Origin of the sequence: Stenomitos frigidus ULC18, from assembly GCF_003003795.1 — a bacterium.
Lineage (GTDB): Bacteria > Cyanobacteriota > Cyanobacteriia > Leptolyngbyales > Leptolyngbyaceae > Stenomitos > Stenomitos frigidus_A.
In genome coordinates this window covers 1-50,868 of sequence record NZ_PVWK01000057.1, presented here as the reverse complement: position 1 = coordinate 50,868, position 50,868 = coordinate 1, and the positions used below count along the sequence as shown (strand labels likewise).

At 53.1% G+C, this 50,868-nt stretch carries 76 protein-coding genes and 1 tRNA gene (1 of these 77 only partly in view); 45 read left to right on the top strand and 32 right to left on the bottom strand.

Annotation, left to right across the window (positions count from 1 at the left end):
- From C7B82_RS10330 to C7B82_RS10325, 3 genes are all read right to left on the bottom strand, one after another.
- Window positions 1-147, bottom strand: partial view of a resolvase gene (locus C7B82_RS10330; RefSeq protein WP_106256214.1) — the 5' end (the start) only. 201 nt of this gene lie to the left of the window's left edge; 147 of the gene's 348 nt are visible here — the first part of the coding sequence; the start codon lies at window positions 145-147; its stop codon lies beyond the left edge, outside the window.
- Between the two features lie 103 nt (window positions 148-250).
- Window positions 251-412 (bottom strand): hypothetical protein, encoded by a 162-nt coding sequence (locus C7B82_RS32180; protein WP_181357436.1) that lies wholly within the window; start codon window positions 410-412, stop codon window positions 251-253.
- 119 nt (window positions 413-531) lie between these two features.
- Window positions 532-1,299, bottom strand: a complete 768-nt coding sequence (locus tag C7B82_RS10325) for a DUF1350 family protein (RefSeq protein WP_106256213.1) — start codon at window positions 1,297-1,299, stop codon at window positions 532-534.
- Between the two features lie 175 nt (window positions 1,300-1,474).
- Here C7B82_RS10325 and C7B82_RS10320 point away from each other — a divergent pair.
- Both C7B82_RS10320 and C7B82_RS10315 read left to right on the top strand, forming a co-directional pair.
- Window positions 1,475-1,547, top strand: a tRNA-Phe gene (locus C7B82_RS10320).
- A gap of 100 nt (window positions 1,548-1,647) precedes the next feature.
- Window positions 1,648-2,778 carry a site-specific integrase gene (locus C7B82_RS10315; RefSeq protein WP_106256212.1) on the top strand — a complete coding sequence of 377 codons (1,131 nt, stop codon included), beginning with the start codon at window positions 1,648-1,650 and terminating at the stop codon, window positions 2,776-2,778.
- Here the strand turns inward: C7B82_RS10315 and C7B82_RS10310 are convergent.
- The 6 genes from C7B82_RS10310 to C7B82_RS32175 all read right to left on the bottom strand — a co-directional run bounded on the left by C7B82_RS10310 (window position 2,768) and on the right by C7B82_RS32175 (window position 5,178).
- On the bottom strand, window positions 2,768-2,986 hold the full coding sequence (locus C7B82_RS10310; RefSeq protein WP_106256211.1) for a hypothetical protein: 219 nt from the start codon (window positions 2,984-2,986) through the stop codon (window positions 2,768-2,770). The two genes, C7B82_RS10315 and C7B82_RS10310, sit on opposite strands and share 11 nt — an antisense overlap.
- Window positions 2,983-3,405 carry a hypothetical protein gene (locus tag C7B82_RS10305; RefSeq protein ID WP_106256210.1) on the bottom strand — a complete coding sequence of 141 codons (423 nt, stop codon included), beginning with the start codon at window positions 3,403-3,405 and terminating at the stop codon, window positions 2,983-2,985. The genes C7B82_RS10310 and C7B82_RS10305 overlap by 4 nt, the downstream gene beginning before the upstream one ends.
- The gene (locus tag C7B82_RS10300) at window positions 3,402-3,767 is read right to left on the bottom strand and encodes an HNH endonuclease (RefSeq protein ID WP_146141126.1); all 366 of its coding nucleotides are present in this window, start codon (window positions 3,765-3,767) and stop codon (window positions 3,402-3,404) included. The genes C7B82_RS10305 and C7B82_RS10300 overlap by 4 nt, the downstream gene beginning before the upstream one ends.
- The gene (locus C7B82_RS10295; RefSeq protein ID WP_106256208.1) at window positions 3,751-4,746 is read right to left on the bottom strand and encodes a helix-turn-helix domain-containing protein; all 996 of its coding nucleotides are present in this window, start codon (window positions 4,744-4,746) and stop codon (window positions 3,751-3,753) included. Before C7B82_RS10295 ends, C7B82_RS10300 begins: the two co-directional genes overlap by 17 nt.
- The gene (locus tag C7B82_RS10290; protein WP_106256207.1) at window positions 4,743-4,946 is read right to left on the bottom strand and encodes a hypothetical protein; all 204 of its coding nucleotides are present in this window, start codon (window positions 4,944-4,946) and stop codon (window positions 4,743-4,745) included. Before C7B82_RS10290 ends, C7B82_RS10295 begins: the two co-directional genes overlap by 4 nt.
- Window positions 4,947-5,019: 73 nt before the next feature.
- Complete coding sequence (locus C7B82_RS32175) at window positions 5,020-5,178, bottom strand: hypothetical protein (protein WP_181357435.1); 159 nt, start codon at window positions 5,176-5,178, stop codon at window positions 5,020-5,022.
- A 106-nt stretch (window positions 5,179-5,284) separates the two neighbouring features.
- On the opposite strand from C7B82_RS32175, the gene C7B82_RS10285 reads away from it, so the two are divergent.
- Window positions 5,285-5,641: a helix-turn-helix domain-containing protein gene (locus C7B82_RS10285; protein WP_219904227.1), complete on the top strand. Its 357-nt coding sequence runs from the start codon at window positions 5,285-5,287 to the stop codon at window positions 5,639-5,641.
- Between the two features lie 206 nt (window positions 5,642-5,847).
- Here C7B82_RS10285 and C7B82_RS10280 read toward each other — a convergent pair whose 3' ends face one another.
- Window positions 5,848-6,138: a hypothetical protein gene (locus C7B82_RS10280; protein ID WP_106256206.1), complete on the bottom strand. Its 291-nt coding sequence runs from the start codon at window positions 6,136-6,138 to the stop codon at window positions 5,848-5,850.
- A gap of 62 nt (window positions 6,139-6,200) precedes the next feature.
- Window positions 6,201-6,638: a hypothetical protein gene (locus C7B82_RS10275; protein ID WP_106256205.1), complete on the bottom strand. Its 438-nt coding sequence runs from the start codon at window positions 6,636-6,638 to the stop codon at window positions 6,201-6,203.
- Between the two features lie 192 nt (window positions 6,639-6,830).
- Between C7B82_RS10275 and C7B82_RS10270 the strand changes: the two genes are divergently transcribed.
- Window positions 6,831-7,217 carry a surface-adhesin E family protein gene (locus tag C7B82_RS10270; RefSeq protein WP_106256204.1) on the top strand — a complete coding sequence of 129 codons (387 nt, stop codon included), beginning with the start codon at window positions 6,831-6,833 and terminating at the stop codon, window positions 7,215-7,217.
- Window positions 7,218-7,247: 30 nt separating this feature from the next.
- Here C7B82_RS10270 and C7B82_RS10265 read toward each other — a convergent pair whose 3' ends face one another.
- Window positions 7,248-7,499, bottom strand: a complete 252-nt coding sequence (locus C7B82_RS10265) for a hypothetical protein (protein WP_106256203.1) — start codon at window positions 7,497-7,499, stop codon at window positions 7,248-7,250.
- Between the two features lie 234 nt (window positions 7,500-7,733).
- Here C7B82_RS10265 and C7B82_RS10260 point away from each other — a divergent pair, with 234 nt between their 5' ends.
- The 7 genes from C7B82_RS10260 to C7B82_RS10230 all read left to right on the top strand — a co-directional run bounded on the left by C7B82_RS10260 (window position 7,734) and on the right by C7B82_RS10230 (window position 10,561).
- Window positions 7,734-7,976: a helix-turn-helix domain-containing protein gene (locus C7B82_RS10260; protein WP_245939818.1), complete on the top strand. Its 243-nt coding sequence runs from the start codon at window positions 7,734-7,736 to the stop codon at window positions 7,974-7,976.
- Complete coding sequence (locus C7B82_RS10255) at window positions 7,973-8,686, top strand: BRO-N domain-containing protein (protein WP_106256201.1); 714 nt, start codon at window positions 7,973-7,975, stop codon at window positions 8,684-8,686. The genes C7B82_RS10260 and C7B82_RS10255 overlap by 4 nt, the downstream gene beginning before the upstream one ends.
- Window positions 8,679-9,104, top strand: a complete 426-nt coding sequence (locus C7B82_RS10250; protein ID WP_106256200.1) for a hypothetical protein — start codon at window positions 8,679-8,681, stop codon at window positions 9,102-9,104. Before C7B82_RS10255 ends, C7B82_RS10250 begins: the two co-directional genes overlap by 8 nt.
- Entirely contained in the window at window positions 9,082-9,411 is a 330-nt protein-coding gene (locus tag C7B82_RS10245) for a hypothetical protein (protein WP_146141125.1), read from the top strand. The genes C7B82_RS10250 and C7B82_RS10245 overlap by 23 nt, the downstream gene beginning before the upstream one ends.
- On the top strand, window positions 9,380-9,757 hold the full coding sequence (locus tag C7B82_RS10240; RefSeq protein ID WP_181357434.1) for a hypothetical protein: 378 nt from the start codon (window positions 9,380-9,382) through the stop codon (window positions 9,755-9,757). The genes C7B82_RS10245 and C7B82_RS10240 overlap by 32 nt, the downstream gene beginning before the upstream one ends.
- A 75-nt stretch (window positions 9,758-9,832) precedes the next feature.
- Complete coding sequence (locus C7B82_RS10235) at window positions 9,833-10,156, top strand: hypothetical protein (RefSeq protein ID WP_106256197.1); 324 nt, start codon at window positions 9,833-9,835, stop codon at window positions 10,154-10,156.
- Between the two features lie 27 nt (window positions 10,157-10,183).
- Window positions 10,184-10,561: a hypothetical protein gene (locus C7B82_RS10230; protein ID WP_106256196.1), complete on the top strand. Its 378-nt coding sequence runs from the start codon at window positions 10,184-10,186 to the stop codon at window positions 10,559-10,561.
- 10 nt (window positions 10,562-10,571) lie between these two features.
- On the opposite strand, the gene C7B82_RS10225 is transcribed toward C7B82_RS10230, so the two are convergent.
- The gene (locus C7B82_RS10225; RefSeq protein WP_106256195.1) at window positions 10,572-10,796 is read right to left on the bottom strand and encodes a hypothetical protein; all 225 of its coding nucleotides are present in this window, start codon (window positions 10,794-10,796) and stop codon (window positions 10,572-10,574) included.
- Between the two features lie 21 nt (window positions 10,797-10,817).
- On the opposite strand from C7B82_RS10225, the gene C7B82_RS10220 reads away from it, so the two are divergent.
- A complete protein-coding gene (locus tag C7B82_RS10220) occupies window positions 10,818-11,102 on the top strand; it encodes a hypothetical protein (protein WP_146141124.1) in 285 nt (94 codons plus the stop codon).
- Window positions 11,102-11,836, top strand: coding sequence for a hypothetical protein (locus C7B82_RS10215; RefSeq protein ID WP_106256193.1), 735 nt, complete (start codon window positions 11,102-11,104; stop codon window positions 11,834-11,836). The genes C7B82_RS10220 and C7B82_RS10215 overlap by 1 nt, the downstream gene beginning before the upstream one ends.
- Before the next feature lie 50 nt (window positions 11,837-11,886).
- Here C7B82_RS10215 and C7B82_RS10210 read toward each other — a convergent pair whose 3' ends face one another.
- From C7B82_RS10210 to C7B82_RS32170, 4 genes are all read right to left on the bottom strand, one after another.
- Entirely contained in the window at window positions 11,887-12,732 is an 846-nt protein-coding gene (locus tag C7B82_RS10210; RefSeq protein ID WP_106256192.1) for a hypothetical protein, read from the bottom strand.
- Window positions 12,733-12,973: 241 nt separating this feature from the next.
- Window positions 12,974-13,270, bottom strand: a complete 297-nt coding sequence (locus C7B82_RS10205) for a hypothetical protein (RefSeq protein ID WP_106256191.1) — start codon at window positions 13,268-13,270, stop codon at window positions 12,974-12,976.
- A 66-nt stretch (window positions 13,271-13,336) separates the two neighbouring features.
- On the bottom strand, window positions 13,337-13,762 hold the full coding sequence (locus tag C7B82_RS31450) for a hypothetical protein (protein ID WP_146141123.1): 426 nt from the start codon (window positions 13,760-13,762) through the stop codon (window positions 13,337-13,339).
- 59 nt (window positions 13,763-13,821) lie between these two features.
- Window positions 13,822-13,998 carry a hypothetical protein gene (locus C7B82_RS32170; RefSeq protein WP_181357433.1) on the bottom strand — a complete coding sequence of 59 codons (177 nt, stop codon included), beginning with the start codon at window positions 13,996-13,998 and terminating at the stop codon, window positions 13,822-13,824.
- 100 nt (window positions 13,999-14,098) lie between these two features.
- Here C7B82_RS32170 and C7B82_RS10195 point away from each other — a divergent pair, with 100 nt between their 5' ends.
- The 21 genes from C7B82_RS10195 (at window position 14,099) to C7B82_RS10105 (ending at window position 29,471) form a co-directional block, all read left to right on the top strand.
- Window positions 14,099-14,365 carry a hypothetical protein gene (locus tag C7B82_RS10195; protein WP_106256189.1) on the top strand — a complete coding sequence of 89 codons (267 nt, stop codon included), beginning with the start codon at window positions 14,099-14,101 and terminating at the stop codon, window positions 14,363-14,365.
- On the top strand, window positions 14,358-14,498 hold the full coding sequence (locus C7B82_RS32165) for a hypothetical protein (RefSeq protein ID WP_181357432.1): 141 nt from the start codon (window positions 14,358-14,360) through the stop codon (window positions 14,496-14,498). The genes C7B82_RS10195 and C7B82_RS32165 overlap by 8 nt, the downstream gene beginning before the upstream one ends.
- Window positions 14,499-14,549: 51 nt before the next feature.
- Window positions 14,550-16,691 (top strand): hypothetical protein, encoded by a 2,142-nt coding sequence (locus C7B82_RS10190; RefSeq protein WP_106256188.1) that lies wholly within the window; start codon window positions 14,550-14,552, stop codon window positions 16,689-16,691.
- Window position 16,692: 1 nt separating this feature from the next.
- Window positions 16,693-17,274: a hypothetical protein gene (locus tag C7B82_RS10185; protein WP_106256187.1), complete on the top strand. Its 582-nt coding sequence runs from the start codon at window positions 16,693-16,695 to the stop codon at window positions 17,272-17,274.
- Window positions 17,275-17,287: 13 nt separating this feature from the next.
- On the top strand, window positions 17,288-17,860 hold the full coding sequence (locus C7B82_RS10180) for a hypothetical protein (RefSeq protein WP_106256186.1): 573 nt from the start codon (window positions 17,288-17,290) through the stop codon (window positions 17,858-17,860).
- A 71-nt stretch (window positions 17,861-17,931) separates the two neighbouring features.
- Complete coding sequence (locus C7B82_RS10175; RefSeq protein ID WP_106256185.1) at window positions 17,932-19,377, top strand: phage terminase large subunit family protein; 1,446 nt, start codon at window positions 17,932-17,934, stop codon at window positions 19,375-19,377.
- Between the two features lie 4 nt (window positions 19,378-19,381).
- Window positions 19,382-19,603 carry a hypothetical protein gene (locus tag C7B82_RS10170; RefSeq protein ID WP_146141122.1) on the top strand — a complete coding sequence of 74 codons (222 nt, stop codon included), beginning with the start codon at window positions 19,382-19,384 and terminating at the stop codon, window positions 19,601-19,603.
- Window positions 19,603-19,890, top strand: a complete 288-nt coding sequence (locus C7B82_RS10165) for a hypothetical protein (RefSeq protein ID WP_106256183.1) — start codon at window positions 19,603-19,605, stop codon at window positions 19,888-19,890. Before C7B82_RS10170 ends, C7B82_RS10165 begins: the two co-directional genes overlap by 1 nt.
- On the top strand, window positions 19,890-20,156 hold the full coding sequence (locus C7B82_RS10160; RefSeq protein ID WP_106256182.1) for a hypothetical protein: 267 nt from the start codon (window positions 19,890-19,892) through the stop codon (window positions 20,154-20,156). Before C7B82_RS10165 ends, C7B82_RS10160 begins: the two co-directional genes overlap by 1 nt.
- 100 nt (window positions 20,157-20,256) lie before the next feature.
- Window positions 20,257-20,484, top strand: coding sequence for a hypothetical protein (locus tag C7B82_RS10155; protein WP_106256181.1), 228 nt, complete (start codon window positions 20,257-20,259; stop codon window positions 20,482-20,484).
- A gap of 162 nt (window positions 20,485-20,646) precedes the next feature.
- Window positions 20,647-20,994 carry a hypothetical protein gene (locus tag C7B82_RS10150; protein WP_106256180.1) on the top strand — a complete coding sequence of 116 codons (348 nt, stop codon included), beginning with the start codon at window positions 20,647-20,649 and terminating at the stop codon, window positions 20,992-20,994.
- 13 nt (window positions 20,995-21,007) lie between these two features.
- Complete coding sequence (locus C7B82_RS31445; protein WP_146141121.1) at window positions 21,008-21,244, top strand: hypothetical protein; 237 nt, start codon at window positions 21,008-21,010, stop codon at window positions 21,242-21,244.
- A 236-nt stretch (window positions 21,245-21,480) separates the two neighbouring features.
- A complete protein-coding gene (locus C7B82_RS10145; protein WP_146141120.1) occupies window positions 21,481-23,193 on the top strand; it encodes a hypothetical protein in 1,713 nt (570 codons plus the stop codon).
- 100 nt (window positions 23,194-23,293) lie between these two features.
- Window positions 23,294-23,629 carry a hypothetical protein gene (locus C7B82_RS32160; protein ID WP_106256178.1) on the top strand — a complete coding sequence of 112 codons (336 nt, stop codon included), beginning with the start codon at window positions 23,294-23,296 and terminating at the stop codon, window positions 23,627-23,629.
- Window positions 23,630-23,696: 67 nt separating this feature from the next.
- Window positions 23,697-24,761: a hypothetical protein gene (locus C7B82_RS10135; protein ID WP_106256177.1), complete on the top strand. Its 1,065-nt coding sequence runs from the start codon at window positions 23,697-23,699 to the stop codon at window positions 24,759-24,761.
- A gap of 66 nt (window positions 24,762-24,827) precedes the next feature.
- A complete protein-coding gene (locus C7B82_RS10130) occupies window positions 24,828-25,418 on the top strand; it encodes a hypothetical protein (protein WP_106256176.1) in 591 nt (196 codons plus the stop codon).
- Window positions 25,419-25,427: 9 nt separating this feature from the next.
- Window positions 25,428-25,631 (top strand): hypothetical protein, encoded by a 204-nt coding sequence (locus C7B82_RS10125; protein ID WP_106256175.1) that lies wholly within the window; start codon window positions 25,428-25,430, stop codon window positions 25,629-25,631.
- On the top strand, window positions 25,631-26,098 hold the full coding sequence (locus C7B82_RS10120) for a hypothetical protein (protein ID WP_106256174.1): 468 nt from the start codon (window positions 25,631-25,633) through the stop codon (window positions 26,096-26,098). The genes C7B82_RS10125 and C7B82_RS10120 overlap by 1 nt, the downstream gene beginning before the upstream one ends.
- Window positions 26,098-26,538: a hypothetical protein gene (locus tag C7B82_RS10115; protein ID WP_106256173.1), complete on the top strand. Its 441-nt coding sequence runs from the start codon at window positions 26,098-26,100 to the stop codon at window positions 26,536-26,538. Before C7B82_RS10120 ends, C7B82_RS10115 begins: the two co-directional genes overlap by 1 nt.
- Window positions 26,539-26,575: 37 nt before the next feature.
- On the top strand, window positions 26,576-28,060 hold the full coding sequence (locus C7B82_RS10110; protein WP_106256172.1) for a hypothetical protein: 1,485 nt from the start codon (window positions 26,576-26,578) through the stop codon (window positions 28,058-28,060).
- An 85-nt stretch (window positions 28,061-28,145) separates the two neighbouring features.
- On the top strand, window positions 28,146-29,471 hold the full coding sequence (locus C7B82_RS10105) for a hypothetical protein (RefSeq protein WP_106256171.1): 1,326 nt from the start codon (window positions 28,146-28,148) through the stop codon (window positions 29,469-29,471).
- Between the two features lie 162 nt (window positions 29,472-29,633).
- Here the strand turns inward: C7B82_RS10105 and C7B82_RS10100 are convergent, their stop codons facing one another.
- The 5 genes from C7B82_RS10100 to C7B82_RS10085 all read right to left on the bottom strand — a co-directional run bounded on the left by C7B82_RS10100 (window position 29,634) and on the right by C7B82_RS10085 (window position 31,350).
- Entirely contained in the window at window positions 29,634-30,158 is a 525-nt protein-coding gene (locus C7B82_RS10100) for a hypothetical protein (protein WP_106256170.1), read from the bottom strand.
- A gap of 10 nt (window positions 30,159-30,168) precedes the next feature.
- A complete protein-coding gene (locus C7B82_RS10095) occupies window positions 30,169-30,573 on the bottom strand; it encodes a hypothetical protein (RefSeq protein ID WP_106256169.1) in 405 nt (134 codons plus the stop codon).
- On the bottom strand, window positions 30,573-30,845 hold the full coding sequence (locus tag C7B82_RS10090; RefSeq protein WP_106256168.1) for a hypothetical protein: 273 nt from the start codon (window positions 30,843-30,845) through the stop codon (window positions 30,573-30,575). Before C7B82_RS10090 ends, C7B82_RS10095 begins: the two co-directional genes overlap by 1 nt.
- A 92-nt stretch (window positions 30,846-30,937) precedes the next feature.
- A complete protein-coding gene (locus C7B82_RS32155) occupies window positions 30,938-31,105 on the bottom strand; it encodes a hypothetical protein (RefSeq protein WP_181357431.1) in 168 nt (55 codons plus the stop codon).
- Between the two features lie 26 nt (window positions 31,106-31,131).
- Entirely contained in the window at window positions 31,132-31,350 is a 219-nt protein-coding gene (locus C7B82_RS10085) for a hypothetical protein (RefSeq protein WP_106256167.1), read from the bottom strand.
- A gap of 134 nt (window positions 31,351-31,484) precedes the next feature.
- Here C7B82_RS10085 and C7B82_RS10080 point away from each other — a divergent pair, with 134 nt between their 5' ends.
- Genes C7B82_RS10080 through C7B82_RS10055 form a run of 6 tightly spaced genes read left to right on the top strand, consistent with a single transcriptional unit; the run spans window position 31,485 to window position 33,627 of the window.
- Window positions 31,485-31,694 (top strand): hypothetical protein, encoded by a 210-nt coding sequence (locus C7B82_RS10080; protein WP_219904224.1) that lies wholly within the window; start codon window positions 31,485-31,487, stop codon window positions 31,692-31,694.
- Window positions 31,691-32,608 (top strand): hypothetical protein, encoded by a 918-nt coding sequence (locus C7B82_RS32150; protein WP_181357430.1) that lies wholly within the window; start codon window positions 31,691-31,693, stop codon window positions 32,606-32,608. The genes C7B82_RS10080 and C7B82_RS32150 overlap by 4 nt, the downstream gene beginning before the upstream one ends.
- A 56-nt stretch (window positions 32,609-32,664) precedes the next feature.
- Complete coding sequence (locus C7B82_RS10070) at window positions 32,665-32,883, top strand: ssr2422 family thylakoid membrane protein (protein WP_181357429.1); 219 nt, start codon at window positions 32,665-32,667, stop codon at window positions 32,881-32,883.
- A 30-nt stretch (window positions 32,884-32,913) separates the two neighbouring features.
- Window positions 32,914-33,162 (top strand): type II toxin-antitoxin system HicB family antitoxin, encoded by a 249-nt coding sequence (locus C7B82_RS10065; protein WP_106256165.1) that lies wholly within the window; start codon window positions 32,914-32,916, stop codon window positions 33,160-33,162.
- Complete coding sequence (locus C7B82_RS10060; protein ID WP_106256164.1) at window positions 33,162-33,380, top strand: type II toxin-antitoxin system HicA family toxin; 219 nt, start codon at window positions 33,162-33,164, stop codon at window positions 33,378-33,380. The genes C7B82_RS10065 and C7B82_RS10060 overlap by 1 nt, the downstream gene beginning before the upstream one ends.
- 25 nt (window positions 33,381-33,405) lie before the next feature.
- Entirely contained in the window at window positions 33,406-33,627 is a 222-nt protein-coding gene (locus C7B82_RS10055; RefSeq protein WP_106256163.1) for a hypothetical protein, read from the top strand.
- Here the strand turns inward: C7B82_RS10055 and C7B82_RS10050 are convergent.
- The 4 genes from C7B82_RS10050 to C7B82_RS10035 all read right to left on the bottom strand — a co-directional run bounded on the left by C7B82_RS10050 (window position 33,624) and on the right by C7B82_RS10035 (window position 38,182).
- Complete coding sequence (locus tag C7B82_RS10050; RefSeq protein WP_181357428.1) at window positions 33,624-33,827, bottom strand: hypothetical protein; 204 nt, start codon at window positions 33,825-33,827, stop codon at window positions 33,624-33,626. The two genes, C7B82_RS10055 and C7B82_RS10050, sit on opposite strands and share 4 nt — an antisense overlap.
- A 1,274-nt stretch (window positions 33,828-35,101) precedes the next feature.
- Window positions 35,102-35,983, bottom strand: coding sequence for a 4a-hydroxytetrahydrobiopterin dehydratase (locus C7B82_RS10045; protein WP_106256161.1), 882 nt, complete (start codon window positions 35,981-35,983; stop codon window positions 35,102-35,104).
- A 189-nt stretch (window positions 35,984-36,172) separates the two neighbouring features.
- Complete coding sequence (locus C7B82_RS10040; RefSeq protein ID WP_106256160.1) at window positions 36,173-36,922, bottom strand: DUF561 domain-containing protein; 750 nt, start codon at window positions 36,920-36,922, stop codon at window positions 36,173-36,175.
- 126 nt (window positions 36,923-37,048) lie between these two features.
- Complete coding sequence (locus C7B82_RS10035) at window positions 37,049-38,182, bottom strand: saccharopine dehydrogenase family protein (RefSeq protein ID WP_106256159.1); 1,134 nt, start codon at window positions 38,180-38,182, stop codon at window positions 37,049-37,051.
- A 472-nt stretch (window positions 38,183-38,654) separates the two neighbouring features.
- Here C7B82_RS10035 and C7B82_RS10025 point away from each other — a divergent pair, with 472 nt between their 5' ends.
- On the top strand, window positions 38,655-39,407 hold the full coding sequence (locus C7B82_RS10025; RefSeq protein ID WP_219904222.1) for a carbonic anhydrase: 753 nt from the start codon (window positions 38,655-38,657) through the stop codon (window positions 39,405-39,407).
- Between the two features lie 70 nt (window positions 39,408-39,477).
- On the opposite strand, the gene crtO is transcribed toward C7B82_RS10025, so the two are convergent.
- A complete protein-coding gene (crtO, locus tag C7B82_RS10020; RefSeq protein WP_106256156.1) occupies window positions 39,478-41,169 on the bottom strand; it encodes a beta-carotene ketolase CrtO in 1,692 nt (563 codons plus the stop codon).
- Window positions 41,170-41,375: 206 nt separating this feature from the next.
- Between crtO and C7B82_RS10015 the strand changes: the two genes are divergently transcribed.
- Together C7B82_RS10015 and hflX are read left to right on the top strand one after the other, a co-directional pair.
- On the top strand, window positions 41,376-41,831 hold the full coding sequence (locus C7B82_RS10015; protein WP_146141119.1) for a single-stranded DNA-binding protein: 456 nt from the start codon (window positions 41,376-41,378) through the stop codon (window positions 41,829-41,831).
- A gap of 156 nt (window positions 41,832-41,987) precedes the next feature.
- A complete protein-coding gene (hflX, locus tag C7B82_RS10010; protein WP_425443602.1) occupies window positions 41,988-43,610 on the top strand; it encodes a GTPase HflX in 1,623 nt (540 codons plus the stop codon).
- Between the two features lie 142 nt (window positions 43,611-43,752).
- Here the strand turns inward: hflX and C7B82_RS10005 are convergent, their stop codons facing one another.
- Window positions 43,753-44,802 (bottom strand): ABC transporter permease, encoded by a 1,050-nt coding sequence (locus C7B82_RS10005; protein ID WP_106256154.1) that lies wholly within the window; start codon window positions 44,800-44,802, stop codon window positions 43,753-43,755.
- Between the two features lie 182 nt (window positions 44,803-44,984).
- A complete protein-coding gene (locus tag C7B82_RS10000) occupies window positions 44,985-45,548 on the bottom strand; it encodes an adenine phosphoribosyltransferase (RefSeq protein WP_425443601.1) in 564 nt (187 codons plus the stop codon).
- A 612-nt stretch (window positions 45,549-46,160) separates the two neighbouring features.
- On the opposite strand from C7B82_RS10000, the gene C7B82_RS09995 reads away from it, so the two are divergent.
- Together C7B82_RS09995 and C7B82_RS09990 are read left to right on the top strand one after the other, a co-directional pair.
- Window positions 46,161-47,978, top strand: a complete 1,818-nt coding sequence (locus C7B82_RS09995) for an FG-GAP repeat domain-containing protein (protein ID WP_106256152.1) — start codon at window positions 46,161-46,163, stop codon at window positions 47,976-47,978.
- 172 nt (window positions 47,979-48,150) lie between these two features.
- On the top strand, window positions 48,151-48,477 hold the full coding sequence (locus C7B82_RS09990; RefSeq protein WP_106256151.1) for a hypothetical protein: 327 nt from the start codon (window positions 48,151-48,153) through the stop codon (window positions 48,475-48,477).
- A 23-nt stretch (window positions 48,478-48,500) separates the two neighbouring features.
- Here the strand turns inward: C7B82_RS09990 and C7B82_RS09985 are convergent, their stop codons facing one another.
- The 3 genes from C7B82_RS09985 to C7B82_RS09975 all read right to left on the bottom strand — a co-directional run bounded on the left by C7B82_RS09985 (window position 48,501) and on the right by C7B82_RS09975 (window position 50,609).
- Window positions 48,501-49,283 (bottom strand): hypothetical protein, encoded by a 783-nt coding sequence (locus tag C7B82_RS09985; protein WP_106256150.1) that lies wholly within the window; start codon window positions 49,281-49,283, stop codon window positions 48,501-48,503.
- Between the two features lie 81 nt (window positions 49,284-49,364).
- Entirely contained in the window at window positions 49,365-49,700 is a 336-nt protein-coding gene (locus C7B82_RS09980) for an MgPME-cyclase complex family protein (protein WP_339375069.1), read from the bottom strand.
- A gap of 174 nt (window positions 49,701-49,874) precedes the next feature.
- A complete protein-coding gene (locus tag C7B82_RS09975) occupies window positions 49,875-50,609 on the bottom strand; it encodes a pyridoxine 5'-phosphate synthase (protein ID WP_281258952.1) in 735 nt (244 codons plus the stop codon).
- Window positions 50,610-50,868 lie beyond the last annotated feature (259 nt).

Below are 50,868 nucleotides of genomic sequence, written 5' to 3'. Positions count from 1 at the left end.
CAAGAGTGATGGATTATAAGGCGGATTTAAGGCCGTTGCATCGGTATTGGCGTAACGATAGATTGAAGCTCTGGAACGGTTCAGCGTTTTTTGCACCGCTTCAATGTCCATCAAACCATTCCACTCAACGTCAGCTTCAGTATCCATAGCCATTCCCAGAGTTGTCGCTTTAGACTCCGTGAATCTTATCATGAGATTCAAGCATTGCTCAGGTTGCATCACAGCTTTTCTCTATCGTTGGTGCTTCCCGCTAAAGGGCATCGACGGTTAAAAGAATGGCCATCATACTTGCACAGAAGAAACCGATGCCACAGAGCGGGCTTGCCTGTAGAAAGTTGACTAAGACCCAACAGGTAAGAGCCGTCAGTACAAACAGCATTCCCAGTTGAAAGAGCGGCTTGAAAAACGCCATCGCCAATGCTCCTATCGCGATCCGGAGTCAGACTATGCTACGACGTTTCGTTACAACAGTCTTTGGGCACATGCATGGAGGACAACCGACAATATGCAACGCCAGCACTAGGAGCGGCTTTAGCTGAAGGATGCGAGTGGATCGAGCCACCGCAAGATGGCACGTTCTAGCTGATGAAGTTCTCGGTACACTTCTTGGCGCACCCATTGTCCGATCGCGTCCAGCGGTGTAAATAGTTCTCCTGCTTGCCACTTGACATCGGGGCCGAGAGGCGTAAGGTGGTTTCCGGGCAGCGTCTGAGCAACTACCATGCCTGGAAAGCGGGTTTGCAGGACATCAGTAAGCACCGTCGTTTGATCGATCGTGTCATTTGTAAACTTCACCAGCAAATTTCGGCGCACCTGATAGTTTTGGGAGACAAGCTGATTTGTTTCCAGTGGGGACGGGGTAAACTCTACTGCGAAAACAGGTGAAAATTGCTCCACCAACGGTACGGCATTACGCGCCGAAAAGTTATTGAACGCAATCAGAACATTGCCTGCTCGTTCGACAGGAAACAGGCTACCAATCAGCAAATGTAGCTTGCAGCCCATGCTGTGACCAACACCATAGATTGGCAGGTAACGCTTGCGGAGCACAGTAGTATGTAGAGTCTCCAGGGTGCGCTCGAATGAGCGAAGGACAGTGTTTGCGATCGCGGTATGGTCAAACGTATTCACAAACGGTGTGGCAACAATCACGTACCCTTGTGCTGCTAACTGCTCTAAGAACCTGCGATAGGTCACGTGCGGTGCGGTCGCAACAAAGGCACCACCGAGAAAATGTATGATCGCAGTGGGTCGCGGTGGTACTAAGACCCAGTTGCCAGAAATTTCCTGCCAGTCCATGCGTTAGAAAATGAAGGAATGAGCAGTAGAACACACTGCATAGTCTCATTCTGCCGCACGAATCCCACTTCCCGCTTGAGAAGCAAGCTTGGCGCGATCGCGATTAAGGCTGATTTCCAAATTTACTTGCATTTAGCTACAGACGTTTGCTAAGTTGATTAAGCGCTAAATCTGCGCCGGGATAGCTCAGTTGGTAGAGCAGAGGACTGAAAATCCTCGTGTCCGGGGTTCAAGTCCCCGTCCTGGCATTCACTTTTAACCGTCTTAAAGCTGTTCTGGGGTACATCCTGGTTATGTCAGCTTGTGTCTAGTTAGGTCAATTTATGCCAGAATCAGCCATGTAAAACGATGACAGATCTGGTTACAGTGCCTCAGAACGGTCTTGATATTGATGGTCGGATCGCTCAATCAAACGGGCGCTTGAAGGCTTCTAAGCTACCTGTGAGTATTGAACGGCGCGGTGGTACGTTGTGGCTGCGTGGCACATTCCCGCCCAAGCCGGGGGCGGCACGAACGCAACCCTATCGACAGAAGCTAGCGCTGGGCGTGAAGGCTAACCCTGCCGGGGTGCAGCACGCGGAGAAGCAGGCGCGGTTAATGGGCGCACAGCTCAATTTGCAACAGTTTGTATGGGCTGATTGGATCGAGTGCGATCGCTCGTCAGTGGCAACGGTCGCCGCCTGGGTGCAACGGTTTAGCAGAGAGTATCAGGGCACCGTTGAGCCGATCACCTGGCAGAAGGACTATTGCAATGCGTTCTTGAAGCTGCCACAGGACGCACCGTTAACCGTCGAGCTGCTCAAGGATGTGCTTCTCAAGGTCAAGCCCAACTCACGGACACAGCGGCGCTGCGCGTTGGCTTTTGGTCGGTTAGCGGTGTTTGCAGGTCTGAACGCTGATTTTAAGCATCTGCGCGGCGGTTACAGTTCTGATAAGTCACCCGATCCGCGCAACATTCCCAGTGATGCGCTGATTGCTCAGTGCTGGCAGCAGATTGCCGATCCGGGCTGGCGTTGGGCGTTTGGCATGATGGCGACGTTTGGGCTGCGATCGCATGAAGTGTTTTACCTGGACACAGAAGAGTTACAGGCTGGCGGCTGGATGATTGCGGTGAAGGAAGGTAAGACTGGGCGGCGCATGGTCTGGTCGTGTTACCCCGAATGGGTCGAAGCGTTCGGGTTGCGATCGCCCGTGCTGCCAGCGGTAACAGGGACTGAACACGCTGACTATACCCAACGTGCCTCGCAATGGTTTGGACGGGCTGACTATATCCCGTTTACCGCGCTGGATCTGCGCCATGCCTGGGCGATTCGGACGTTAGCCTGCGGACTGCCCTACTCTGAAGCTGCCGCTCAGATGGGGCATAGCGTGACGGTGCATGAGAAAACGTACCATCGTTGGATTACGAAGGAGACTCGTCAGAAGTTGTTTGATGCGGTGATGTGGCGAAGCGATCGACCGCTGCCGCCTACCTCTTAGCCGCTGGTTTCACGCGCCACTCGTTGACGGCGGTGAGGTTGATTTTAATCTGTCGGTTGGCAGCTCCAGCGCGGCGATCGTCAATCCATTCAAAACCCTCGCGCCATTCGCCGCTATCGACGCGTCGTAGGATGCTGCGACGGCTGTAACCGCTGCCTAAGAGCCGTGATGCTTCGCTGATGGTGACAAGTTGGGGGCTGGTTTTCATGGTTTTCGTTTGGATCGCTGGTTCAAAAACTGAATAATTTCCGCACTGGGGCGGCGCTGGTCAATCATCTGGCTAACCTCGCTCATGAGTGCGGTTTGGACATACCGCTGCTGCTTGCGTCCGTCGTCATACCATTCGTAGAAATAGCTAGTACTGGGACGTTTGCGCTTTTTGTTGCCGATCCGTTCTTTGATGGAACCGCTGGCTTCGCCCTTCTTGGAGTAACGGCGCTTAGGTGGTGGTTGTTCTGGAGTGTAGTGGAGCGGGTTAAGGTGCTGTCCGTCTGTCGTTGTTATCCATCCTGACGGTGCTATACGGGCGATTTGATTCAGGGGTACAGGGTTTTCGATCCAATAGGCTTCGACTGCTGGGACAAATGACTGCTGCCAACCTGCAAGGACTGTGCTGATTGAGTTCATGGCAACCCCTCGATCTGCTGTTGCCCGTGCCGTTCGCGCTCGATGTGCTGTTTGCGTCGTTGGGCAGTGATGCTGATATCGTTTCGAGCATGGCAACTGATACACCAGGCTTTTAGCTCTGCGGCGGGGTTTTCGGGGTCGTGGCGAGGATGAGCCGCTGTGAGGATATAGCGCCGGGGGTGTTCGGCGGCTGCGATGGCTTCGCCTACTGTCCAGCCGTTACGGAGGATGAACGTTAGCCAGTCCTCGCCTGGTTTGAGGCAGATACGCGAGCAGGCTTCGCAGATCCATGCGGCGCGGTCTTTGATGTTGAAGGCAATGGCTTCCCAGTTGGCGGGGTAGCGCTCACGTTTCATAGGCATCACAGATTCCCTCATTGGTGAGGCTGAAGCCCCATTCACGCTTGAACAGGTGCAACATTTCTTCGATCAGGTCTTGATAGCCGTCATCCCAGAGTTGCTGTAACCGCCCCAGTGCCCAGGCGCGATCATGCCGTTCCAGGGCTTTGCTGATGCTTAGAGCCGTTTTGTTAAGGCTGGGTTCTTCTGTCCGTCCCTTTGTGTTTCGCTTCGCCTCGTTTGCGGTGAAGCCTTGCCCGTTTAATTCTCGTTGCAGGCTGGCGTTGAACATGGCGCTGGGATTGTTGCATTTACCCCGCTTAATCTGCTCTGCGACGGCGCTTACAGACTTTTCCACAGCCAGCCGCGTTTCGGCGGCAGATCGCTGTAACCGCAGCGCTGCAATTGTTCTGGAGTGAGTGCCGTTTGTTTTGATGCCTGCTTGCGTAGCAAGCATTAAAAGCGCTTTAACCTCTGTCTCATAAGGGTTTGAGAGGTCTAATTTTGTACCAAGCCCATCACTGTTAAGCGACGAAGGAGCAACCGTACTTGTACCAATTGTTCTTTTAAATTCTTTATTAGATCTATTGGTACATTCGGGGTCTTTGAAACTGGCTTCTGGAGCGGGTTCTGAAAATGATGTGTTGTCTACAGATCCATTTGGTTGTCTCACGATCATCGAAGTTGTCTCACGATCATCCACGTTGTCTGTAGACAACACGTTGTCTACAGACAACTCTTGTGAGAGAGAAATCAATCTTACCCGCGCCGTTTTAATTTCAAGGTCAATTTCTTTTGTTTCTGCAAGCCGTCTTAATGCCCGTGAGACAGTGCCTTTGTCAAGCTTCAAGGCTTTGCCAATATCGGTTACAACAACGTCAAGCCACCCGTTTCCAAAGGGATCGAGTGTTCGGAGGTAGTAGAGCACTTTGATTTCTGCGGGTCTGAAACGGTCATTGTTGGTGATCCACTCTTCAGCGGTGAGGCGGTAGTGACGTGTCATTCCGCCACCTCGCCTGACGTGGGTGGTTGTAACAGCGCCTGGTAGTGACGTAGACCGCGACGGGTGATCAATCCGTCTTTATAGTCTTGAAGGGCTTGCTCCCACGTCAGCTCATAGCCTGTATTGGTATGACCGGCTTGAGTTGAGCCAAGCGGTGCTTGTTCGCCCGGAGACAGCGGATCACATGATGTATTCGTCATGATGCAGATAGATATTCTGACTAGCGCCCCTCTTCGGTTTGCTGACCTTGGAGGGGCTTTTGTATGGCAGGGTCTAAGAAACTTTGGTTTTGACGTTAGCGAGATAGGCAACCAGGGCATCTTCAATGAGGTCAGCCATCACGCGACGTTCTCGAATTGCCTGAATTTGCGCTTTTTCCTTCAGCTCTGGATGAATGCGCGTCGTTAAGTTTTCGCGCTCTGATTTATCCATCGTTCTCCGTGATTGATTGATTGATCACTACATTACACTTAATCAATCGATTAAACAATCAAATTTTTGTGTGAATCTTTGAAACCATCGCCATAAGCTGCGTTAATTGATTGATCAGTCGGTCAGCTTGGATGGGTTTGCTTTGGATGAGGGAGTTTTGCAGCGTCTTGCTACGGCTGTTTATGCCGCGCGTGGTGGTCGCTCACAGCGCGTCTTTGCGAAGGTGGTTGGTGTTTCGCAATCGACCGTACAGGCTTGGGAAAACGGCAAGAACATTCCCAATCTGGAGAATTTAGAAAAGCTGGCAGAGATTAGAGGCGAACTACCGGAAGAGTTTGTAGCGTATCTCTATGGGCGTGTGCTGACGGAATCGCCGTTAGAGCAACGTGTGAAGGGTATGGCGCGGCGGGAAATTGCCCGTCTAACACGCGCGATTGCTACGTGGATTGACCCTGACCACTAAGTTTTTTTAGAGGCAACTCTGGGCATTAGTAAGCCATTAAACGAGCGGATCGCCCCCCACGCCACCGTAAATCGCCGCGAAAACAATGCGCCGCGTTTCGTCGTTCGCGTCTGCGGGGTTGACGATCGCTTTCCCGGATCGGCACACAAAAAACACCCCTACCAGGCGGCGGGGTGCTGCGACAACGTGGGTGCGCGGTGGTCAGTCTAGGGCTGGCTGAGTCCTTCCAATCGTTCCAGAATGCGGCGGTTCTCGGTCTGTAAGCCTCTAATCTCAGACTGCATTGCGTCCATACGAGCGATAAATTCACGGCGATCGAGCCGCTGTTCTTCGATCGCATTCCTTAATTCATGTCGATCAAGCCGTTGTTCTTCAACGAGCATGAGAATGGTCGCGGTATTGTTGTCTGAGATGCCTTTGAGGGTGGTAATTTCGCCTGCTTGTACGCTCACTACGCCTGCTAGCGTGTCGAGCATTGCCTGTGTCCATTCAGCCATTGCTTAACCTTGGTTGGGTGTTCTGGGGTGGGGCGCAACTCCCACGTAAGCGCATTGTAAGCCTACTTCCCGCGCTGGATAAAGACAGAGCAGGCTAACGACGCGATCGCCTGCTCCGTCCAGTTGGGCAAGATTGCCGCTAACTTCTGCGCGATCGTGCCCATTTCGATGATGTCGTTATCGTTGCTGCGTGCTGGCTGCTGCGTCGTCAGTGCGTCGGTGGGAGCTGTCGGGGTGCTGGTGGCTTTGCGTTGCTGCAAGATGGCGAGCAGTTCGGGGGTTTGGGTTTTCCCTAGCTTCCACTTGCCTTTGATCAGCTCCACCATGACGGTATCGCCGCGCTTGAGGTAATCGCAGAGTCCGCCGATCTTGTAGTAGAGACGGTGTTTATCGCCGCTGACATCAACCTGCGTGGTATATTCGACGCCGTTGACGGTGCTGGGTGCTTCTTTGGGGTCGTAGTCGAGCTTGGCCCAATTAGTGGTGATAGTGGCGGTCATGTGGGTGTTCCTGGGGTGAAAGTGGCGTGTAGTATGGGGTTAATGCCCCGGTTCTTCAAATGTGTTGGGGCAGTGAAACCGCGTTCATTCTTGGTTGGGTGGCGCGGTTTTCGTTTGGGTTGGCGTGTGCTGATGGCGTTGTTACACGGTGGGGAAGGGGAAGACTAGGGGGGTTGTTAGCGGTAGTGCGGGATGAAGTTTAAGGGGCTGTTGGTGACGGTGGCGATCGGGTTGGGGGTGCTGTTGCCAGGGGTGGCGAGGGCGGTGCAGTGGGAAGAAGTGGCGATCGGACGAGTTTCGCGGATTTATCTTGATATCCACTCCGTTCAAAAGCGTGGAAAGACTGTGCGGTACTGGGATCAGGTGGTGTTTAATGTTGCTCAACCGGATGGCGTGAGAAGCTACAAGTCTCTCAATACGGCTGATTGCACCACTAGAACTTGGCGAGTATCCAGAGAGGTTAATTACAACGATTCTGGCCAGGTAATGAGTGATGGAGCACTGAAGACGAAAGCTGCGTTTACGGCGATTCCAGGCACGATTCAAGGGACGATGATTGAGCGAGTCTGTCGGCGCTAGGGAGGGGGCAACTCCCTAGCTTTGTGTGCCCTAGAACCGGGCGGCGCGACCAGCGGCGCGACCGAACCAGTAGGCTTCGTAACCGCTGAGGCTACCGCGTGCGCCCTGGTTGTTGAAGGCGTGATCGAAGCCGGCTTGATAGCGTTGGTCGTCGGTCATGGCCTGGGCGCGGAGGGTGGCCAGGTTGAGGGCGGGATCGGCGGAGGCGTGGAGGATGTTGCAGCGCCCGGTGCCGCGATGGTCGGGAGCGGTTTGAGCGAAGTTGATTTGGGTTGCTAACATGATGAAATCCTTGTAATGAGGGTTGCTTGGAGAGGGAGCGGGGCTTGATTGGAGTCGTGAACCGCTCTCTTTCCATATCTCTATATTAGCGCTTCCGCTATCAATCGTCAACACTTCCGCTATCATTTGTTAGTGTTTCCGCTATGTAAAGCCTCGCTTATAGGAATTAAATATTTACTTCCGCTTGAGATTGTGTAAGGATGATAGCGGAAGTACTATTAGGAGATGCGGAAAATGATATGCAGACTCCCATCGTTAATCGACGAGCGAAACCTTAAGCTGTCTGAGGCAGGAAAGCCTGATAAGCGCCTGACTCAGCGCAAGCTTGCGGAAGATATTGACGTTGCTACGACGACGCTAAATCGCCTGTACAACAACGATTTCACTCGCGTTGATGTGAACACGATCGAGCGGCTATGCAACTACTTCGAGTGCGAAGTTGGAGACTTGTTTGTCCTGCGGGAGGTTGAGCCATGACGAGCGCGATCGCCTTATTTGGAGCGTTTGAGCGATACAACGTTCGCTGGAATGGTGATATCGATAACCCCTGGTGGGTTGCGGCGGATGTTTGTAGCGCCTTAGGGTTAACCAATGTTTCGATGGCGGTTAACGGCAACCCCATAACTGGTGACTTAGGGTTAGATGACGACGAAAAAGATAACATCAGGATTCCTGATACCATCGGCAGAAGTCGGAAGACGATCATCGTCAACGAAGCAGGTCTTTACCGTCTCATCTTCAAATCGCGTAAAGCTGAGGCAAAAACGTTTCAGCGTTGGGTGTTCCATGAAGTGCTGCCCTCCATCCGCAAGTACGGCTGTTATCCACCGTGGGCGAATGGTGAGCGGCTGTCGCCGGAGGAGCAAGCGGACTATGAGGCGGCATTGGCGGAGCTGTATGAGCGGCTGACGCTGAAGCTGGGGGAACCGTTTGGTGGTGAACACATTAGCGTTTGGGCTGCCATCCTGCACCGGAAAAGGGAGGGCTGTGAGGAGCCGTTTGATGCGGCGGCGATCGTGGCTTACCTGGCGGAACCGGAGCCGGAGATGGACAACCCAGGGCTGCACATGGAAGTGGCAGCGGTAGCAAGGTGTATTGGGCAGTTGCGGCGTTGGGGCTGGGTGACTGAGGAACGACTGTTGCCTAGAGCATCGCTGCACGTTTTGGAGGGGGGTGCGGATGACTAGCACTGTGCGGACTTTGAGCGCGATCGCGCTACTCTTGAGCCTAACTGCTTGCATCCGTGAGGGTGAGTTTGGTCCGTTGCCTTCTGACCTTGCGCCGTTGTTTGGTCGGGGTGCTGCCCCAGCACGCGCACCAGCGCCGCATGTGCCTGCTACGGGTGCCAGTAAGATGCTGCAAGACGCAGAGAGCCTTGAGGACTGGAGTGATGAGGTAGCGGTGCCCTTCAACCGAGACAGCGCTGTGATGCAGGCAGAAGCGTTAAGGCGGTGCCAGCAATTGTTGGGTGGTGATCCGTTATCGCAAGTGGTAGCAGTGGAGCAACGGACGCGTACCCCGAATCAGTCGGGCAATGTGAAGTGGATTTGCAAATTTAGAACCGAGAAAAGGGAGGTGCCTGGTGCATACGACAATCAGAACTAACGTTCGGCAGCTTGCTTGGAGGCCATCACCAGGCGAGCATTACCTTTCGGTAAATGTGGCGCTGGTGCCAGACTTAATCAAGCTCTGGGAGTTTGGGCACTCTTTGGGGTTGCAGCCGGAACTGACCGTGATTCAATACCACGATCGGGTAGAGGTGCATTTGCTGTTGCTGCATGAGCAATTGGAGCCGGGGACAGTTTTAGGCTTTGAGTGGAATGCGCTCATCGAGCGGCTGCTTGAAGTGGATGTACCTGATGAAGCTATCCGCCATACCTATGGTGGGCAAATGGCGCGTGAGGCCGCTTAAAGCCATGCACTTTAACCCGTTACAAGGCAAGCCTGGAGAATTTCGCGTGGCGCTTAACCTGTCTGAACTGGAGGAACGAGCCTGGTCACTCTTGGAGCGATCGCAGGCGTTGGGCTTTAAGTCACCTCGGTTTGAGACTTACACGCGGCGTTCTGGGGTAGTGGAAATCTGGGCAGTGCTGCTGCAAGAGTTTCACGACTACTACGCCGCTACAAACCCAGTCGTAGACCAGTGGGACGACGCTCTAGCTGAGTTGCGGCAAGCGATCGGAGCGGGGCATGAGTTCAATCTCATTGTGCTCTGCAACTTTGCTGAGTATCTAGAGCCGCAGCCTCTAGCCGTTTAATTTGTGAGCGATCGCGCCGCTGCAAACGACGCGATCGCCTTGACTGCGCTACTCATTCATCACGAGGCATAGCACATGCTTAATGTATCAGCCGTGGAAGCACGGCGCGCGATCGCGCTGCCTGCAAAGATTCCAGCACCGAAGTTTGGGTTCTTTGAGCGGGTGCGTTTTGAGGATCAGGTGCTCACGATTACGGGGTTGGAATACCTGGACGCGGCAACGGCGCAGCGGCGCAACCTGGAGTATGGTTACTACGGTGAAGAGCCAGAGTGGACACCGGGATGGGAGTACACGATGAGCCTGGCGCATGGCGCGCCGCTCGAAGCCGTTGAGGGGATGATGCTGGAGCCGTTGCAGCTGGTAGCCACGGAAGATGAGCTAGAGCCCTTAGAAGGGTAAACTACGGTTGTTACACGGTGGGGCATGATGAAAGATCAACCGCGTTTGAGTCAGGGCACCTTTGCGAGCCAATATAAAGAACGTCGGGGGGCGGCGGCGATCGCGTTACGGTTGCCTGTGTCTCTGGACGCCCAGGTGCGAGCGGCGGCGGGGTGGCAGAGTAAAGAGGATAACGAGGCGCTACGGGTTTGGGTAGAGCAGGCGTGTCGATCAGCGGTCAGCGGTCAGCGGTCAGCGGTCAGCCAGGCCGCGATACGAGCAAGCTCAGGCAAAGCCAACGATGTGGCCACCGTCCGCGCCGCTGCTAACCGTGTGGCGATGACCATCCAGCCGCGTAACCGGGCGCTGGTGATGAGGGCGTTTGACGCGTTGCTGGGGGAGTTGGTAGCCGGGGAGGATGGTTAGTAGTGGGTGGTCAGCGGTCAGCAGCCGGTGTGACCAGTTGCAATTTGGCGATCGCCGTCTGGGTTTTCTTCCAGGCTCGCCAGCCAGGTATGTTGTGCTGTTTGCCTAACGCCTTCAGCTCCTGAAGACTCAATGTTTTGAGGTCTAAGAGTGGGCTGCTAGCGGGTGCGCTACCGGGCGCGACAACGGCGAGCACGGCGATGACGACGACGACGTAGACGAAAAGTTCAAACATGATGACACGCTCTCAGTAGTGGTGGTTTTAGTGTGGACAGACTGGAACGGGAGTGCTCAATGTCGTCTCATGCGCGTCAGAGAAGGGCACCCTAGACAAGACAGCCAACGGCTCTTGATGATGATTCGCAAACTCTCACCTTTTCTTAAAACGGCTTGGCTCATTCGCTACGTAGCGATCGCGCTCATCATTACGGGCTATCTGGACAAGCAAGAAAACCGCTTAACGCTCGGCGTCGGGCTGTTACTTCCAACCAAGCTTGAAAAAGTCGATCAGGGTCTGGAAAAAGCAAACTCGAAAACGTAATGCTCCTCGACTGGCTGAGTGATTTTGTGCATTGGCTCCGTGCTGCTGTGGGGGCTGACACTGAGCCGATCGCCCTCGAAACGCATCTATCTAATGATGGTCAATGCTTGCTTTACCTGCTTGCTGATGGCCAATCAGAAACGTTTCCCGGCCTGGTGCAACTGTGGCTAGTGAGTCATGAAACGGCTCACTTCGACCTTTTGATCATTCTGGTCAATCTGGCTCAAGCCAAAGAGCTACGGCGTACAACCGCAGTCGCTACCCTGCCGAAAGACTGGCATCGAGCCTTTGAGGTGAAGGCTCGTTTAGCCATGCAGCAGCAGAGAGGCATAGCGGCGTCTCACTTGTTCCTCACGGGCTGGGTGAGCAAACAACCGATATCGGCTCGGTTCGTTCACTCTAGGCTGGAATACTTTCGCCGCGTCGAATGCAGCGTTGTCCTGGCCTTAGACCTACAGGGGAATACGTTTGCTTGGGCGGGAAGGAATGATTACGCTGCCAAAATCGTCCGCACGATCGCCAAGCGAGTGCTTCAAACACCTCCTGGTCAAGTGCTCACCTGGGAGGAGTTAATTCGCTCCCTTGATGCTGATGGTCTGGATGGCAAAGTTACCTGGATTACCTGGCTTCATCACTATGCGACTAAGCCCAAGAGCACGCGCATCGCCGAGAAACATATCTTGCAACCGCCGATCGTGCGTTCCAGCTTCCGCACACCTTCCGATGAGTCCTAAAAAAGAGACGACGTAGGATGTACGTCGTCTAAGTCAAGATTCTGCTCCTATCATGCCTTGCTCCGCTCGTCCTGTAGTTTGTTAAACGCAAGTCTTAGCCTTGTCTTTGCAATCGCGCGATCGGCTTCTGGAAACTCTCTGACTGCTCGTTCCATGTGCGCGAGTCCGGTTGGTGTTTCCTGTACAATTTCCTTCAACGCCTTGGCGGCATCGCCTTTGGGATCGACCGCTTTGAGATAGCGCTTCGCACAAGTGCCCCAATTGCCCTTAATCGGTATGTAGAGTCCTTGCAGCCTCACTTTTGGTAGCTTAGTGGGCGCATCAGAGACGAGCTCTGGAGCTGCCGTCTGTTCTGGGGCATGAGCGATCTGATCTTGAGCTATTAACCCATTCACAAGAGACGGTGAACGAGCCTCAACCTTAGCGATCGCCAGTGCCGCGATCATGTCGGTTAACTCTTGCACCACATCATTGATCGTTCGCGTTGGCGCTGCTTCGACGACTGCCGCCGCTGCCTTCTCCATCCGCTTTACTGCGGTTGTTTGCCTGGGTGTTGCCTTTGTCTGCTGCCGTTCTGCTACTGCCATAAGACCAACCTCTGCTGCTGTTTGTTGCCATTGTAAGACGGCTACATGGCTGAAGACCTCACGACCGTGCAAGTACACCGCGATCGACTGGCAACCAGTGGCGATGTACGTCAGCTCGATCAACTCACCCCAATGTCTGCCAAGCGCGTCAATCGCAGCGTGATTATCAGTGCGAATCAACAGTTGTTCTTCCAACGTCGTCGTCATGATCGCCGTGCTGAGTGCGTCGGGGAAGCGCGATCGTAAGCGTTCGTGCTGGTAGGGGTGGAGGGCAGCGTAATCGTCTTCAGTGAGTTCACAAGACAGCATGGGAGGGCAGGAGAGAGACAGTACACCTAGACTGCCCAAACCTTTTTTTGGGGTGACTCAGGGGGAATACGGGAAAGCTATCGAGACGTGGCTGAAATTTGTGGAGGTGAATCGGGGCTGAAAAGAGGGCGATCGGGCGGGTGCGGCTGGGGACGATTAGGCGCAATGACCGTGTTACAACGGCAAAAAAAACCTCACTACCAGGAGCAGGTAATGAGGGCAAGAGGGTTAACGACGCGCTTTACTTTGGTTGCTCACGGCTTTGAATGTAGTCAGCAACCATCACTCTCAGGTCTACAAGCCCGGCTGTGAGTTCGTTGATCGCTTGTCTGCTGAGCTGCCCCTCGGCTGTAAGTTTATCGATCTGCTTTTGATTGAGTTGTTGTAGCGCGGCAGTTGTGGCTAGGGTTTGATTGATTTCAGCGATCTGAGTATCGTGCTGCGCTATAGCCTGCTGATGTTCAGCAAACCATTGATCGTGCCGTGCGATCGCGCTTTGATGCGCGGTGACGATTTGAGTCAGTTCTTCGGTGTTCATGGTTGGGTGTTTCTTACGTGGTGAAAGTGTAGCAAATCCGGGGCGCGACTCCCGGCAAAGCGCGTGTTAACGGTTGAGGTAAGCGGCTAGGGTCTCATGCCCTAAGTGCTGCAAGGTGGCGTAACCATGCTTGCAGACGGCTTTACCGAAGCGATCGATCTGGTTGGCCCAGTCTTCACAGGTGCAGGCGATGTGGGTGCCTGCAACTTCGACTTGATAGGCTGGCTGCGCTGGCTGGCTGCTGGTGACGGTGTAGACGATGCCGAAGTAGCCGTGATGCTGGCTGATGACCTGGAGCGCACGGGCGGCGCGTTGGCGGCTGGCAACGAACTCAGTTTTGTAGCGACGCTTAGAGATGAAGGTGGGGCGCTGGCCCTTCACCCAGACCCACACGACGTAGAAGAACTCACGGATCTGGATGGTGCGGGTGGCGTTGGCTAACAGACGACGGGTAGCAGCAGCGGAATAGAGGAAGGTGTTTGAGGTTTGCATGTTCTTGGTTGGGTGGTTGTGTTCTGGGGTAGAGGGGAGTGGTTAGCTCCCCGGTGGGTCTAGAGGGCGCGGCGGTAAGCGCTCATGTAGAAAACGCGGTGGCTTTGGGGGATGCCTTTGAGGTTGGGCTTTTGTCCGGCCTGGGCGGCGGCGGTGCCTGCGGCGTAGGCGTTGTCTGAGGCGGTTTCGTAGGTGGTGTTAGCGGGGGCGGCCCAGTAAGCGGTGGATTTCGTCATGTCGGTTAACCTTGGTTGGGTGTCTATATATCTAAGATAACAGCGCGTATACGCATAACCCTCAGCAAATCTACTGAACTTTTTAGCGAGTATACGCGCTATGCTAAAGAGACTGATTGAGGCGCTTTTGATGGGCAAACGCAAACAGAACTCTGACGCAGCGATCGCGGCTCAGAACTGGGATCGGGGGTTGGGGACGTCGCACGATTTCAAGCCAATCTGCGTCAAATTTCCACCGCTGATTGATGCGCTGCTAAGAGCGATGGAGTCGCGATCGGACTACATCCGGGCAGCAGTAGAGCGGCAGCTTAAAGACGATGGGCTGCTAACGAGCGACCAACCAACCGAAGAGGGGAAAAATGCATAGTTTTTGGCAGAGTTTGAGCGCCGCGATCGTGGTGTGTTTGTGTTTTGCTTTTCCACCGTTGCTGCTGCTGGTCATCCCGGCGTGGCTGTGGTGGTATCGGGAGGATCAGAGGCAGCGGGAAGTTGAAAAGTGACGACGGGTCGCAAAGGGGGCATTGTAGGGAGAGTCTTTCGGAACTTAACTGATGAGCAATCCACCCACCTGGGGCGAACTCGGATCACGGGCACTGCGGGTTGCCAAAGTGAAGGCGAGGGGTATCGGCACAGCGGCTACAAGTGCGCGTAACACGGTGCAATCTAGCCCTCAACTGGCGACAGTGGCTAAGACGGCTGGCACGGTAGGCAAGGTCTCTAAATTTGGGTTGCCTGTCGTGGGTGGCCTCATTGATGCTGGGATCGGACTGGCAGAAGGAGAAGACCCGACCCGCGCGGTAGCGGGGGCAGTAGGCTCGACTGGTGGCGGTGCGGCGGGTGCCTGGGCTGGTGCGGCGGCTGGTGCGGCGATCGGCGCGCCGTTGGCTCCGTTTACCTTTGGACTTTCGAGCGCGGCGGGTGGTGTCATTGGTGGTGTCGCGGGTGCGATTGGGGGCAGTATGGTGGGTGGCTGGGCTGCTGATCGCGTGGATCAGGCGGTGCGTGGTCAGCAGCCGATCGATAGCAAGCGCCAGCAGCCGCAGCCAAACCAAGGATCAGGGCAACCGGGGCAAACGCGATCGAGCGCGAATAGCTCTAACTGGAATCAAATGGGAGATGCTACCTATAACCAGGCAGCTCCCAACTATCCCGATATCAAAGGGCAATTTAAGCCCAACCCCAACGCGACTTACAGCTATCGTCCGATGCAGCGAGATGGTAGCGGTGGTTTTGTGACGCAGGGCGGCGCGATGCCTGCACCCATGCAGACGGCACAGCAGCAACGGGGACAGTTGCAGCCTGCAAGCTTTAACCAGTCGGGGCAAAGCAGCGAAGGCTGGCAGACACTACCAGGGTTTGAGAAGGGTGGGAAACGTGACGCCTTCACTGAGTCGGCAGCGTCGAGCGCTCAACAGACTCCTTCACCTGGTAACAACGGTCAACTGACGCAGGTCATGTTTAACCCTGCCAGTTTGGGCAAGGTTGCAGCAGCGGCAGCGCCGGCAGCAGCGGCAGCGCCGGCAGCGGGTGCTGTCGGCGGCATTGCCGGGAAGGTAGCGGGTGGTGTAGGGAAAGCGATCGGCCCCCAAACCTGGTTAGGAGAGGCGGCAAAATACGCGCTTATCCTGCCTGTTTTAAAGGCCACAGGGATTATTGCAGGGGCACCCCCACCACCGGCTGCAGCGCCTGCAAACGCCGCCGCGTTGAAGTATGCCAACCCGCAGCCAGCCTGGTGGGATCAGCTCCTCTTTGGCGGTGCGGTGAACCGGACGTTTGGCAATCCGCAGGGCTTTGAGTATCAGAAGCTGGATGTGGAATCAACCACAAAGCAGCGCGGTCAGGACATGACGCAAAACACTGCGATGCGTGGACAGGATGTGCAGACATACCGTACCGATGTGGGTGCGGAGACGCAGCGGCGGGGGCAGGATCTGAATTTGGTAGGTAAGGATCTGACCAGTGGCAGGCAGTTAGAGGGCACTAAATACCGCTCTGACCGCTTTTTTCAGGGGCGTGAGTTACGCGATGGGCAGGGGGGCAGCGCCGATCGCACGAACGCTAGTCGGGAACGTCAGGTCACGCAGACCAACCAGACCCGCTACGGCATTGCTGATATGCAGTATGGGAAGGGTGGCTCGAAAGACCGCACGAATGCCAGCAATGAAAAGCGCGAAACCATCAAGGGGACATTCGGCAACCAGCGCGAAACCATCAAGGGGACGTTTGGCAACCAGCGCGAAACCATCAAGGGTGAGTACAAAATTGCCGATACCCAGGAAGGCAATAAAGGTAAACTCGCTGTGGCTCAAGTCGGCTATGCCGGAAAGGTAGATTCCGCCACAATCAACGCCGCTGGCAAGGTAAAAACTGCCGCCGTTGCGGGTGGCTACAAAGTGCAGCAAGAGGGCGTGAAGCAGTTGGGCGCTGCCAATACTGCCAGCATCAAAGCCGATGGCACGGTTAAGGTTGCTGGCGTCAACCTACTGGGCACTCAATCTAAGGCTGACGCAACCGTTAAAGTGGCTGGCCTTAAAGCTGATAGCGTCATGCAGGCAGCTCAGACGAAAGCTGAGGGGGAAGGCTCTAAGGCCGCTGGTGTGTTGGTTGCCAACCTCAGCAAAGACACTGCCAACAGTATGGCAGCTGAGGATAAAGCCCGGATTGCTCGTTACCGTTCACTAGGAGTTTATTAACATGGTCAGCTTTGCCAGTCCTGGCCTCATCGGTGGCCCTCGTACAACAACCGTTTCTCAGATCGGTGGCCTTACGGCTGCTGGCCAGGAAAGCAACGCCTTAGAGGGTCAGTTGCAAATTCTCAAGCTGAAGCAAGCGCTTGCAGCCGCTCAATCTGGGCAGAGTGCCGATAATTCACCAGCGGGATTGCAGGCGGCTCGATTGAAGGCTGCGTTAGATCAGCAGCAAGTCGCGGCAACAGCCGCATCGGGCCGTTTGAATGATACGAATGTGGCTCAACGCGATTTGCAGAATACGCGCTTAGCGGTGCAGCGTGACAACCTGGGAATGCAGCTAGCTTCTCAACGGGCCAGTCAGGGCGATCGCATCCAATCGACTGAGAAGGTTAATACTCAGAACCTGGCCGCTCAACTGCAACGTCAGCAGGTCGGCATTCAGGGTCAGAAGGACGTACAGACCAATGCGTCTGGTCTGGAGGAACAACGACGCAAAGACGCCGCTGTTCGTGCGCTGGCGTTGTTTAATGGCACTCCTGGCGGGGCTAATTTGAATATGGCGGCGGCCAGGGCGCAATTGGGATAGAGAGTAGGGAGTTATGGCACAGAAAAGCCCACAGTTTGATGTTGATAAGGCCCGGTCGCAGATGAGGGCTGAAGATTTGGCAGGGTTTGACCACTTCTGCCGCTTCAGTCCGACCTATGGGGATATCCAACGACGGTTGCAGGAGCTGGGCTTTCAGGTCAGCGGTTCTGCGGTACAAGCCTGGTTTACAGCGACTCATCCGGTCGGCCATGAGGCGAAGGTGATCAATGCGCTGACGCTGAATTATGCGGGTGTGGAACCGTTCACAGCCTTACAGATGAGCATGGCGATCGCAGTCAACCTGACAGATGCCTTGATGAAGCATTGCACCCCAGAACGGCTTGCCTCTGCTAGCGCTGGCGATCTGATGATGACGATTGGCAACCTGCTGAAGGAGATGAGAACCTGCGCCAGAGTGCTGCAAGACGTTAAGGTGACGCGAGACAGGAAGGCTTTAGAGCTGTCTGGGGGCTATCGTGTTGTCGAGATCCTGCGGCATCTTTCTGAGGACAGTTCGCAGGCTGAAAGCATTACAGACTTTTGTGATGCGGCGTTGTTGCAGTTGGAGCAAGAGGTGAACGGTTAAATTCCAGTGTCTTAACGGTTCTCTAAAGGCACTCTGAGCAGTCAGCCTAGAGCGATCACCCAGTTCTGCTTATGCCTGTCCGTCTGCACTCTCGCGCTAAGTATCGCGCTAAAAACCGTAAGGCTCAACCCGCTCCATCCTCTCCGGCGGCTCTCCTGGCGCGTCAAGATTTAGGCGCGTTTGGTGCCTATGTGGTTGATAAAAAGCCAGCCGCGCACCATTCAAGCTGGTTTCCCTACCTCGTTACTGGTGAAGATTCCACCGAGTTACACGGCATTTCAGGTGGCTATCTGTCGATTCTGGCTCCGCGTGGTTCGGCTAAAAGCACATGGCTGGCGTTGTATGCTGCCTTCGCGATCGGGCTGAATCCCCACATTCAAATCATCTACGTCGGCTATTCGGAATCGGTGGCGTTGAAGCAATCCCGCATGGTGAAGCGGATTGTAGCAAGTAAGGCTTATCGGCAGGTGTTCCCGCATATTCGACCGGGGAAGCGCTGGTCCGATCGAGACTGGGAGATTGATAAAGAATACGCCGGAGTGACGGCACTGGACTCTGACTATACGTTCTACGCGGTCGGCGTCTGCGGCGCGATTACGTCGCGTCGGGCCAGTTTGATTATCTGTGATGACTTGATCAAGTCCAGTGCTGCCATTGCTAACCCTGACGTACGCGAAAAGATGATCTGCAACTGGGGTGAGGTGCTGGAACCGACGCTTATCCCTGGGGGTCGGGTCGTTTCAATTGGCACCAGGTTCCGTCGTGACGACATTCACGCCACTGAGTTTACAGCCGAGAACGATTGGGAGGTCATCCAGCAGGGTGCGATCGAGTACGACAAGCGGGGTCATGAGGTTTCTTACTGGCCTGCTCGGTTTGCCTTGTCAAAGCTTCAAAAGATTCGGGATAAGAAACCGCTCATCTTTTGCTATCAGTACCAGAACCGTCTGCCAGAGAATGAGGATGAAGCCAGCATTAAGCCCGGTTGGATTAAGTATGAGTCTTTACCCTCTAGCTTTGATGAACTGGTCTTAGGCATCGATTTAGCGGCGTCTGAGAAGCAACGCAGTGACTATACTGCGATGGTGCTGGTTGGTCGCAAGGCAGAGATGTTCTACGTCGTTGAGGCGCTAGAGTTTCGCATGGTGGGGAACCTCCAGAAAATCAAGCAGATTTGCGAGCTGCGGAAAACCTACGGCAATTTCCGCGTGATTGTGGAGAAGGTTGCTTATCAAGCCTCGTTTGAGGGCGATTGGAAAGTGGAGATGAAGCGCCGTCGCCTCTCCAACTTTGTTTGTGAGATGGTGACGCCGAAAGGGGATAAGGATAGTAGGCTGGAAGGCATCAGCGGCGTGTTTGAAAATGACATTGTTCGATTCAATCGCGCTAAACCGTGTGGTCGCCTGGTCTCTCAGCTCTTACGCCTGGATATTGAACACGATGATTTAGCGGATGGGTGCGAGATGGCAATCAGCAGACTGCAACGTCGATCGCGTCGTCCTCTATCCTTTGCGTAGCATGATGCATTCCCTGGCTTTGCAATGGTTAGCGTTTGAAGCTTCGGCCCTCGCTGAGTGTTCAGTGTTGGAACGAGCGCTGTATAAACGAGCGTTCTATGCGGGTGCGCTGGGGATGCTGGCAGAGCTGCAAGCGGATTCAGAGGCTCGACGGTGTGAGAGTTTAGGGCAGGATGGGGGAGACGAGTGCAAAGAAATGATGTGCGATCGTGAGGTAATCGAATGATGGTGGCAGCTATTGGTAGAACGATTCGGACGCCTGAAAACCTATGTCCTCACTGTGGTTATAAGCTTGATGCTTGCTCGGTGCCGTTTAGCCTTGACTCTCCCAGCGTTGGTGATCTTTCGGTTTGTATTGACTGCGCTGGGTTGTTGCAGTTTGGTAAAGGTTTAGTTGTGCAAGCATTAGCTCAGGATGTGATCTTGGATCTCATGCTTACCGATCCATCGACTTATGCTCAATTGATGCAATTTCAGGCGGCTGCTTTGGCTGCGAAGGAGGGCGATCGCTAATGGAAAGTCTTGCGCGTGTTTGGGCGCGGTATGAGCAAGGGTTAGCGTCAGCGGGTGCGACGTTAGCTCAAAGACAAGAGATGCAGAAAGCCTTCTATAACGGTGCTTCTACGTTGCTGGCCATTCTTAAAACTATCCCTGACGATTGGGATGGAGAGAGGGGCGCTGCCGTGCTTGAGGGGCTAGAGCAGGAGTGTGTAGATTATGCAAAATTAGCGATAGCAAAGTATGAGGGGCAGAGGGGCAAGGGCTTTGGACAGAGCTAGACTACAAACCTTTTTTTAGGGTAAGTAGACAGAGGTAAGGGAATCATATCGAGAGGGCGCACAAATTTCGCCGCCCAAAACGCCGCCCAAACACTGCGCCATGAAACGCCTACAATTTCGCATCCTCGACCATCAAACGCCTGTGGGCTGCTACCGTTTTGAAGTGCAGAAGCGATCGCCGTTCCTCTGGATCTTTCCGGGCTGGTGGCGGTTTGTTAACTCGTTCCACACTCAGGATCAAGCGATTGAAACGGTGCAGAAGGCAGAAGATGAATTTAACCGTAGCCAGGGCTTACCGATTGAGATTTATCGTATTTGCCTTAAATGAATTTACTTGTCTTCCACTATTACCGTGATGGCTCTGTTGTCTCCATACCTGTGCCAGTTCAGCTTGTTTATGCTGACTTTAGAACGTCTCGGCGCACGGTGAAGTTAGCTGACGGTTCGGTTATGGTAGTTCATGCTTCCGACCTACTAACCGTGTAACGCGATGAAATTTACTGAAGCTCCTGCTAATGATCATTATGTGGTGCGCTACCTTTCTGATACTGGTGTGTGGGAGTGTGGTATCGTCCCGGTGATCTTTGGTTTCCGCATTTGTGCGAACGCTGTCAGAGACGACGGTTACAGCCTGGTCTATTGCTGCGGGTCCGATCGGGGAATGTTGCTGGCAGTCCTGGCGCTGGTCATGGCTGGGCTAGAGCAGTTTGATGAACAGGTTGCACCCTGGCAAGTTGAAAGCGCTTTCCCGGTGCAGACGATCAAACCGATGATTAAAGACGTGGCCTGCTGGGAAGCGTTAGGCGCGCTGGCAAACTGGGATCGGGTGCCTGTTTAAGGAGAGCAATATGATGAACAACGAGCAACGGTTAGCACTGGCAAGCCAACGACGGGCGGCGCTGTCCGTCGCGGGATGTTCTACTTATGTTCTGGGGTCTTACCCGCATGAGCCAGCGATTATCTGTCTCTGCTGCGGTCGGGGTTCGTTTAATCTGACTGATGCCAAGCGGCTGTATTGCGCGTTCTGCGATGCATGGCATACTGCAACCGTTCAGGTTGACGCCATCTCTAGTCACTCCAACTTATAGGCGTGTCTGCGGTCCGATCGTATGACGCGGTAAATGACGCCGCTGTTCAAGTATTCGACATACTCAACACACCAATTTTTCAGCAGCATCATCCCGTAATACTCATCATGTGGCTCTTGCCAGTGTGCGTTTGATACGCTCTGCCACACCCTTGACCCAACCACTTTGGCGAGTAGGGTAAATTCGCCTGTGTTCTGGGGTGCGATTGGTTGATGTGGTCTGGGCATTCTGGGGCTATGGCAACACTCCCAGAGATTTTAGCGGGTAACGGGGAAAGTCTCGTTATTCATAACCATTTGCAGCAGATGATCACCTTCGCCCGTGCTGGGGGGGTGGAATTTGTGGCGCAAACCGACAGTGAGGGCCTGCGAAAAACCTTTATTGATCGGCTGGTGCGGAAAAATCGGCTCAAGACGCGTCTCAAAAGTATGCTGGTTCGCATGATCAAGGGGGGCAGACTGCTGCTTTACCTGCGTCCGGTGGCGGACGGCTATCGCATTCAGGATTACCCTGCGGATCAATACCGTGCGGATTACGATGCGAACGGCGATCTAGAAGCCGTGGTTATCATCTACAGCTATAAAGCGCGTCAGACATCCGGACAGACAAAGGAACGCTGGGTGAGGCTGCGGCTCACGGCTGATGTGATCGAGAAGCAGGAAGGGGACGCCAAACCAGACCTTGAAAATGATCAGTATCAGACGCCTGTAACCACTGCGCCGATCGCGAATAGCCTGGGCTTCATTCCTTGCATTGAAGTATTGAACCCAGTGCCCGCCAGTGAGAAAGAAGGGGTGAGCGATTTTGAGGAGATGGGTTCCCGGATCGAAGCTCACGACACGATGATCGAAGCGATTATCGAGAACCTGGATTTTTTCTGTCGTTCGCCACTGCTAACCAACCGCGAAGCCTCTGAAGTGACTGAGGCAATGGGTGAGGATTTGTATTCTGGTGGGGTCGCTCATGCCTCCGGCTATCGTCCTGCGGGCGCGTCTTCGCCACGTCGCCAACGGAGCCAACGCAAAATCAAGCGCGTGATCGGGGGTATTGACGAAGGCGAAATGTTTCAACAGCTAGTGATCAATCCCGTGCCTGGTGATCTACTGGCCTTTGCGAGCCGCTATGAGCAACAGCTCAGAGAAGCGATGGGTGGCGTGTATGAAGGTGGGATCGAGACTGCCGCCGAAACCAGCATCGTTTACGGCAAAGTGCAGTCCACAGCCGCAGAGAAGCAAGAGGCACTCTACACGCTGGGACTGTGCGAAATCCTGGAGATGGCGATTTATGCGGAGGAGATGTTAAACCTGGCCTCTGGTGGCGCGATGGGTCTGCCTGAGATGGGCGATCGGACGGTGAACTGGCGTGCTGCTCCCGTGTTTGTGGAGTCCACGAACGAGATCAACCTCCGCACGATCAGCGCTCGTAACCTGATGAAATTTGTCGGCGTTAGCGCCAAGGAGGCTTTGAAATACGTCTTTCCTGGGAAATCTGACAGTGAACTGGATGGCATGGTTAGCGATGGCGGTTTTCCCAGTGACTACCTTTCTACTGCCATTGGGATGCTGCAACAGCTTAACCAGGCGATTGATCCATTAACGGGCGTTCCGCAAGTTGATCCGGCTACAGGTCAACCGTTGAGCGCTTATCTACTGCCCTTTATCATCAACAATCTGAACTATGGACAGCAATTTTCAACCGTCCCCAACAACGACAGCCCCAGCAACGTCGATCCCAACCGCGCCATCAGCGCCGCCCTCGGCACCGTCGCCAGAATCCAGCAACAGTCAGGGCGGGGGCAACAGTTGGACGGCATGGAGCCAGCAAATGTTAGGGAACCTCTTCAACTCCCAACCCCCGGCTCAACCGTTAGCGAGTCCGCCTCCAGCGGCGGCGGCTTCCTCGACTTCAACCGCTCCCCCGTCCTCAACGCCATCCGGTCAATCTTCTAGCGGCCAACCTGCGGTTGATGAGCATGGCTTTCCGACCGATGAATCTTATTTGCGCGAGCAGGGTCTAAGCCTGGTCGATTTAAACCGTGAGTACGTAACGATGCAAGAACAACAGCAGCAGCTTTTAGCCGTCTTAAGTGATCCACAGCAACGCGAGCAGTTTTTAGCGGCGTTTGACTCAAATGGGAACCCTACAACTAACAACGCTCCGGCTGACGCTTCTCAAGCCCCTGCTGGTCGCCAAACGTTTCCCGGTGGTGCACCTGGCCAGCAGCAGCAGCCAACGACTTTAGAGGGCTACTACAACCAGATTAAACAGGCTACAGCAATGGGCTATCCCGTCGATAACCTGTCTGCGGCTTACCAGCTCTGGGACTCTGTACCCGATGAGGCTTGGAGAGGACTAGCGGGAACGCTCATCCAGGGGGATTTCTAAGCCCGTTTTGACCGTGTAACAAGCCACCCAACCAAGGAAATACACTGTCCTCTATACTCTCTAACTCATGGCTATTTTTTTGGACGATGCGGTTCCCGGCGTTTTAGGCCGTAACCTGATGCGGTTCGCTCCCGCGTATCCCGCGCTCAAAGTGTTTCAACCGCCCACAGTCCACGACTATGCAGCGGTGCGAACCAAGTCAGTGCAACTGGATCGCTTTAAACCCTGGGGTGAGAAAGGTCTGACTAAAACGTCTCGCCGTCGTGACAAAACGCAGATTATTGGCACGGCTAACGCAGAAGCGCTTTCGAAGTCTACAAAGAGCATTTCGATTTACGAGCATTCCGGCCCTTCGGATATCAATGGCAACGCTTCAACGCTGCACCTGACGAAAGAGGATATGCTCTACGCCCGCCAGATGCTGTGGCAGTTTGGTATTCAGAAATTTCACGAAAGCGTGGGATCGGCTAACCTGGCGGATGACTTCCAGCGCTGGTTTGACCGCATCCATTACCTGGAGGCGATGAACACGACCGTCAAGCGCAACCCAGCAGGCAAGACGGACGCTAACACGCTGGTTACAGACAAGTTTACGTCTAACGATTTGATGTCGATTAAGTTTCAACTCGCCAAAAAGAACACCCCGCGCTTCCAGGACGGCACCTATCACGGCGCTATTTCAGAAGAGATGCTCGCGCATTTGCTGACTGATGCCGACTTCAAAAACTTTGCTATCGCCACGATTCAAGGTGGTCAGGTGCCTGCGGCTCAGAGTTATCAAGGCTTTGGCCCTCAGTCGATTGGTACGGCTATCAGTGGGATGCCAATGCCTGCCGGGGGTCAAGAATTGCCTCCCATTGTTTATCAGGGTTTTACGCTCTATCCCACCAATAACCTGCCCACACGCACCGTTAACTCTCTCACCGCTTATCTGGGCATCTTCACAGGGCCAGCGGCGATCGGCATCGGTTCCGGTGGTCGTGGCCCGATTGTTGAGGTGGACAGTCAGACAGACTTTAACCGTCATTTCCACTTCATCTGGTCGTGGTGGGGCGATGTGGTTTACCTCCTTGATGACGATGATTCCAGCGGCTGCTGTGTTGAAGCGCGTACATTTGCCGCTGTAACCTGATGCTTTCTGGCTGTCAAACCTGGACAGACGCTTTTCTCTTACACCTTCACCCCTCACTCTACTTTTATGCCTCTTGCTGGTAATTACATCTCAAACCGCGCCGCTCTGCGAAGCGGTATCGATAACCTCTTTCCTGGCTTTAGCGCCTTCGGTTTCTTTGGCGTGGCGGCTGTCAATACAACCGCTGCGGCTTCGTTTGCGATCACTGACGCTGACGGCAACCCCGCTACTCTGACAGGGACAGCGACTGACCCGATCTACTATGCTTCCTGCTCCTTTAACCTGCCTGCGGGCCTGGTCGCTGACGCGGCTAACCGTGTGCTGAAACTGGCTCCACTCGCGACGACGGCGGCGGGGGCTACGTCTGCGTCGAGTGCGGTATCGGCTGCAACTCCTTTCGCCTATACGGCTGAGTCTGTCCGTTCTGCCTCGGTGCCTGGTACCTGGGTCGCTTCGACGGCGGCGGCTACCTGGCAGCTTTTCAGTACGGATGGTTCTAACGCGGCGGCGGGTACGCTGGCGGCGGCGGCTGGCCTGGTCTACGTCGATATTGAGATTATCTACCTCAAGCGCAAACCTGCCATTAAGGCGTTTGATGCGTTGCGCTCGAAGTCTCAAGCGTATATTGCGGCTGGCGTTGCGGCGGGTTCTCTCTAGAGGTCAATGATGCAAGTAACGTATAAAGGGCAAATGGTAGAGGCTTCTGAACTCAAAACCCCTGATGGTAGCGTTGTGCTTGGCTACCAGATCGGTAATGAAATTGTGATGCCTCAAATGGTGCAGCTCCCTGGTGGGGAACCTGCCTCTGTCGAGCTGCCTGCGACTCATCTCAAGGCCAAACGTGGCAAAGACACTACCATTAACCCCTAATGTCCTCTCTGAGCGATTTAGACAAGTCTCGCGCTCGTTGGCATCTCGGCTATAACGAGTCGGTACCCACGGGCGATCGGACGTTAATGGAAATCCGCATGACCAAAATTGCGGACAGCTTCACGGTGGGAAAAATCCGCGATCGGCTCGACCGCTGCGATCGGACAGAGGTAGAGACTGAAACGGATGCTCAAGGGTCGGGCATTGTGACCAAGCGGTTCCTTCTGGGCGATGTGAACCGCACGGATGTTAACTATCAGGCTGAATCACTCCAAAAGCGCGAACGAGCCTACATGAAGGAACTCAACGCGTTAGCCACGTCGCTGGGGGTGCGGAACTGGCGCGATCCTGAGCTGCAAGACTCCCGGCGCTTGTCTGAGACTGTTACCGATCCGGTGATTCCGGCTCCCGTAGAAATCACTTATAACCTGACTTACGGCACAGACTTGTATCTGTATTTTGCGTAATGGCGATTAATAAGGCTGCAATCTTTGTCGAAAAACCTCAGCTCTGGACAGCCTCACTCACCAGTCAGGCGCTAACGCGAGATGGGGTTACAGGTTCTGGGGTACTCCTGGGTACGGCATCAGAGTCCGGCTTCCTGGTCTATAGCGTGTGGGCGATTCCGGCAGGGGACTTTACCGCGAACGTGTTGCGCCTGTTTCGCATTGTGGCAGGTGGCACGGCGAAAGATTTACTGTTAGAAACCTCTATTGCGGCGGCGGCTAGCACCAACAACACTACAGCGATCGCACGGACAGCCATGCAGCTCCCTGACGTGCTGACGCCTACGGGTAGTTTTGGACTCCTGCTCAGTCCAGGTGATCAGTTGTATGTTGCCCTCGGTACAGCCTCCGGTGTCGCCTTGCGCGTCGTGTTACACGGTGGACAATATCAATTCAGCTAATGGCTGGGTGTCTTTGCGTTCAGGTCTGGGATCAGAGATGAAGCCAACCAAGTCAAACAAAGCAACTAAACCCAAAGGCTATGGGGGCGCGGCGTCGGCGCGGCGGGGTCGTCTGCCTGGGTATGCTCCTGCTTATACTCCAGAACAAACAGCGCGTTATAAGTCGCAAGCTCTCCGCTATAGCAAAGCTGTGGAGCTGTCGGCTGCGGGGCCGGATCATGTGGTCTGGAATGGGCAGATTTTGACCGGGGATGATGCCGCTAACCTGCGGGATGCTGGCGGACGTGCGTTCAAACCGAGCGATCGGGTACAGTTTTTCTACGAATCGGGCCGTTCCAAGCTTGATCACTGGGCTGTTACTGCGGGGGGTGGTGGCCTGGAGGACGTTGAAGCGTTTGCCGATGAGATTACCAAGACAGGACAACCGCCAACCTGTCCAGAGCCTACGGTTGTGTGGAGCTGGGATAATCCGGCGTTTGACTGGTCAGCAGAGGGGATTCATGCTTGTATTCCTGCACCGCCAGCGGATGGGGCTTTGACCTATACTCTTCCTCCTGGCTTTGCTGGCAACTATAATCCCGTGCCTTCTGGTCAAACGAGAGTGTTGACGATTACGGGTACTCAAGTTACTACCACTGATGTGTTTGTGCCTCCTCCGGGTGGCAGTGGCATACCCGGTCATTTCGTTGGTAGTCCTTACGTGGTGAGTTTTACCCGTTCGTTTACTGCTGCGGATACCCTCACGACTCCTTATACACCTGGCAGTGGTAGTACTGGGTCTACAGTTTCAACCAGCGGCATAGTGACGCTGTTTTTGAATGGTTCTGTGGTGAGTGGTTTTCCGGCCAATGGCTTTTTCACTGTCCGGGGTCTGTACGACTCATCCTATTTTGATGAGTCGTACGTCTGGAATGTCGTGATTACTGGTGATGGGCCTCTGCTTGCGCCGCCGCCTTACACGCCGCCGCCGCCGCCACTGCCAACTTTTCAACCTGGCACTGATCCACCGTTTCCGCCTGGTGCTGCTACTGCCGGGGGCGTGTTCACGTCTAACACGTTCGCCGCTGCCGCTGCCCTCGATGTGAAAGTGACGCTCGACTATACGACGGTGCCCGATGTTGGAGCCATTACGGGCGCGATCGCCGTGGAGCTGTGGAGTGATGCCGGGGTGTTGCTGGATGCACTGGCAGAAACGCCAACGAATGGGGGGAAGGGGTCGCTAGAGGCGTCCTTTAGCCTGGAAGCGGGGCAAGACTACTACTTCAAGGTTGTGATTCCAGAGACGGTCTACTGCGATGTTGCCAAGGTGGCGATCGGCGGCAGTGGCTTTAAGTGCGATTGTCCAGACTACACGAAGACTCAAAAGCAATTGCTCAATTCCCGGTACAACTCAGAACAGGTAGAGCGTGATTGGACGAGTAGTACTGCGGGCTGTGACGTAGAGCAGGGGTGCAAGCATGTGATGGGTACAAAACTATTCTTAGGGGTGGCAGTGGACGTACCCACAGACATACCACTGTAGAAAGGTTTTTTTAGGGTAAGTAGAGAGACAGTAGGGAATGCTATCGACAGGTCGCTAATTTTTCTCAACCTGAAATGCCTCTCAAATGGTCGCAAACTTTAACCCAAGCTGGGGTAGAATCGTCGCCGCGTTACGGGTCGCTGTCGTCGCTGCCGGGGGGACTCCTACCGTGACTGCTTACCAAGCTAATTGGGGCGGCTGCATCAAAGCGATTGATGAACTACGGGCTGCTATTGTTGCGGCGGGTAATGCTACTGCCGTGATGACGGCTCACACTGCCGCTGCCGATCCTCACGCCCAATATGCCCTAGACACCGATCTAGCTGTGTATGCGTCTCATGTAGCAAACACGTCTAACCCGCACAGTACTACAGCGGCTCAAGTGGGAGCCATTGCGACGACAGCGGCGGGGGCTGCATCGGGTGTGGCTACTCTGGACGGCTCGAGCAAACTTACGTCTTCACAGTTGCCGCTGGGCAGCTCTGCGGCTACGGCTTGTGCTGGGAATGATGCGCGGTTGACTGACGCGAGAACGCCAACGGCTCACAATCAAACTGCCAGCACGATCACGGACTTTACTACGGCGGCTCAGTTAGTGCCTGACGGCATTCTTTCTCAGGGGCGGTTGACGTTCACCAGTGGCAACGGGCTGACCACTGCGGACGTGACAGCGGCAACGACGGTTTACTATACACCCTATGTGGGCAACGGCATTCATCTCTGGAATGGTTCAGCGTGGCAGTTTTACGCGTTTACCGAGCTATCCCTATCGCTGTCTGGGCTGACTGCAAACACGAACTATGATGTTTTCTTGCATGACAGTGCTGGCCTGACGTTGACGGCTGTGGCCTGGACGAACAGCACGACTCGCGCTAGTGCTGTGAGCTTGCGTAATGGGACATGGGTCAAAACTGCCGACGATCGGCGGCTGCTGGGCACCTTCCGTACAACAAGCGTCACGGGGCAGTCTGAGGATTCGGCGTTGAAGCGGTTTCTCAGTAACGTCTATAACCTTCAGATGAGGGCGTTAAGCCAAACTGACACCACCGCTTCTTGGACGTATACGACTGCGGCATGGCGGCAAACCAGGGCTACAGCAACGAATCAGGTTGAGGTTTTATTAGCCTTGGATGCGCGACAGGTTTCTGTGGTTTTCCAGCAACGGATCACCATGATTGGATATTGTGGGCTCGGTGTGGACAGTACAACAACTCCTTACACGGCATCGCTGTATGGCGGTTTTTCTGCCGTGTCTGGTCACGATAATGCGTCTTATGCCTTCTTAAATACGAATTTGATTGGACTCGGCTATCACGCGATCGCCATGATTGAATTTGGTGGGACGACTTCGACCTTTGTTGGTGCTGGCAGTCCGGCTCAATGCAACCTTAAAGGCTTTGTGATTGGATGAATACTACTGCTTTGCATCGTGCCATTGTTGCGGCTGGCCTGCCGCTTGTTAGCGTTGAATCACCTGATGGTGTGGCGATTGTGCTGCGGGTTTGCGTTTCAGCTCTAAAAAAAGCGACCGCACAGGAGCTATGCGATCGCCGGAGCATTGGTGCATCTCGCTCTACGCTACAGCCATCTCAGGCAATGCAACGGGTAAGCAGTGGCAGAGATGAATAGTGGTGTAGCTTGCTTCCCCTACGGGCTTGTAGGTGTCGATCAGGTCAACGACCCAGGGCAGGTAGACATTCTCAAACTTGATGCCGTCTTCGGTCTCAACTCCTGAGCCTCCATGTGTGAGCAACTGACCGATCGGCGCGTCTCCGTTCATTCTCCAACCGTGCCCCAAAAAGCTATCGTCTGGGGCGACATGAATGTAGAACGACAGGTAGGGCGAGAACTGCCGTAACGCCTGTATGGTGCCCACAGTTGGTACTGGCAGCGGTTCACCTTCTGGATGGATATGAGCCAGATAGACCGAACAGTTTTCGCTTTTGTACTCCTCAACCGCGAACACTTGCCACCGTCGATCGCCCCCAGTGGTGATGAGGCTACCAACTTCAGGCGGCGCAAGATCCCACTGGATATTTTGCTGCTCTTGCTGGTGGCGCTGCTCGTTAATAAGTGGCTGAAAGATCGTTAAGTTCATTGTTTTAGCCTCAATACTGTGGAGCATAAATCCTGCCATCGCCGGGATCTGCACTGTCTGATTCAAACACGCAGATCACGTCTAACACACCCCCTGTCCCAAGATTGTTAGGAACGACTTCGACAAGCCGAAAGCCTCGCTTCGCCATGCGTCGCGCTATAGCATCGCAGCCTGCCGCGTTAACCGCTCCATACTGTTCTCGCTGGATTGCCATCACTCCTGCTGTTCCCGGTACGTTTGGAGCCTGGGCAGGTGCCTGGGCAGGTGCAGCCGGTGCAGATCCACCACCACCACCAAAAAACGGCGCGATGTCTGATGGTAGTGGACCAAACTTTTCGCCATCTGAGCCACAGCCAGCTAGAGGCAGCAGCAGCAGTAGTAGGGCTAAGAGTTGTTTAACGTGTTTTTTTGACATTAGTTTGAGCCCCACTCGTCGTATCTGGTAGGCAGACGGACAGTGGCACGAGGGGTAAGATAGGCGCGTCTAAACCGTTCTCCTGTCCTCGCTGCCCATTGATTGAGGTCCCCTGGTCGGTAGCGCCGCCAGCGGTTTCCTGAACGCTCTGCCCATTGGTTGAGGCTACCTGGTCGGTAGGCTTGAGCATCCGTCTGTACAGTGATGAATGCTGTTAGTTGTGCCGCACTGAAGGCGGCGATCGAAAGCAGTAGCAGCCGTTTGTTTTTCATGGCTTAATTGAGTTGCCTCTGTTCTGGGGTACTCCGGGGGCTGGCGTGGAAACTTCGCCCCTGGTTTTACAAGTTTTGGAAGTGTTGGAAGTTTAGGCGGCTTGCGGTTCTGATACCTCCTCGAAAACGACTTCGATTTGAAAGGCACTGCTTACAAGGCGTTCAAACTTTTGTCTATAGGCTTCGGCTTCGCCGCGTTGCTCGAACCGATCGAGCGTTTTACGGACACCGCCAGGGGCATAGAACATGACTGACCACATAGAAAGGCTCCTTGATGAGATGGTTTTTACGATGCAAGCCGATTGGACGGCAAGGTGAGGACAGCGCTGGCGTCGTTTTGAACGAGTGCGAGGCGCGTTGCGTCTTCGAGTAGCTTGACGATTTGATCACCGTTGGCGTAGTCGCTGGCGTGGATGAGATCGGTCATGCGGTCTAGCACTTCGGCTAAGCCGTGGCGCTCGATTGCGGTGCAGAGTTGTTCTTTGAGGGTTAGGGCATGAAGCATTGGCCTCCTGTGGAAGTTCTGTAAGTGTTGGAACTTCTACAGGTCTATCACTAATTCATCGCTATTGCAATGCAATTGTGAATCAACTTGCTTAAGATGTGATGTAATTGCGATGGAATCAACGGAGAATGAGCATGGTTAATGCGGCAGAGTCAATGGCTCAAGAACGAAATCAGGTTACGGTGACACTTTCCGAGAAAGCGATGGAGGAATACCGCCTCGTCGCGCAATGGCTCAATATGCCAGTGGCTACTCTTATGCGTCAGGCGTTAGAAGAGCATCATCAATCGCCTAGCTTTGGTGCCTTGGTGCGTCGTGCTAGAGAAGGGGGTGAGCAGTCATGAAGAACACAAAAGACTTAGCTCAGGAGATGTGCATTACCGAAAGGCACGTTAGCAACCTTCGCGCTCGTGCTGAAAAAGCTCTTGGTAGAAAGCTAGGAGTAAAACGCAGCAAGCAAACCTTTTTCTCTGAGGAAGAGGTTCAGTTGATGTGGGATATCAGAGAAGGGATAGCGCCCATTCCACTGGCTGACGGCGAGAACTCAGAGCAAGTGTTCTCGATTGAGCTTGCGGCTTCACTGTTGGATGCTACCGAACCTTTTCCGGTTGACTTTGACGATGCTTGGCACTGGCTGGGTTACTCCACAAAACAGATGGCTCAGAAGAAGCTGCTGAACAACTTTGAATCTGGAAATGACTTTTTAATCGAACGATTTCCAGAACCTCAGGTTACTGGTCGTCCTCTTGAAAAGCTTTACCTGACGATCGACTGTTTTAAGTCACTGGGCATGATGGCTGGCACCGAACGAGGTAAGCAGGTGCGTCGTTACTTTCTTGACTGCGAACGTGTTGCAAAGGTTTTAACGGGTAAACTCGCGGCTGATATCGCTGAAATGAGGGCTGATCAGGCTGAAATCAAGCAAGCGCTACAACAACTCGCGGCGGCTCAGGCAGTGCTACCCGGTGGTCAACTTGTTCCCCCTGAATCGTTTGTGACCGAAGCCGATATCAGGCGGCAGAACTGGCGTGAGATTGAAGCGTTGAAGAAACCCGGCACTTACACCAACATCAACATTGGTGTCACTAAGAATTTGCTGCACTGGGATGAACGGCTGGCAGCGCGGCGAAAGTATAAAAACTCTGAGCATATTCAGCAGCGGTGCAGCGAACTCAAACAGCGGCCACGCACCCCATTGGATGACCTGCTAGAACGTAAACATAAAAACCGTGAGCAACTTTGGGGCGATGAGGACTAACGACCCCCACGCGCATAATTAAGGCAGTAGACTAAAACACCCAACCAAGCAAGACGATGACGAATACGCCAGACGAAAGCAGCTTTGAAAGCCAGGTGCTAGAGCGCTTAACGGCTCTGCAACGCAGCGACGAGGAACTACAGCAAGAGGTCGAACGGTTTAACGATCGCTTTACCAACTACCAGCAAGCAACGCAGTGGGTGGTGCAGTTAGCCTTTACGCTGATTGCCTCGGCAACGCTGACGGTGATTATTACAGCCATTTTGAAACGCTAAACTAAAACACCCAACCAAGCACAGAAAATTATGCTGACTCACTACATCCAGGCAGCGCTACGACAAGCCACTTACGAAATTCTGGACGACGGCACCTACTACGGTGAAATTCCGGCGTTACAGGGCGTGTATGCCAATGCTGAAACCTTAGAAGCCTGCCGCGAACTGCTGCAAGAAGTGCTAGAAGGTTGGCTTTTACTGGGTTTCCAGTTGCAACATGCCGTGCCTATCCTTGACGGGATTGATCTCAATCCGCCGTCGCAGTTAGAGGTTGCCTGATGCCAACCCTGGGGCCGATCAAACGGGTAGACCTGCTTCGCTACTTGAAGCAACTCGGCTTTACGGGGCCCTACCCTGGTGGCAACCATCAGTTTATGCAGCAAGGGTCGCTGAAAGTGTGGCTACCAAACCCACACCAGGGCGATATCAGCAAAGCTTTTTTGAGCAAAATTCTACGTCAGGCTGGCATTAGCCGCGAGCAGTGGGAAAACCTGTAAACTCAAAGCCCAACCAAGCACAGCTATGACTGACCACAACGGCGACACCGACAAGCTCGACATCCTGACTGAACAGATTGGGCATCTCACCGAGGCAGTGACACAGCTTTCAATCACCGTGAACACAGGTTTTACAGAGCTGAAAGTACTGGTACAGAAGCAATCAGAAACAGCCGATAAGCAGGCTGACACGATCAAGTCGCTGGCTGATAGCGTGGCGGCGCTGGTCGCTAAACTCACGCCTTAGCTCCGACGCTGTGGCAAATCGGGGCTAATTCGCGCCATAGCCGCCGCCAGAGTCGCCAATTGTTGTTTTACCTCCGATAGTTCGTCTGCTGGGTCGGGCGGCTTCAGGAGGTTTTTTAGTGCCATTAATGCCACTTGCGATTTACTGATTTGCAATTCTGCCGCTTTTTGCTCTAGCAGGTCTGCGATTTCATCTGGCATCCGGACGCTAAGAAGTGATCTACCGTGTCCTGGCATATGTCACCAAAATGTATGACAAACCCATTTTAAGGGCGATGACAATTTTGGTTAGGGCGATGACAAAGGGCGATGACAGATTTGTATGACAAGGCGATGACAAATCAGGGGTGAGGTGATGACAGAAGGGGCAAGGTTTTCGCGTGGGTTGCTGACCATCCTCGTGTGATCAGCCTGGTATCTCTGCCCTCTTTTGGTCACAGAAACGGTTACAGTTGCTTAGATGCGTCGTAGGATGCATTCATACCAGGCATTACAGAAACGGATTAAAGGACTGAAAATCCTCGTGTCCGGGGTTCAAGTCCCCGTCCTGGCATTCACCTTGACTAAAAACCATTCAAACCCCTTATCCTACAAGATTTACAAAATTCCTAGTGCTTCTTGGCAGTGGGCTTATAGGATGCTGGCAACCTACGGACTGAGAAACCATAAACTCTTCTAGCTGGATTTCTCTAAGATGCCTGTGTTGCTTGTGCTGGATGGAGCGAAGACGGTATCGCATCGCGTCTACTCTCTCGATCCTAAATGGGTGGATGAGTTTGAACGCCTAAGATTCCTCCCTGTAAAGGTAAAAATAACTCTGCGTTAGGTAATCGGGTGACGGTTGTGTTTAACCGTTACGAAGTTCCTCACAATCCCTATGACTTAAGGCACGCCTGGGCGGTTCGCTCCATTGGGTTCATCCCGATTGAGCTGGCAGCCCAGCAGATGGGGCGTTCCATAGCTGTCCAGATGCGGACTTATCACAAGTGGATTATAGAAGAGGTGCATGAGCGCCACTTCCGTCTTCGGATGGAACGGAGCGATCCACGCACCGCCTCTGGGAACTCCAGCACATCTAGGTTTTCGGTTCGGTTATCCCATAAGCGTTGAAAATTCTCAACCTTTCGTAAGGCTCTTTCGCGAAGGGCAGCGTCCCATGACCAATACACATCAATACACTCAAAATTTTCAATTAAGGCACTGTAGCTTTCATTTGCTGAACCCATAAACGTGACGAAATCACCCTCGCGGTCAGCAAAAATCCCCACCTTCTCATGGTAAATGCCTCGATCGCTCCTCCTTTTAGGAAGAGGCAACGTCAACGAGCTTTATAGAGTGCTGGAACTTGCGATCGTGGACTGATATTAACTGCCAATTAATAACCATTCTCCAGGAGTGTTGTTTTCAAAGCACCCAATAAAATAGTGCGTTTGATTTGCAGTGATGCGCTCCACACACAATATCGGCGAACGGAATTAAGCGTTCAAATTTGACCCAGGAAAATCAAGAAAAGCCTTGTCGAAATACTTAGCTAATTGAATATCCCTATCAGAAATTTGATGATTAACATCCCACGTACTCAAGTAAACCCTAACCGACTTCCAAACATTTTCCCAACGAGGGTGGTGCATGGCAATATCGCATCCAAGAGCAACTTGGTTCATAAAACTAATTGCATCTAGAAATGTTTTAAATTGATATTGTCGATATAACTCAATACGCACTTTGGTAGAATCTTCAGGCAATGGACTAACTATCTTCTTCCATTTTGATAAGCTTCCATCTAAAGCAATTTGAAGCCTTTCATCACTTATTGGATCAGGTATTTCTGGTGGAGGAGTTGGGTATATGCCCGAAGAACCTTTCCCTAAAGATCCATTATTTTTTGAAGAGTTTCCATTAACTACCTTTAGTTGCTCTAGAACAAGTTTTACATCGTGATCCCAGTAGGTATCTCTAATTTCTATAGCCTGCCTTTCAGTTAAGGCGCTGATTGAAGGAGGCAAAACGTTAGCTGGAAGAGGTTTTGCACCTTTAACTAATAAAGGCAATACCTTCTTGTTGTTTTCAAGTGAAAATTCAATTTCCTGGCGCACCCAATCATCTTCCTTGTCTATTCTACGGAATCCAAACTCATCACTAATCCGAAGCCATTCTAATCCCATAATTAATATGACAATTTGAGCGGCATTCAAAGCTTCTTTTAGCTCCTTTGACCAAGGTGCTCCAGGTTTAATCGAAGAGGTATCCATAAATACAGAATCCTCGCCAAAATCTTTAAGGATCGTGCTGTACAGACGACCAGCTTCAGCAGCAGCATCGGCTCTTCGGTAACTAATGAAAATAGGTGCATTCATTCGCAAAACTTACACTTGGAATTTCAGCTCGTACTTTAAGTAAAGTCTAAATTATCTGTAAGGGCAACATGGATTGTCCCAGCAATAAATAGAGATGCCAACTGCTATTAGATAGAAACTTTCTGTCAAATACTCCAAGTTGGAAAGCCAGACAGAAAGTTTCCATATCATCCATATCAATCGCTCGCGCTATACGTACAAAGGCGTCCGGCTAACGGTTGCTAGCGCTTCGACCAAACTACGCACAGCGGCAATCATGGCGACTTCGCTGTTGAGTTGGTTGATGGCAGAGCCAACACCAATACCTGATGCACCGTTGGCGATCGCCAACGGTGCCGTCACATTCGACAGACCCGACGCGCACAACACAGGCACCTTAACTGCACGGGAGATTTCATAAGCGGCTGCCAGGGTGGGAGCCGCTTTTTCGATGAGTCCCAGCGTACCAGCGTGGGTTGGTTGGCTGCTGGTGCCGCCTTCGGTTTGAATGATATCGGCTCCAGCTTGTACCAAGGCTTCTGCCAGTTGTACCTGTTTGTCGAGCGTCAGGATGTGAGGTACTGTCACCGAGAGGGTGATGGTGGGCAATAGTTCACGCGTTTCGCGGGTCAGCGCCAACACTTCATCGGCTTCAAAGCGACGACCTTGGGCGTAAAAGCTGTCGAAGTTGCCGATTTCAATCAGGTCAGCTCCGGCATCGACGGCGATGACAAACTTCTCTGGTTCTACAGCCGAGACGCAAACGGGCAGATGGGTCAGTTTTTTTGCCAACCGCACTAGGGCTGGATCGGCAGCGATGTCTACAAAGGTGGCACCACCCCGATCGGCAGCGTTCACTGTAGCCGCCACACGATCGGCATCGCAATTATGCAGACCGCTAATAATCTTGAGGGCGCGTCCGTTATCCAGAGCATTCTGTAGCGTGGGAAGGATCGTCATGGTATCTCTACTCAAATTCGTACCGTCCATTCTGCCACCCAATGCCCGGAGATTCCAGCGTTTGGCGGAGGAGGGTATGGGGTGTAGGGTATGGGGTGTAGCGTGTCAAACGTATGTAAGTGTTAGCTAGTGCGAATCCTGGCGGATACACTGCTCGATTTTTACCCCACGACTCTGCATGGTTTGCTCAAATAAAGTGGTGGGCAATGCCTCTTCGATCGCCCAGACGCCCGGTTTGTTGAGTTCACCGGATAGCAACAGTTGTACAACGCTGCCTGTACCGTAGCCAGCCGCGATCGCGGTATTTTCGTGTACCAGCGTGACGTAGCTCTTGGCAGGTTTGCCGTCCTTCTGACCCGTTACTTCCACCCGAATGGCAACCCCAATGCCGCTAAAGCGATCGGTCACGTCCGTCATGAAGTGGCTGACGTAGGACAGAAACTCAATGACAGCGCGAGTTCGCAGCAGTCGCGGATGCCACCAACGAGCGACGCTCCAGGTGAGAAAGTTGTAGAAGTCAGGAACGGTGCCGAATTTGGTGATGACCGTTTTGACGGGAAACGCGCTGGGAATCGTAAACGCTTCGGGCACATCAAACCAGTACACGCCAACACGCCCATAGGGATTGGGAAACTCAATCACTTCGCGATCGCTATACGGCTTCACCATCTGCCACTGTCCCTTCAACCATGCTTGAAACGGGCGCTGCAAGCCCAAAAACGTCGTTCGCATCACGGTCACGCCTGCACCACCAGAGCCAGCCACTACATAGCTGAGATGCACCGTGTCAGCCGAGTCGAGTTGCTCAATGCTCTGCCGCACCATGCTATTTGAGATGCCGGGAAAAATGCCCGTGTTGACGATCGCCGTGATACCCGTCGCTTCTGCCGCCGCACGATACGCGATCGCGGTGCGTGTGTAGGACGGATGATCGCTCACATCCACATAGTTCACACCAGCGGCGATGCAGGCTTCCAGCACTCTGCCATCGCGGTGATGAAAGGGACCCGCACAATGCACGACGACGTGGCGCTGCTGGCGATCGTCCGTCTGCAAGGCATGAATAGCAGCGGTCAATTTGTCTCGATCGTCTAGATCCAGTTCTAGAAATTGGACGTGCGAACCTGAAGCAGGGATCTGTTTGACCTGTTGGCTGCGTCCCGTAATGGTTATTTCGGCGTTGGTATGGGTCGCGAGATCAGCAGCAACCTGGCGGCCGATACGCCCTTTTCCACCTAAGATCAAAACTCGCTGGGTCATCATTACTTTGAATAAATTTTGTCTACCGTCTCACAAAACCTGTCGCTCTTTGAAAAAAGGCTTGTAAATGGCGTCTGATGGATGAATTTCTTCTGGTTAGCGCTGCTGCTTTGCTCACCGACGATCGCAAGCATATCTAGATTGTGGAGATTTGCAAAGTGGCTCCAGAGGGAGATGAACATCGCTTTCATGCCTTAGCCTGTGAGCAGTGTGTTGGGATTGCTCGTGCTTGGAGTGAAACCGACTGTGTGACGGATGTTAGCAGTGATGACAACGCTACGCTCTCACAATTGCTCCCTTGTTGCATGATCTCGTCAATGCTTCCAAGCTGACCACCCAGACCAACCTGCTCTACCGCGATTGCCTGTTGATAGCACTCTCTCTTTAACGGGATGAAGAGGGCTATCCCTTTAAATTGTCAATTCTAAAAAACTTACTTCAGGTTATCTAAGAGAGGCTTGCAGTCATGTCAATGGCAGGAATTATCAACGGACTTAATGAGTTCCAGAATACCTATTTCAGTACCCATCAGGAACTTTTTGAGCAACTGTCTCATGGGCAAACACCAGAAGTTCTCTTTATCACCTGTTCTGATTCACGCATTGATCCCTTTCTAATCACGCAAGCGCAGCCCGGAGACCTCTTTATTATCCGCAATGTCGGCAATGTCATTCCAACCTATGGGGCAACGAGTTATGCGGAGGGAGCCGCGATCGAATATGCCGTTCACGCCCTTGGCATCAAAGACGTTATTATTTGTGGCCATTCGCACTGCGGTGCGATGAAAGGGTTGCTGCAAGTTGGCAGCCTTGCCAAAGACATGCCTCTGGTCTACGACTGGCTCAAGCATCACGCCGAAGCGACCCGGCGCTTAGTGGTTGATCACTATACAGATAAGGGCTATAGCCTAGAAGAACTGCTGAAAATTGCCATTAAGCAAAATGTGCTGACTCAGATTGAAAATCTCAAGACGTACCCCATCATCCGCTCAAAAATGCATGAGGGCACAATCAATCTGCACGCCTGGATCTACTCCATCGAGTTGGGTACAATTTTTGCTTATCGTTCTGGAGCAGGGCTCTTTGTGCCACTGGAGCAGCGATCGTTTCCGGTGCCCGATCCTCTACTTGAAAAGGATAGTCGTGGGCGCTGGCTATGGCTTCAGGCAATCATGGGAGAAATGAGCAATGAATCCTCAGTGGTTAAAGAACGGCAAACCCTCTAAGGGGCAAGAATTTAATAACGTCCATATTTCCCCCTGTAGGGGCGCAGGCCGTGCGCCCATACCAACAAACTCAAGACAGATGGAAAACAGACTGGACGGTTGCTTTAAACGACTCTTTAGCATCGCGTAGGGTTTGCGCGATCGGCTGCTGGGTATGCAAGAACACCCGTGCGCAATTGCGTCCCGGCATCCCTGAAATTGAGCCACCGGGATGAGTTCCAGCTCCGGTGAGAAAGAGCCCGTCGATCGGCGTTTTGTAGTTTGCCAGTTCGGGGAGCGGTCGTAAAAAGACCATCTGCTCCAACGTCATGTCGATGTGGTAGTAGTTGCCTTTCAGCGCACCCAGCCGATCGCCCAGCTCAGCCGGACTTTCCACCCGGCGCCCGATCGTGGCGGTTTTGACATTGGGCGCATATTCTGCCAGCTTGTCGATCACGCGATCGGCCACCTTGTTTTTCAGGTCATCCGTCCAGCCCGTGCCGTTCTGTCCCGTGCCTTCTAAGCCAGCAATATTGTAGGGCGCAAAGAACTCAATCCAAACGGTGTGTTTACCAGCAGGAGCCATCGTTGGATCGAGCATCGTGGGTTGCACCACATACATGGATGGATCGGCGTCGGGAATCTTGCCGATCGCCGGATCGGTGTGGGCGATCTCCACATGGCGCACCGAATCCGCAATCAGCACTGACCCGATCAGATACTCATCCCGGTGGTTGTGATGCTCAAACCGCAGCGGTTCATCCATCGCTAAATCAATTTTGAGAATCGTCTCATTGTTGTTCACAATCCGGCGCTCCAGGCGCTCCCAGAGATTGGGATCTGCCGCATCCACATCGCTTCTGTCCATGCAGTGGATGAACAAGCGCTGCGCATCAATGTTCGAAATCACGCCCTTCGTCGCACGGTATTCAGTCCCATTACCGACCCGCACTCCCACAGCACGACCGTCATCGACCAACACTTGCTTCACCCGCTGCTCGGTCAAAATCTCACCACCGAGGGCTTTGACCAGCTTAACTAACGCCTGCACGAGCGCTCCAGTGCCACCTTTGGGACGTGCCATGCCGGGATGGTGCCGCATCGACATCATCATCGCGCCGATCGCCAGATTTTTCTGGGACGGTGGCACACCCAATTCCGCCGCTAGTCTTGCCAATGGCGCTTTAACAAACTCCGAATCAAACCATTCGTTGAGCAAATCTTCCGCGCTAGTCAGCATGGTGCGCACAAAGTCGAGTGCCTTCGTCGTAGAACCCGCAACAGCCAGCAGATCTTTCAATTTCGCCACATCATAATTGCCTGCAATGTCAATCACCGACTTCGGTGGTGCGTTAAACATCGGCCCTAAAGCACTCACAATGCGTGACCAGTACGCCGTAAATTCTGCATATTTTTGCGCATCCCGATCGCTATAGCGGGCAATGTTAGCGCAGGTTTTTTCAACGGATTGATGAGCCAGAAAGTACTTGCCATCAGGATGTGGACAAAACACTACCGGATCGCAAAAGAGGTATTCTAAGCCGTACTTCGTGAGTTCCAACTCTTCCACAACAGGGCCGAGGTGGATGAATTCATGGTCGATCGCGCACAGGTTGAAGGTAAAGTCAGGCAGCTCTGGAATGACGGCCTCAGTGGTTGCAGCTCCACCCGGCACCGATCGTTGTTCCAGCAGCAACACGCTATAGCCCGCTTTCAGCAGATACGCGGCGCACACCAGCCCGTTGTGCCCTGCACCAATCATCACCACATCGTATTCCTGCATCCGCACGACTCCAGAGGCCTACATCTTTAGCTTAGGGTAATAGGGTAAAGGGCATTGCTCAACGAGTCATCAGTCCAATTGACGATTTTTAGAAATGAGAAATAAATCCACGATCCCTAGAGGCTCTTTGAGACTTTGAAGTGGTTTGTTCCGTTTTTTGGTAGTCGGGGAATTCTGCGTTAAAGGTCATTTACCGAGAGGACTCTATGTCGAGTGTGGGTTTAAACAAGTGGATTGTCAGTGGCAATCTGGCAGCAGATGCAGAGATCAAGACCGTTGATCTCCGCAGTGGCGAGAAGGCAAAGGTCGCCAAAGCAACGTTATATGTCCGCGGAGTACGGAATCGTGACGAATCGTTCACTGTATCGTTAAGCATTTGGGAAAAATCGGCTGCATGGCGAACACTCCCGTTTCTTAAAAAAGGATCGCTCATTATCTGCACTGGCAAAGTTGAACCGAATCCATACATTTCCAGCAACGGCAACACGCCACGCGCCGGACTGTCGATGACGGTACTGGATATCGATCTCGATAATGTAAAGAGTGTTGAAGACGAAGACGTTCAGACAGACGACGCTCAGACTGATGCTCCAGCGCCTGAAACGACGGCACCAGAAACAGACGCACAGAAAAAGAAAGGCAAAAGCCCTGTTACCGCTTAGAGTAACCACAAACTGTAGGGACGTTATATGTAACGTTCCTACGACCCCGCAATTGACTAAAATGAATACAGTTGCGTTTGGCGAGTTGCCTCTATCGAAACAGTTTACGGAAATCTCCAGGGCTTAAAAACCAGTCAGGTCAAGCAGTTGCAGCGCTTGTATCATCAGCGGCTACCGGGCGATCGACTGACGACACCTGAGTTTGCTCAGCGGCTAGCGGCGGTCAGCACTGAGTTGAACCAGCCTGTGTGCGCCTATGTGAATCGACGTGGCCAAGTGATGCGCATTGGGGTGGGCACGCCTCGTCAAACCCAAATTCCCCCGTTAGAGTTGCCCCGCTATGGTGCAGAGCGGCTCTGTGGCATTCGTTGCCTTTCGACCCAGCTAAAGTTTGAACCGCCCAGTGACTCATCCCTGACGGCGATGGCGATGCAACGGTTGGATGCACTGGTGACGCTGACACTCACAGGTGGTGGTTTTGAGCGTCGGGGGGGGGGTGCAACGGGCTACGTCAAGGAAACCTACCTGGCTCATTTGGTGCCGCACCCTGAAACTGCGTGGACGGTTTCGCCACCGTTGAGCCTGGATGTACTAACCAATCAAGACTTTCTCAATCTCGTTGAAGGACTGGAAGAAGAGTTTCGGCGAGACTATACCGCCCGTCAGGTCGATCGCGATCACGATCAGGTGCTGCTAGTCGGGCTGATGACCGATAACAGAGCAACAAAGCGCTTTCAGGATGGGCTGACGGAGCTAGAGCGGTTGGTTGAAACAGCGGGTGGCACCGTGCTGCAAACGCTCCAGCAGAAGCGACCCCATCCTCACCATCAAACGGTGGTCGGTGAAGGGAAGGTGCAGGAAATTGCGCTGGCGGCACAGTCAGTTGGCGCTAACCTGGTGGTGTTCGATCGCGATCTGTCCCCAGCGCAAGTGCGGAATCTGGAAACACAGATTGGCATCCGAGTCGTCGATCGCACCGAAGTGATTCTGGATATCTTTGCCCAACGAGCGCGATCGGGTGCCGGGAAACTTCAGGTCGAGCTGGCGCAGTTGGAATATATGCTGCCTCGTTTGGCTGGACGTGGACAGGCAATGTCCCGTTTGGGTGGCGGTATTGGGACGCGAGGACCTGGGGAAACCAAGCTAGAAACCGAGCGACGAGCGATTCAACGGCGGATCACACGCTTACAGCAAGAGGTGGATCAGCTACAGGCACACCGAGCACGGATGCGGCAGCGACGACAGCACGAGGAAGTGCCGTCAGTAGCAGTGGTGGGCTATACCAACGCGGGTAAATCAACCTTGCTGAATGTGCTGACAAATGCCGAGGTGTATACCGCAGACCAATTATTCGCAACACTCGACCCAACAACGCGGCGACTGGTGGTGCCCGATGCCGTCACAGAAGAGCCACTTGCACTCCTTCTCACCGACACCGTGGGCTTCATCCACGAACTGCCTCCATCGTTGATGGACGCCTTCCGCGCCACGCTCGAGGAAGTGACGGAAGCAGACGCGCTGTTGCATGTGGTCGATCTGTCTCATCCTGCATGGCAAAGTCAGATTCGCGCGGTCATGAAGATCCTTTCGGAAATGCCGATTTCGCCCGGTCCGGCGCTAGTAGCGTTTAACAAGATCGATCAGGTGGATGGCGATACGCTGGAATTAGCACGAGAAGAATATCCGCAGGCGATCTTTATTTCAGCCAGCGATCGTCTCGGTCTAGAAACCCTGCGCCGCAAACTGGCTCAACTGGTGCATTACGCGGCTTCTTCATAGCGACCTCGATCGTGAGGCATCCCGTTTCTTCAAGAGGCTCCGCTACTCCCGGTAAAGTCCTGATCAACAGCGTGAGGATAAAACGGCATGCCTCGATCGACTCAATGCAGTCAATAGGAATCCAAACTGCAGCAACGGTCATCTAATTGGCTTCTTCTAGCTTGATACGAGGGTCAATGGCTTTGAGCAGTAGATCGGCTAGAAGGTTACCAACAATAAGCATAACGGCACCCATCATCAAGCTTGCCATCACAAGGTAGAGATCCTGCGCCTGTACCGCTTGAAGGATGAGACGACCTAAACCAGGCCAGTTGAAGAAAAATTCGGCAATGAAGGCACCGCTGAGCAAGCTGGCAAATTCAAAACCCAGCAGTGTAATCAACGGGTTGATCGCATTACGCAGAGCGTGAACGTAGATCACTTTGTTTTCTGGTAACCCTTTGGCGCGAGCAGTTTGAATATAGTCCTGCCGCAAGACATCGAGCAGTTCGCCACGGGTGATGCGCTGAAGACCCGCAAAACTGGTGATGCTTAGCGCGATCGTCGGCAAGATCATATGCCAAGCAACGTCAATGATCTTACCGAGCGGCGTTAACTCATCGTGATCGATGCTGGTCATATCGCCCACCGGAAAAATCGGCGACACATTCTGCGCCAAAATCAGCAGCAACAGCGCGGTAATAAAGCTGGGAAAACCCTGTCCAGCGTAGCTAATGACTTGCAGGAGCCGATCGCTCCAACGATTCTGGTTCACCGCGCCGACAATGCCTAACGGAATGGCGATCGACCACGTGAGCACTAGAGAGGAGATAGCTAGTAGAAGCGTCGCTGGTACCCGCTCCCACAGTAGTGAGGCCACCGATCGCTGATAAACGAAGCTAGTGCCAAAATTGCCCCGCGTGACAATTTGCCAGAGCCACAGAAAGTACTGCTCAAACCAGGACTTATCCAGCCCAAACTGTCGCCGCAGTTGCTCGATCCGTTCAGGCGAAATTTTGGGATTCTCTTTCAACGTGTCGAGATAGTCACCAGGCGCAAGCTGGATGATAATAAAGCTCAAGGCAGACGCAAGGAGCAGGGTCAACAGCGCTTGTAGCAAACGCTTAACGATGTAGACAAAGGTCTCGCTGGTAAAAAAGTTTGCCAGCCCGTCAATGCTTGACGCTAGCCTGCTCCGATCGGATGTAGTCATGTTCTTAGCTGATAGCTGATATAGCAATCCTAATTTGATTTGCCAAAAGTGCTTTGTTAGCTTTCAGCGGTCAGCAGTCAGCGGTCAGCTAAGCCTCTGCGAAATGAGCGACCACTCTAAATCCCAGTCTGACTGCTGAAAGCTGACTGCAAATTTCTCTAAGCCAGCAGATCAGAGCGAGCTTAATACTGAACGAGCGTGACGATCGGCGCTTCCGGTAACCGCTTGCGTCCATTCAGATCTTTCAGCTCAATGACAAACGCATAGCCCACCAACTGGCAGCCCGATTTCTGCACTAGTTTGGCAGTTGCTTCAGCCGTGCCACCCGTCGCAATCAAATCATCCACAATCAAGATGCGGCAATCGGGCGGATGCAGTGCATCTTGATGTACTTCCAGACAATCCATGCCGTACTCCAGTTCGTATTGAATGGAGTGGACAGCAGCGGGTAGCTTGCCCGGTTTGCGAACAGGAATGAAGCCTGCTCCTAATTTGTACGCCAGCGGTGCACCAAAGATGAAGCCGCGCGACTCCATGCCAATGATGAAATCAGGTGCAAAGTGTTCGCATTTTTCCGCCAGAGCATCGATCGTATAACGCAAACCGCCAGCATCGCGCAAAAGCGTGGTGATGTCTTTGAAGAGAATACCTGGCTTAGGGAAGTCTGGAATTTCGCGAATAAGAGCCTGAATGTCCATGAATTTGCTACCAGAACGTTGATGTTTGGATGGATACAAAACTGTCACAGCTTATCAGGCATTGTACCGAGATACGTACGAAAGTTTATCATATGATTGCTGAAGCCATGCCTATAAAGGCTTTCAGCGTTCAGCCCCAAAATGGGGCTAAATTTTTTGACTAGTTGCGCGACAGAAAAGCGACTAACCTTATTACTGTTACTTTTCTACCGTCTACGAATCAGCCCTGCCCTTTTGAAGCTGCGGTGTACACACAAGTCGAGGCTGACTTCGTTTGGGTCCTTTTCGCCCCCTTTTCTTGTATGCTCAAAGGGCTTTAAGCCCCCAATTCTGGGGGACTTTGAACGGTTCGGTTCCCCCAGAATTGGGGGCTAGGGGGCAATTTGGCTAGATTCGATCACTTGTGTGGACACGGTAGCCCTTTTGAAGGGGGTTGGGGTTCTCTTCTGCGTAAGTCCTAACATGATGAGGCTTATCTTTAGTAACATCCATTCAGTACCATCACCGGGAAGGAGGCGTGTAGCGTTTAACTGGTATACCATCCAATCAGGTTCTGTTTGCTAATCACTGAGGCTCTCACAGCAACTTCATATTTGTTGCTGATTTTTTTGCCGTGGCAGAGCATAGATCTCAGGGATACGACTTAGGAACCGTCACTTTATGCCTTCGAACAATATCAGTCTTAACTTACAACAAGACTTAGTTTTCCGGAATCCACTGACCGGACAGAATGCCATCTGGCTGATGCATGACACCACTCTAGACGTGGGGCGATACACAACAGCCGTACCTGATGCCAATTGGTCACTGGTTGGAGTTGGTGATTTCAACGGCGACTTCAACTCTGACCTGGTGTGGCGTAATAAGGCAACAGGGCAAAATGCGATCTGGCTGATGCATGACACCACTCTATCCACTGGTGTGTATACGACCCCCGTTGCGGATCTGAACTGGCAGATCGTGGGTACAGGCGACTTCAATGACGATGGCAATTCTGATCTGGTGTGGCGTAACAAGGCAACGGGTCAGAATGGCATCTGGCTGATGAACGGCACCACTCTATCCACTGGTGTGTATACGACCCCAGTTGCGGATTTGAACTGGCAGCTTGTGAGTACGGGTGACTTCAATAGTGACAGAAGCTCTGATCTGGTGTGGCGGAACCAAGCCACGGGGCAAAATGCGATCTGGCTGATGAACGGCACGACTCTATCCACTGGTGTGTATACGACCCCCGTTGCGGATCAAAACTGGCAGATTGTGGGTACAGGTAACTTTAATGACGATGTCAGCTCTGACCTGGTGTGGCGAAACAAGGCAACAGGTCAGAATGGCATCTGGCTGATGAATGGTACGTCCCTGTCCAGCAGTCTGTACATTAACTCAGTCGTAGATCCAAACTGGCAGATTGTGGGCACAGGGCGTTTTTCCCTCTTTGCGCCACCGCGCTATTCCAGGGTGGTGGGAAACGGTTCAAATGATATCACCGCAGGCGATTTCAATGGCGATGCTAAGACAGACTTAGTGATAACAAATTTGGGCGGAGGTACGGTGACAGTGTTACTGGGGACGGGCACTGGCACCTTCCCAACAGCAGTGGATTATTTTGCGGGAAACAATGCCAACGGTGTCATTACCGGTGATTTCAATGGCGATGCTAAAGCAGATTTAGCCGTAACAAATGGTGGCGGTCAGGTTGCAGTGTTGCTGGGCACTGGTACAGGCACCTTCTCAGCAGCAGTAAACTATCCAGCGGGAAGTACTCCCGATTCTTTGTTTGTGGGCGATCTCACTGCGGGCGATTTCAATAGCGATGGTAAGACAGACTTAGTCGTGACGAATTGGCGCTCCAATTCGGTATCGGTGCTGCTGGGGACTGGCACTGGTGCCTTCCAACCAGCGGTGAGCTACGCGGCAGGACGTGATCCTTCGGGTATCGTCGTCGGCGATTTTAATGTTGATGGCAAGACAGACTTAGCCGTGACAAATTTCGGCTCCAATACGGTCTCAGTGCTGCTGGGCACTGGCACTGGCACCTTCCAACCAGCGGTCAACTACGCGGCGGGAAATGGTCCCTTGGGCATCGTCGCTGGAGATTTCAATATTGATGGCAAAACAGATTTAGTTGTCACGAATTTGAACTCCAACACGGTCTCAGTGCTGCTGGGGACTGGCACTGGCACCTTCCAAACAGCGGTGAGCTACGCGGTGGGAAGCCGTCCACGCAGTGTTGTTGCTGGTGATTTCGATCGCGATGGCAAGACAGATTTAGCGGTAGCGAATGAGGGCTACCCCGTTTTATCGTTGCTGCTGGGCAATGGCAATGGCACCTTTCAAGCGGCGGTCAACGAGGTCGTGGGAATCAGTTTCTTGGGTATCGTCGCAGGTGACTTCAATCGTGATGGCAAGACAGACTTAGCCATGACAGAAACGGGTTTAACCCGTAGGGAGATAGTGGTGTTGTTGAACCAGTCGTAGCGCAATAAGTGTGGAACGATTGTGCCATCCGACTCGCAGTACTGTAATTTATGGCTGTTGCATGAATTGTGATGTGTGTTACGTCTCGCAGCGGCTAAGATTAGCTAGCTTGTTCGTAGCCTGGTGTTCATAGCCTGGTCAGTAAGATGTTGCAGCAATTCTGGATACCGTTGTGAAGTACTTTTTTCTGTCGGATGGCTGGACGATTGGCAGAGTCTGGGAACTGGGAGGACTATGGAACGAAAGCGCCTGGAGACGCAAGCCAGAGATCAGTCAGATCAATCTCTGCGTTTGGGAGCAGGATGAAAAGCTATGGCTGTACCGCGTTGAAGATGCCGTTTTAATGGTTGAGGTGAAGCCAACGGATCAGGCTCAGGTGGAGGCGGCCCCACAGGCGATCGGTCAAGTAATTTTAAAGCGCTTGATCACGGCCGATCAAGCGATCGAACGAATCTGCGCATCAGAGATCTCTGCACCTGAACCACGCGTGATCAGTTGAGAACTCAGCTTCTATACCAGAGTTTACTTCTTCACTGTTGGTTGGGATGTGGCGATCGCCTGACCCAACAGAGTCACCCGACGACTATCAACGACCATTGCCCAAAAACCACGATCGGTCAATGCCTGTAGGGTTGCATTAGCAAGACTTTGATCGGTTGTATGGACAGCCAGAAGATAGGGCCGTTGACGGTAGGAAACCAACCCAATCTCTTTGCCAACCAGCTGACGTACCTGCGTTGCCAATTCTGGTCGGCTAAAGTAATCCACCAAAACAGCATAGCCTCCGCCTAAAATCTGGGGATTGTATCCTCGCGCATCCCGTGACGTGGGCGAAGTCTGCGCCAGCGATCGAGGCGTGATCGGGGGGGATGATGGTTTAGGAAAAGGTTGTACGGGCGTTGGAGACGTTTGAGCTGCTACTTCTGAGGGACGAGCGACAAAGGCTGACAGCCCGATCGATTCACGCATATATTTCGCCCAAGCATTCGCTGTGTCAGCAGTCGTAAAACCACCCACTCGTGTGACCACGTCATTAAGGTAATTACAGACCGTCACAGTAGTGTTAGGCGGCACCGTCCGACGCACCTGTTCCTGACTTTCAGACGTTTTACTCATCACAAGCAACAGATACTCGCCTGGACTTGGCGGTTGACAATCAGCATAGTTTGCCTGTGCTGAAGGTGTTTCCAAGAGCGGCGGAGCGGGTGGAATTTGGGCGGTGACGCTTGCTGTAATGGTCAAGCTGACGCCAGCAAGCAATACTGAACCTAACAAACCTGGGAACCGTTGAGCAATGTAAAACATGAACGTTATGAAGAGGGTTTGAACGGGTAATGCCCTCTACCGCTGGCAAGCCAATGTAGCATCCTTCACACCAAACGAAGCTTAAGAAATTGATGCTAACGAGGCTAGAGGCTGTGGAATTGTGTACGAAGGTGCCTGAAACGCACCTGTAATCACAAACTCCAGCCGCAATTTCAACCAGGTAACGAACTGAGGATTGGTTGAAATAATAGCACTCGCAGGCTGAGGACATTGCGCTTTGACGGCTGCAAGTTCAGGCGCTTCCAAAAAGGCAGGTTGATTCACCAGCCAGAAGTCAATCTCTTTTTCTTGTTCGTGGTAATTCCGAGTACGCTCTTGAAGCACTTCGTCGATCGGCTCTTCCTCGGTCAGAAAGCGTTGGCTAGCGAGGACGTAATAGTAAGTTTGCATGGTCATAAGATTAGCTTTGAGTTCTGAGTTTTGAATTGGGAAAGTAGCAGTGAGGGTGAGCAAAGCTAGTGCTTGTGTTGGGCTTTGGAGTTGAGTCAAGGCAGAGAACTGTAAATCGATTGAATTGTGAGCTTAAATGTCTTAACTCAAAATTCTTAACTCAAAACTCTTTCTTGTGCCTCATTCTCCTCGAATGGCGTCTTTCATTTCTCGAACAGCCCGTTCTAAGCCGACGAGTATGGCACGGCTGATGATAGTGTGACCGATGTTCAGCTCTTCCATCCCAGGCAGACAGGCGATCGGGTAGACGTTCCAGTACGTGAGGCCATGTCCAGCATTAACACGCAAACCAGCTGCGATCGCTCGTTCGCAACCGGCTTTCAGAATGGTTAGCTCCTTGGCTCGGCTAGCTTCTGCTTTGGCTTCGGCATACTGCCCTGTATGCAGTTCAATAAACTGAGCCTGCATTGCTGCCGCAGCCTCAATCTGCTTGGGATCAGCATCAATAAAGAGACTCACCGGAATGCCAGCGTCTTGCAGCGTCGTGACAATTTGCGCCATACGGTCTGCCTGACCTGCTACATCTAACCCGCCTTCAGTGGTGACTTCTTCGCGCTTTTCGGGTACGAGAGTCACATAATCGGGTTTGATGGCGAGGGCGATCGCCACCATCTCATCAGTCGCTGCCATCTCCAGGTTCAAGTGCGTGCGCACGGTTTCCCGCAGCAAGCGTACATCTCGATCCTGAATATGTCGCCGATCTTCGCGCAAGTGGACGGTAATGCCATCGGCACCCGCCAGTTCTGCTAAAACAGCCGCTGCTACCGGATCAGGTTCTACCGTGCGCCGTGCTTGTCGTACCGTTGCAGTGTGATCAATGTTGACGCCCAGTGTTGGCAAGCGCGTTGCTCCCATGCTTTGAATGCACAACCTCTTGAATGCACAGCCTCATTTTACCGTCAGGACTGGCTCATTGGACAATGAGCAGAGGGCAAGGCGTAAAGAAAGCGGCGCGATCGAACCGATATCACCAACCCATCGCATCCATGCTCATTATCCTTAACCAAGCGTAACAATTAAGCTAAGGAATGAGAATTTTAGGACTTACGCATTGACAAAAGTAGCAATATCTGGGGTCAGGTAGCAATCGGTTTGGAGAGGTGTTCCAAAATGA

Coding starts and splice junctions, on each gene's coding strand:
- C7B82_RS10235 (WP_106256197.1), top strand. CDS start 9,833: ATGCTTAATGTATCAGCCGTGGAAGCACGGCGCGCGATCGCGCTGCCT.
- C7B82_RS10090 (WP_106256168.1), bottom strand. CDS start 30,845: ATGAAAAACAAACGGCTGCTACTGCTTTCGATCGCCGCCTTCAGTGCG.
- C7B82_RS10180 (WP_106256186.1), top strand. CDS start 17,288: ATGGCACAGAAAAGCCCACAGTTTGATGTTGATAAGGCCCGGTCGCAG.
- C7B82_RS09975 (WP_281258952.1), bottom strand. CDS start 50,609: ATGGGAGCAACGCGCTTGCCAACACTGGGCGTCAACATTGATCACACT.
- C7B82_RS09995 (WP_106256152.1), top strand. CDS start 46,161: ATGCCTTCGAACAATATCAGTCTTAACTTACAACAAGACTTAGTTTTC.
- C7B82_RS10265 (WP_106256203.1), bottom strand. CDS start 7,499: ATGTTAGCAACCCAAATCAACTTCGCTCAAACCGCTCCCGACCATCGC.
- C7B82_RS10260 (WP_245939818.1), top strand. CDS start 7,734: ATGATATGCAGACTCCCATCGTTAATCGACGAGCGAAACCTTAAGCTG.
- C7B82_RS10130 (WP_106256176.1), top strand. CDS start 24,828: ATGCCTCTTGCTGGTAATTACATCTCAAACCGCGCCGCTCTGCGAAGC.
- C7B82_RS10205 (WP_106256191.1), bottom strand. CDS start 13,270: ATGAACACCGAAGAACTGACTCAAATCGTCACCGCGCATCAAAGCGCG.
- C7B82_RS10275 (WP_106256205.1), bottom strand. CDS start 6,638: ATGACCGCCACTATCACCACTAATTGGGCCAAGCTCGACTACGACCCC.
- C7B82_RS10195 (WP_106256189.1), top strand. CDS start 14,099: ATGCTAAAGAGACTGATTGAGGCGCTTTTGATGGGCAAACGCAAACAG.
- C7B82_RS10055 (WP_106256163.1), top strand. CDS start 33,406: ATGACTGACCACAACGGCGACACCGACAAGCTCGACATCCTGACTGAA.
- C7B82_RS10150 (WP_106256180.1), top strand. CDS start 20,647: ATGAAATTTACTGAAGCTCCTGCTAATGATCATTATGTGGTGCGCTAC.
- C7B82_RS10170 (WP_146141122.1), top strand. CDS start 19,382: ATGCATTCCCTGGCTTTGCAATGGTTAGCGTTTGAAGCTTCGGCCCTC.
- C7B82_RS10250 (WP_106256200.1), top strand. CDS start 8,679: ATGACTAGCACTGTGCGGACTTTGAGCGCGATCGCGCTACTCTTGAGC.
- C7B82_RS10175 (WP_106256185.1), top strand. CDS start 17,932: ATGCCTGTCCGTCTGCACTCTCGCGCTAAGTATCGCGCTAAAAACCGT.
- C7B82_RS10315 (WP_106256212.1), top strand. CDS start 1,648: ATGACAGATCTGGTTACAGTGCCTCAGAACGGTCTTGATATTGATGGT.
- C7B82_RS10295 (WP_106256208.1), bottom strand. CDS start 4,746: ATGACACGTCACTACCGCCTCACCGCTGAAGAGTGGATCACCAACAAT.
- C7B82_RS10110 (WP_106256172.1), top strand. CDS start 26,576: ATGAAGCCAACCAAGTCAAACAAAGCAACTAAACCCAAAGGCTATGGG.
- C7B82_RS10065 (WP_106256165.1), top strand. CDS start 32,914: ATGCTGACTCACTACATCCAGGCAGCGCTACGACAAGCCACTTACGAA.
- C7B82_RS10105 (WP_106256171.1), top strand. CDS start 28,146: ATGGTCGCAAACTTTAACCCAAGCTGGGGTAGAATCGTCGCCGCGTTA.
- C7B82_RS10080 (WP_219904224.1), top strand. CDS start 31,485: ATGGTTAATGCGGCAGAGTCAATGGCTCAAGAACGAAATCAGGTTACG.
- C7B82_RS09985 (WP_106256150.1), bottom strand. CDS start 49,283: ATGTTTTACATTGCTCAACGGTTCCCAGGTTTGTTAGGTTCAGTATTG.
- C7B82_RS10225 (WP_106256195.1), bottom strand. CDS start 10,796: ATGTTTGAACTTTTCGTCTACGTCGTCGTCGTCATCGCCGTGCTCGCC.
- C7B82_RS10210 (WP_106256192.1), bottom strand. CDS start 12,732: ATGCTGTCTTGTGAACTCACTGAAGACGATTACGCTGCCCTCCACCCC.
- C7B82_RS09980 (WP_339375069.1), bottom strand. CDS start 49,700: ATGACCATGCAAACTTACTATTACGTCCTCGCTAGCCAACGCTTTCTG.
- C7B82_RS10300 (WP_146141126.1), bottom strand. CDS start 3,767: ATGCCTATGAAACGTGAGCGCTACCCCGCCAACTGGGAAGCCATTGCC.
- C7B82_RS10005 (WP_106256154.1), bottom strand. CDS start 44,802: ATGACTACATCCGATCGGAGCAGGCTAGCGTCAAGCATTGACGGGCTG.
- crtO (WP_106256156.1), bottom strand. CDS start 41,169: ATGCAGGAATACGATGTGGTGATGATTGGTGCAGGGCACAACGGGCTG.
- C7B82_RS32170 (WP_181357433.1), bottom strand. CDS start 13,998: ATGACGAAATCCACCGCTTACTGGGCCGCCCCCGCTAACACCACCTAC.
- C7B82_RS32160 (WP_106256178.1), top strand. CDS start 23,294: ATGCAAGAACAACAGCAGCAGCTTTTAGCCGTCTTAAGTGATCCACAG.
- C7B82_RS10040 (WP_106256160.1), bottom strand. CDS start 36,922: ATGACGATCCTTCCCACGCTACAGAATGCTCTGGATAACGGACGCGCC.
- C7B82_RS10185 (WP_106256187.1), top strand. CDS start 16,693: ATGGTCAGCTTTGCCAGTCCTGGCCTCATCGGTGGCCCTCGTACAACA.
- C7B82_RS32155 (WP_181357431.1), bottom strand. CDS start 31,105: ATGTGGTCAGTCATGTTCTATGCCCCTGGCGGTGTCCGTAAAACGCTC.
- C7B82_RS31450 (WP_146141123.1), bottom strand. CDS start 13,762: ATGCAAACCTCAAACACCTTCCTCTATTCCGCTGCTGCTACCCGTCGT.
- C7B82_RS10025 (WP_219904222.1), top strand. CDS start 38,655: ATGGCAGGAATTATCAACGGACTTAATGAGTTCCAGAATACCTATTTC.
- C7B82_RS32175 (WP_181357435.1), bottom strand. CDS start 5,178: ATGGATAAATCAGAGCGCGAAAACTTAACGACGCGCATTCATCCAGAG.
- C7B82_RS10190 (WP_106256188.1), top strand. CDS start 14,550: ATGAGCAATCCACCCACCTGGGGCGAACTCGGATCACGGGCACTGCGG.
- C7B82_RS10165 (WP_106256183.1), top strand. CDS start 19,603: ATGGTGGCAGCTATTGGTAGAACGATTCGGACGCCTGAAAACCTATGT.
- C7B82_RS10305 (WP_106256210.1), bottom strand. CDS start 3,405: ATGAACTCAATCAGCACAGTCCTTGCAGGTTGGCAGCAGTCATTTGTC.
- C7B82_RS32150 (WP_181357430.1), top strand. CDS start 31,691: ATGAAGAACACAAAAGACTTAGCTCAGGAGATGTGCATTACCGAAAGG.
- C7B82_RS10145 (WP_146141120.1), top strand. CDS start 21,481: ATGGCAACACTCCCAGAGATTTTAGCGGGTAACGGGGAAAGTCTCGTT.
- C7B82_RS10070 (WP_181357429.1), top strand. CDS start 32,665: ATGACGAATACGCCAGACGAAAGCAGCTTTGAAAGCCAGGTGCTAGAG.
- C7B82_RS10015 (WP_146141119.1), top strand. CDS start 41,376: ATGTCGAGTGTGGGTTTAAACAAGTGGATTGTCAGTGGCAATCTGGCA.
- C7B82_RS32180 (WP_181357436.1), bottom strand. CDS start 412: ATGGCGTTTTTCAAGCCGCTCTTTCAACTGGGAATGCTGTTTGTACTG.
- C7B82_RS10045 (WP_106256161.1), bottom strand. CDS start 35,983: ATGAATGCACCTATTTTCATTAGTTACCGAAGAGCCGATGCTGCTGCT.
- C7B82_RS10160 (WP_106256182.1), top strand. CDS start 19,890: ATGGAAAGTCTTGCGCGTGTTTGGGCGCGGTATGAGCAAGGGTTAGCG.
- C7B82_RS10125 (WP_106256175.1), top strand. CDS start 25,428: ATGCAAGTAACGTATAAAGGGCAAATGGTAGAGGCTTCTGAACTCAAA.
- C7B82_RS10255 (WP_106256201.1), top strand. CDS start 7,973: ATGACGAGCGCGATCGCCTTATTTGGAGCGTTTGAGCGATACAACGTT.
- C7B82_RS10310 (WP_106256211.1), bottom strand. CDS start 2,986: ATGAAAACCAGCCCCCAACTTGTCACCATCAGCGAAGCATCACGGCTC.
- C7B82_RS10155 (WP_106256181.1), top strand. CDS start 20,257: ATGAAACGCCTACAATTTCGCATCCTCGACCATCAAACGCCTGTGGGC.
- C7B82_RS10280 (WP_106256206.1), bottom strand. CDS start 6,138: ATGGCTGAATGGACACAGGCAATGCTCGACACGCTAGCAGGCGTAGTG.
- C7B82_RS10035 (WP_106256159.1), bottom strand. CDS start 38,182: ATGACCCAGCGAGTTTTGATCTTAGGTGGAAAAGGGCGTATCGGCCGC.
- C7B82_RS10270 (WP_106256204.1), top strand. CDS start 6,831: ATGAAGTTTAAGGGGCTGTTGGTGACGGTGGCGATCGGGTTGGGGGTG.
- C7B82_RS10115 (WP_106256173.1), top strand. CDS start 26,098: ATGGCGATTAATAAGGCTGCAATCTTTGTCGAAAAACCTCAGCTCTGG.
- C7B82_RS10050 (WP_181357428.1), bottom strand. CDS start 33,827: ATGCCAGATGAAATCGCAGACCTGCTAGAGCAAAAAGCGGCAGAATTG.
- C7B82_RS10230 (WP_106256196.1), top strand. CDS start 10,184: ATGAAAGATCAACCGCGTTTGAGTCAGGGCACCTTTGCGAGCCAATAT.
- C7B82_RS10060 (WP_106256164.1), top strand. CDS start 33,162: ATGCCAACCCTGGGGCCGATCAAACGGGTAGACCTGCTTCGCTACTTG.
- C7B82_RS10325 (WP_106256213.1), bottom strand. CDS start 1,299: ATGGACTGGCAGGAAATTTCTGGCAACTGGGTCTTAGTACCACCGCGA.
- C7B82_RS10290 (WP_106256207.1), bottom strand. CDS start 4,946: ATGACGAATACATCATGTGATCCGCTGTCTCCGGGCGAACAAGCACCG.
- C7B82_RS10120 (WP_106256174.1), top strand. CDS start 25,631: ATGTCCTCTCTGAGCGATTTAGACAAGTCTCGCGCTCGTTGGCATCTC.
- C7B82_RS10215 (WP_106256193.1), top strand. CDS start 11,102: ATGCTCCTCGACTGGCTGAGTGATTTTGTGCATTGGCTCCGTGCTGCT.
- C7B82_RS32165 (WP_181357432.1), top strand. CDS start 14,358: ATGCATAGTTTTTGGCAGAGTTTGAGCGCCGCGATCGTGGTGTGTTTG.
- C7B82_RS10135 (WP_106256177.1), top strand. CDS start 23,697: ATGGCTATTTTTTTGGACGATGCGGTTCCCGGCGTTTTAGGCCGTAAC.
- C7B82_RS10240 (WP_181357434.1), top strand. CDS start 9,380: ATGGTGGGCAAATGGCGCGTGAGGCCGCTTAAAGCCATGCACTTTAAC.
- C7B82_RS10085 (WP_106256167.1), bottom strand. CDS start 31,350: ATGCTTCATGCCCTAACCCTCAAAGAACAACTCTGCACCGCAATCGAG.
- C7B82_RS10095 (WP_106256169.1), bottom strand. CDS start 30,573: ATGTCAAAAAAACACGTTAAACAACTCTTAGCCCTACTACTGCTGCTG.
- C7B82_RS31445 (WP_146141121.1), top strand. CDS start 21,008: ATGAACAACGAGCAACGGTTAGCACTGGCAAGCCAACGACGGGCGGCG.
- C7B82_RS10100 (WP_106256170.1), bottom strand. CDS start 30,158: ATGAACTTAACGATCTTTCAGCCACTTATTAACGAGCAGCGCCACCAG.